The sequence below is a fragment of the Janthinobacterium lyxosi genome (assembly GCF_051380665.1).
GTDB lineage: Bacteria > Pseudomonadota > Gammaproteobacteria > Burkholderiales > Burkholderiaceae_D > Janthinobacterium.
Map to the genome: position 1 here is coordinate 1 of NZ_JBNYXM010000037.1, position 47,478 is coordinate 47,478.

Consider the following 47,478-nt stretch of genomic DNA (forward strand, 5'->3'; position numbering starts at 1 on the left):
CACTTCCCCTTGCCAGGTGTGCAGAGGACTTTCACCTCCAAGTCACTCAACTAACCACCACAGTCAGTCGAGCCGCGCTCGCGCGCGTCGCGCCATGCCTGGCGCACCAAAAAAAAACGCCGTCAATGACGGCGTTCCGGGTATTGACAGGCTTCAGCGCTTGCGGCGCAGCCAGCTGGCGGCAACGGCGGCCACGGCCACGAGGACCAGGGCCGGCTTGACCAGTTTCTTGCGTCCGATAAACGATAACGCCGTCAGCACGTAGGGCATGGCGCCTTGCAAACGCATGCCGCCCGGCGCCAGCAGGGACTCGACCCGATGGCCGGCAAAGCCGACAGCCGTCTCGACCACGCCCTGCAGCATCGATTCGGGACGCAGCGCATAGCCCACGTTGGCACGCGCATGCACAATGCCCACGCGGTACATTTCGCCCTGGGCGATCAGCAGGCGCTTGCGGGCGGCTTGCGCCGCCAGATTGTCGTTGTCCGACATGAATTCTCCTAGTAAGGCAGCTTACATCAGCATGTCGCGGTCAGCCTTCAATTCCGCCATGGTGGCGGGCATGGACAACTTTCCTTGACGCAGCATGGCGCGCGCATACATGACCAGGGCGATAGCCAGCAGTACGAACACGACCGTCATGATCGCCAGGATCTTCCAGCCCAGGCTATCCCAGGCCAGAAAGACGATCAGCACGCTGCCATAAGCGATGGCAAACAAGCCCGCCACCGTCGCCAGGGCGAAAATGACCACCAGCTGCAGCATGTGATTGCGCACTTCCGACAGTTCGATGGTGGCCAGTTCCAGCCGCGACAACATCAGTCCGACGGCGTTCTTGGCCAGGCCGGCGACCGAGCCGATCAATCCCGGCCCCTGGTGAGACGAAGCAGACTTGTCCATATCGCTCCTGACGGTGGATTACTTGCGGCCCAGAATGAAGCCGACCAGTACGCCGACGCCAGCGGCGACGGCCACCGTGCGCCATGGGTTTTCCTTTACGTAACCGTCTGCCTGGGCAGCCATCTGCTTGGTAGCAACGATAGCCGACGCTTGCGCTTCGTGCGCCTTGGCCAGGGCGGCATCCAGGGTTTTCATGCCCTTGACGCGCACTTCATCGGCTTTTTCGCCGGTCAGGGCGGCAGCGGCGCTGAACAGGGCTTGCGCATCCTTGACCAGGGTTTTGACATCGTTATTGACGGTGGTGATATTGTTTTCCAACATGGTTTAGCTCCTTAGCTGTGGATGAATGTAGTTACTATACCTACTTTACTCAAAAACACTATTCCATTAGATCGCGCATATCATCGGCGTGCTCTTCCTCGACAGCCATGATTTTGATCAACAAATGGCGTGTCGTCGGGTCTTTGTCGCCAATTTTCACAATCATCTGGCGATATGACTCGATGGCTACCCGTTCCGCGATCAAATTGGCACGCACCATGCTTTGCACGTCTTCGGAGTCATCATACTCGGCATGGCTACGCGCAAGCAATGTTGCAGGATTAAAATCTGGCTTGCCATTCAATTGCACAATGCGTTCGGCCAGCCAGTCGGCGTGCTCCTGCTCCTGCTGCGCGTGTTCAAGGAACTCGGCCTTGATGCTGCCATTGTCGCGCCCGCTCACCGTGTAGTAATGGCGTTTATAGCGCGCAATACACACCAGTTCGGTGGCCAGCGCCCCATTCAACAGGGTGATCAACTCCTGGCGGTTGGCCTGGTAGCCCTCCGTCACGGCGCCGTCGTCCAGGTTTTTAGCGGCGGCACGGATGGCGGCCGTATCGATGCCAGCTGGAATCTCAACAGATGTTAGTGTCATGATGTTTCCTTTCAAGTCTTGCATGGGTATCCACCGGCCAACATGCGGCCGGTGCTGCCTGGGTACTGTCGCGCCTGGCGGCGTTTTCCCAAAACTATCGGCGGGCGGGAATGGCCGTGTTATCTTCCGACAGCACGATTTCCACCCGGCGATTCAACTGGCGGTTCGCCGCGCTGTCATTGCCGGCGGCCGGATAGGCGGCGCCATAGCCTTTCGTGGCGATGCGGTCACGGCTGATGCCTTGTTCCAGCAGCGCATTGCGCACGGATTCGGCGCGGCGCTGCGACAATTCCAGGTTGTGCGCGGAACCGCCCGTGCTATCCGTAAAGCCTTCGATCAGCACGGTGCGCTGCGGGTTGTTTTTCAGCACATCGGCCAGCTTGCGTGCCGTATTCGCGCCATCGGCCGTCAGGTTCGCCTTGTCCGTGCCAAACAGCACGTCGCCCAAGGTGATCACCATGCCGCGTTCGGTTTTCTTGGCGGCCAGGTCGGCCAGTTGCACTTCCAGCGCGGCGGCGCGGGCGGTGGCGTCACGGGCCGATGCTTCGGCCGATTGCGCCTGGGCCTTGGCCGCTTCCGCATCCGCCTGTGCCGCCTGGGCGCGCGCCGTGGCCTGGTCAGCCTGCTGCGTGCGCGCATCGAGGCGCAACTGGTCGCGCTGCTTGCCGGCGTTGGCGATATCGGCTTCCGCCGCCTTCTGCTTGGCTACCTCTTGTGCCGTAGCAATTTTTTGCTTGGCCAGGTAGGCCAGCTTGTCGACCTTTTCGCTGTCATCCTGGCGCGTGGCGGCCGCGTTCGCCGCTTCCAGCGCAGCGCTCGCTTCGCGCAATTCGCGTGGCGCATAGGTCGACACCAGCGGGTTCGATTGCGCCGCCATATAGTCGCCACGCGTCTGGTCGAGCAGGCTGGTGGTGGTTGGCGCGGAGCTGCAGGCGGCGACGAGGGCAGCCATGGCCAGCAGGCCGGGAATCGTGGTGTAGGTAGCTTTTTTCATGATGGGGTCCTATTGTTCGTTACTGTTTCGGGGCTTGCTGGTTGGCACGGTCGAGTTCTTCGCGCATGACGCGGATGCTCTCGTTGATTTCATCGGCGGCGCTGGTGGCCTTGGCCGAGTTGGCCTTGCTTTGCGCCAGCTTGGCATCGGCTTGCGCCTGGTCGGCCAGCTCGCGCGCCGTCCTGTAGTCGCGGTCTTTCAGGGCCTGGTTAGCCATGCGCATTTTTTCGCGGGCCGAACGCATTTCATCGGGTGCCAGGTCGGCGGCGCCGGCGCTGGCGGCGTTATCGACGGCGGCGCGCGACACGGCGACATCGGCCGTGGCTGGCGTTTTCAGGCTGGAACAGCCCGTCATCAGGACGACGGCGGTGGCGCAAGCAGCCAGGGCGGCCAGTGGGGACATCGTGAAATCTCGGTTTGTCATTTTTCTTCTCCTGGAAAATGTTAAGCGGTAAGTTTCATCCGTCGGTGCATCTGGAATCAGGAATCAGGAACGGTGTTTGATGTATGACGTTATAGGCTCCGGCGCCCCGCATATCCGTTCGGTGCCGCACATAGGGTAGGAAATCGACAATACTTGCACGGGCAAGGTGCGCCAGCGCACGCCTGCGCCGGCAAAACCTGAAACGGACCTGCTTTGTAGCGATTCCTGTAGCATCGTGCTTCTGTCTAGAAAGAAACGCTTCTTACCCCACACCTTATGCCACGCCTTATCTCACTCTCGCGCCGCCAGAAAATCGCCCTCGCCAGCGCCGCCGTGCTGGTCGCCCTGCCCATCACGGCCGTCGTCGTCCTGCTCAACATGGACTGGAACCGCGCCAAGCCCTGGCTGAATGCGCGCGCCAGCGAAGCGCTGGGCCGGCCGTTTGCCATTGCAGGCGACCTGTCGCTGACGTGGCAGCAGCCGCCTACGGCGGGGCAACAAACCTGGCGCGCCTACCTGCCGTGGCCGCACCTGCAGGCAAAGGACGTGCGCCTGGGCAACCCAACCAGCATGGCGGACACGGATGGCGAGGCGCAGCTGGCCAGCGTGAGCCAGCTGGCGTTTTCGCTCAACCCGCTGGCCCTGCTGGACAAGAAAATCATCATCCCGCAATTGCGCTTCGACACGCCACAGATACGCTTGCTGCGCAACAAGGATGGCAAGAACAACTGGACCTTCGACAAGCAGGAACAGCCATCGCCGTGGCAGCTGGAACTGCAAAGCGTGGTCTTCAGCAAGGGCACCGTATATCTGGACGATGGCGTCACAAAGACGGCGATGCGCGCCGATGTCGACACCATCACGGACGATGCGCGCTACGGCATCGCGTGGAAACTGTCCGGCAAATACCGAGGCGAAAGCATCCAGGGCGGCGGCAAGGCGGGCGGCGTGCTGTCGCTGCAGCAGCAAGGCACGCCCTTCCCCATCCAGGCCGACATGCGCGCAGGCGGCAGCAGCGTGGCCATCGAAGGCACCCTGACGCGCCCGGCCGACCTGGCCGCGCTCGACGTGCGCCTGAAAATATCCGGGCCCAGCATGGCGCGCCTGTATCCATTGACGGGCGTGCTGCTGCCGGAAACGCCGCATTTCAGTACGGAAGGCCATTTGACGGGCACCCTGGCGCCCCGCGGCGGCGAATGGGTGTACGACCAGTTCAGCGGCAGGGTAGGGTCGAGCGACATCCGTGGCAAGCTGGCCTTTTCGGCTAGCACACCGCGCAAGCGCCTGACGGGCGAGGTCCACTCGCGCCTGCTGCAATTTTCCGACCTGGGCCCGCTGGTGGGCGCCGATTCCAGCGCCAGCAAGAAGGAGCGAGGCGTGCCGTCGACGCAGCCGGCCGGCCGCGTACTGCCGGTGGAAACCTTCAAGACGGAGCGCTGGACCAGCCTGGATGCCGACGTGCGCTACACGGCTGACAAGATCACGCGCGACGCCGAGTTGCCAATCAGCAAGCTCGACACGCATGTGGTGCTGACGGATGGCGTGCTGTCCCTGACGCCGCTCAACTTCAACGTGGCGGGCGGCACCCTGACGTCGCAGATCAAGCTCGACGGCAGCGGCAAAGTTGTCGCCAATGGCATCGCCGCCGAACTCAAGGCCAGCGCGCGCCACCTGCACATCCAGCAGCTGTTTCCCCGCCTGCCGGCCCTGCAGGCGAGCGTGGGCGAAATCAATGGCGACGCTTCGCTGTCGGCCACGGGTAATTCCGTCGCCAGCCTGCTGGGCAGTTCGAACGGCGAAGTGCGCGCGCTGATCAACCGGGGCAGCATCAGCAAGCTGCTGCTGGAAGAAATGGGCTTGAATATCGGCAGTATCGTGCTGACCAAGCTGGTGGGCGACAAGCAGGTCAAGCTGAACTGCATGGCCGCCGATTTCGTCGTCACCAAGGGGCTGATGCGCACGCGCCAGTTCATCGTCGACACGGACGATGCCATCCTGCACGCCGACGGCACGGTCAACCTGGCCAACGAGCAGCTGGACCTGACCCTGCAGCCGGACAGCAAGGGCTTGCGCATCTTTTCGCTGCGCTCGCCTTTGTATGTGCGGGGTACCTTCAGCAAGCCCGACGTGAGCATCGACAAGGGCGTGCTGGCTCTGCGCGCCGGCGGCGCCCTGGCGCTGGCCGTGGTGGCGCCCGTGGCCGCCCTGCTGCCGCTGGTGAACACCGGTCCCGGCGAGGATAGCGAATGCGCCACCCTGCTGGCCAAGGCGCGCGTCAAGCCGGTGGCGCCGAAACCGGGCAAGACACCGCGCAAACACCGCTGAACGGCACGGCAACCGTGCGCGATTACAATTGTTACACCCCTATGTGCGTTGTCGAACAGACCCTGCCTTGTCACAATTCTATTCTGTGATCGTGCCTGAAACACCCAAGACGTGGCGACACGAAGTCCCACCGGCCCATACCATGCCGGCGCCACGAGGTCCGAATTCATAGGAGAATTATCATGCAAATCATTAAAAAAATCGCCGCCACCACTTCCGTTGCCGCTCTGCTGCTGAGCTTGACTGCTTGCGCCAACATGTCGGGTCAGGATAAAAATACGGCCATCGGCGCCGGTGTCGGCGCCGTTGCCGGCTCCGTGCTGACGGGCGGCAGCGCCATCGGCGCAGTCGGTGGCGCCGCCGTCGGCGGCGTGATCGGCAACCAGGTCAAGCCGAAGTAATCGTTGCGCAAGAAAGCGGGGTGGGTGCCCAGGCGCCCGCCCCGCTTTTTTGCGTCCGGCTTCTGTTGACGAAATTGAAAAGTTATTCTGAGGAAATCAGACGAAGACGTTGGCCATGCCGATGGCGCCGCTGTCCTTGACCAGCGCGTAGCAGCGGCAGGAGACGGCTTCCAGGCCGGCGGAATCGAGGATTTCGATATTGCCGCGGCTGTAGGTGATCAGTTTTTGCTGTTGCAGCGCGCTGGCTGCCTTGGTCACGCCAACCCGCCGCACGCCCAGGGTATGGGCGAGGAATTCATGCGTCAGGTGAAATTTTTCCGACTGCAGGCGGTCGCGCGTGATCAACAGCGAACGGGCCAGGCGCGCCTCGAGCACATGGAAGCGGCTGCACACGGCAATCTGGATGGCTTGCGCCAGCAAGGTGTCCGTGTAGCGGTACAGCAGGCGCTGCAGGGAATCGAGCTGGGCGAACTCGGCGCAGAACGCCGCACGTGCGATGCGGCTGGCCGTGCCGGAGCGTTGCACCACGGCACGTACCTGCGCCAGGTCATGACCCAGCGCGACGGAAGCGCCCAGCACGCCTTCTCGGCCGACGGAGCCCACTTCCAGGGTCATCCGTCCTTCCGCCACGGCCAGCAGCGAGATCAGGCAGTCGCCGGGGAAATAGATGTAGCCGATAGGCTGGCCCGGCTCGTACAGCACCTCGCCCACCTCGACCGTGACGGTATCGAACAGCGCCGTCAGGTGCCGCAAGTCGTGCTCGGGCAGGCTGGCAAGCAAGCGGTTGCCGGCGTCAAGCGCGCCCGCAGGCGACCCCAGGCCAGATCGGCCTGCGTCGCGGGACAGGGTCATGCTGGCATTCGTTGGTCGCATTGCTTTTCCTTGGTGTCGTTACAACGTTACAACTCGACATAATTTTTACTTAGCCTACGGTGCAGTACCGAGCCTGTATGTACGGTGACGCACGGAAGCGCGGCACGCGGCACAGCACACTGGCTGCATGCACGGATCACACGCACTACCCATTTCATTATTTAAAAAAACCAAGGAGCTTTCCATGACCACCACCACCAAATCCCTCCATCCGCTGGTGCTTGCCGCCGCCGTCGCCGTCCTGCTGTTCTGCGGCGTGGGCACGGCGGCCCTGATGGGCTGGCTGCCCTCATCCCAGGGCGATGCCCAGCCACTGGCGGCCAGCACCTCGGCCGAACAGCTGGCCAACCTGCAGGCGAACCAGCCGCAAGCGAACTTGCAGCCTGCCGGCGCGCAAGCGCTGGCTGCCTTGCCGCCGCAACAGCAACAGCCACAGCAGCAACCCATGCGCCAGCCGCAGCCGCAGCAGCAAGCACAGCAGCAATACGCCGCAGCCGCCCCGGCGCCGCAGGTGTGCGGCAATTGCGGCGTGATCGAAGCCATCCATGAAGTCAATACGCGCGCCGAAGGCAGCGGCGTGGGGGCGGCCGGCGGCGCCGTCGTCGGCGGCTTGCTGGGCAACCAGGTAGGCGGCGGCCACGGCAAGCAACTGGCCACCGTGCTGGGTGCCGTTGGCGGCGCCGTGGCCGGCAACCAGATCGAAGGCAGCGTGCGCGCCACGCGCAGCTACAACATCGTCGTGCGCCTCGATAACGGCAAAACGCGCACCGTGCACCAGAGCGCCGCGCCGAACTGGCGCCAGGGCGACCGCGTACGCGTCGTCAACGGCGGCTTGCGCGCCATCGGCTAAGCGGCCGGCGGCAAGTAGGCCGCCCGCCAGCGTGACAAATCCAACACACGCCCGGCCTGTCCGGGCGTTTTCTTTTTGATAATGTTCGTTGGCGTACAGATGAGTTTGCCGTCCTGCGAGATGATGCACTCAGGAAAGCTCAACGGATGTCTTCAAGGAGATGCGATGAAAAACGACAAGACAGGCGGCAACCGGATCTGGCTGGGCTTTATCGGCGGCGGCATCTTCGCCACCGCGCTGGGCTTCTGCGCGCTGGACCTCGCGCCATTGCAAGCGAGCGCGCCCGTGTTCGGCGTGATGCTGCTGCTGACGGGCGGCATGGTCAGCTGCCTGGCGGGCGCCGTCGGCATGGCCGGCATGCTGGCCTGGATACCGGGCATGGCCGATGAGCACGCCGACCGGCCCCGATAGTTGATCCTTGTGTACGACAGCGTACAGAACGCAAGGGAAACAAAGTAGACACTAAGTCATGGCATCAGCGTTCAGCGACATAGTCGCCGCGCAATGACAAGAACCGATGACGGCGCCACGCGCCAGCGCCTGCAAGGCCAAGGCAGTCGCCGTCATCCACACATTACTCTCGGAGGACATATCATGCTATATACAATCGCCGTCGTACTCATCATTCTTTGGCTGCTGGGCCTGGTAACTTCCTATACCATTGGCGGCTTCATCCACATCCTGCTGGTGGTCGCCGTGATCATGGTGCTGCTGCGCCTGATCAGCGGGCGCGGTTTATAGACGCCATTTGACTGGCCAGACAGGGCGGCGCGCGTGCAAACGGGCGCCGCCTTTTTGCCGCCTTTTGCATACAGTGTGCACCCACTGGCAAACAGCTTCATTTTGCAGTAACGTGTGCAGGTAACTCTGGGTATGTCCCAATAACAAAACAAGGAGAAAATCCATGAAAGCATTCAAAAACGGCCCTGGCGCCAAATCCCTGATCGGCATGCTGGTCCTCGCGCTGGCCGCCACTGGCTGCGCGGATATGTCCTCGACGCAGCGTGGCACGGCCACGGGCGCCGGCATCGGCGCAGGCCTGGGCGCCTTGATCGGCGGCACCACCGGTGGTGGCAGCAGCGGCCGCACGGCCGGCGGCGCCCTGCTGGGCGCGGCAGCGGGCGCCGTGGTCGGCAATATCTGGTCGAACCGCATGGAAAACCAGAAGCGCGCGATGGAACAAGCGACACAGGGTACTGGTGTGCAAGTGACGCAGACGGCCGATAACCGCCTGAAAATGGAAATCCCCAGCGATATTTCCTTCGACACAAACCGCGCCGACATCAAGGGCAACTTCCGCCCGATTCTCGACCGCTTTGCCGCCACCCTGAACGAAAACCAGAACACCACGGTCAGCATCATCGGCCACACGGACAGCACGGGCAGCGCTTCCATCAATGAACCGCTGTCGGTGGAACGCGCGGCCCACACGCGCGACTACCTGGCCATGCGCGGCGTCTCACCGACGCGCGTCGTCACGGAAGGCCGCGGCGCACGCGAGCCGATCGCCTCGAATGCGGATGCCTCGGGACGCGCACGCAATCGCCGCGTGGAAATCTACGTAGCCGAAATGGCGCCACGCTAAGTTGACAGCATCAATAAAAAACCCGCCGGCAAGGTGACTTGCCGGCGGGTTTTTTCTATGTAAAGCAGCTTACTTCGACGTCGTTGCCTTGGCACCGCTTTCGCCCTCTTTCGCCACCTTGGCGAAGTCGCCCGCCGTCACGATCGAGACGGCCGATGGCTTCAAGTACTCGCGCAGGCTCTGGTTCACTTGCGCCAGGGTCAAGGCGGCCACTTTCGCTTCCAGGTCCTTGTCGTACGCCATGGTGCGGTCTTGCGCCAGGTAGCCGGCCAGTTCGCGTGCCAGGCCCGCATCCTGCGTGCGGCCCACTTCTTCCGATTGCAGCCAGCCTTTCTTCGCCTCGGCCAATTCCTCTTGCGTAAAGCCGTCGGCCAGCACCTTGGCGATTTCCTCGCGCAGGGCCGCTTCCACCTTGACCGTGTTTTGCGGCGCGCTGATGGCATACGCCATCCAGTAACCGGCCGGTTCGCGCGACGGCACCGTCACTTGCGAGCCGACGCCGTACGACAGGCCTTCCTTCTGGCGGATGCGGTCTGCCAGGCGGCTGCGCAAGGCGCCGCCACCGAGCATGTGATTGGCGATCAGCAAGGCCGGATAGGTGGCGGCGTCATCCTTGAGGGGAATCGGCTGGATGGCGAACAGCACACTGTTGGCCTTGTCCGGCGTTTCCAGCGTGACTTTCTCGCCGCTGACGGGCTTGACGGCATCAAGAATGCGCACATACGGCTGCTGCGCCTTCCAGCTGCCGTACAGGCTGGCCACTTGCGCCTTCAGCGCGGCCGGGTCGAAATCACCCACGGCGGCAACGGTGGCGTTCGACGCGCCATAATAGGCGCCATGAAAGGCTTTCACATCAGCCACCTGGATGGCTTTCCATTGCGCCAGCTCAAACGGCAGGGTGGCCACATGGCGCACATGGTCTTCTGGCGTGGCGTCGAGCAGGCGGCGGAAGGCGTTCACGGCCAGCGGTTGCGGTTCAGGCAATTCCTGTTCCGCGCGGCCCACGCGCTCGCGCTGCAATTCCAGGAATTCCGTCTCGCTCAAGGCGGGCTTTTGCAGCACTTGCGCCAGCAGGTCCATGGCGGCAGGCAAGTTCTCGCGCTTGCCCGTCAGCATGGCGGTGACGCCTTCGGCGCCGCCCGTGATGGCCACTTGCGTGCCCAGTTGGTCGAACTTGTCCTTCACTTCCTGGCGCGACAGTTTATCCGTGCCGCGCGACAACAGATTGGCCGTGTAGCTGCCAACAAACGACTTGCCGCGCAAGCTGTCTTCGCTGCCGATCTGCAATTTCAATACGACGCTGACGGTATTGCCCTTGGTTTTCTTCGGCAGCAAGGCGCCCTTCAAGCCGTTCGGCAAGGTGAAGCGCTGCGTGCGCGCTTCGATATTGTCGGGGCTGGGATCGAACGCTTCGCCCTGCGCCACCACGGCGCGGCCCGTGTAGCCGGCCAGTTGCGGCGCCACGTCGGCGTAGGCCGGTACGACGGTGCGGTCCGGCGCATCGGTGGGGATGAAGCGGCCCAGGGTGCGGTTCGAGCTCTTCAGGTATTTCTCGGCCGCCGCCTGTACCTGCGCCGTCGTCAGCTTGTCGAGCTGGTCGCGCTGCAGGAAGAACAGACGCCAGTCACCAGCCGCCAGCGATTCCGTCAGGGCGATCGTCATGCGCGCCGTGTTCGAGGTGATCAGTTCGACCTGCTTGTTCAGCTGCTGCTTCACGCGCGCCACTTCCGCCTCCGTGACCGGCTGCGATTTCAGCTCTTCCAGCACTTTCAGCATGGCCGCTTGCGCCGCATCGAGGTTGCCATCGAGTGGCACCAGCGCGCCGAACAGGTTGTAGCCCGGCTCCAGGTTGCTCACCGAGTTGTATTCGATCTTGCTGGCCAGCTTGGTTTCCACCAGCGCCTTGTGCAGGCGGCCAGCGGGCGCGTCCGTCAGCACGTGGCCCAGCACTTCGATGGCGACGGCATCCGGGTTGCCGGACGGCGCCACGTGATAGCCGGCGCCGACGAACTGCGTGCCGCCGCTGCGGCGCACCGTCACGGCGCGCTCGCCATCCTGCACGGGTTCGGCCGTATAGGTCGGTTCGATCACGCGCGTGGGTTTCGGAATCTTGCCGAACAGATCATTGATCTGCTTCAACACCTTGACTTCGTCGAAACGGCCCGCCACCATCAGCACGGCGTTATCGGGCTGATAATATTCATGGTAAAACGCGCGCAAGCGGGGAATATTCACTTGCTCGATGTCGGAGCGGGCGCCGATGGTCGACTTGCCATAGTTGTGCCAGTCGTAGGCGATGGCCTGGATGCGTTCGCTGGTCACGCCGATCGGGTCGCTCTCGCCCATCTCGAACTCGTTGCGCACGACGGTCATTTCGCCCTTCTGCGTCTTCGGATTCCACAGGTCGTTCTGGTCGATGGCGGCGTTCACCATGCGGTCCGCTTCCATGGCCAGCATCTGACGCAGGTTGTCGTCGTTGGCGGGGAAGGTGGCGTAGTAATTGGTGCGGTCGTACCAGGTGGTGCCGTTGAACTGCGCGCCCGTCGAGTTCAGGATCTCGACCGGGGTCTTGCTGCCCTTCTTGACGCCGAAGTTGGCGCTGGGCTTGAACAGCAAGTGCTCGAGCAAGTGGGCCATGCCCGTTTCGCCATAGTTTTCATGGCGCGAGCCGACCAGGTAGACGATGTTGGTGGTCAGGGTCGGCTTGCTGGCATCGGGAAACAGCAGCACGCGCAAGCCATTGGCCAGGCGGTATTCGGTGATGCCTTCGACGGACGTGACTTTGACGGCGGCGCCGCGGTTGGGTGCAGCCTTGCCGGTTTTCTGGGTCGGCGCGACTTCCACCGGGGTGGCGGCCAGGATGAAGGAAGGCGAGAGGATGCCGGCGGCAAGCAGGAGGGCGGTAATTGGTTTCAAGGCGGAGTCCTGGTAACACTACGTTAGAAAAAAGCGCAAGCGCCATGTGATGCGGCCGCAAACATTGCCACAGGCCCGCGCTGCGTCTTCGCCGCCCAGGGAAATTATTGCTCTCACAATTTACGGCATACTTATCAGTGACGCAAGTCCCTGTCATCGAGCTGTTATGTGCCCGTGTTATACTCCATGGTTCCAGAACTATCTGCCTGTATATGAGACGAGCTCTCGTCCTGCTCTGCCTTTTTGTTTTCATCGCCTTACCACAGGCGTTCGCCAGCATGGCCTACGCCAGCCCTTCCCCATTCCAGCATGCAGTCGTGGCCGGCATTACTGCCACGCCTGCCTTCGTCGCGGATTGCCTTGACCCCGGCGCCCATGCGGGCCAGCCCGGCGACAACTGCGACGCCGACGACTGCGACAACGACCCCATCACGCTGTACCCGACCTCGCGCCAGGGGGCGCCGTTTTGCGCCATTATTTGGCAAGCGGGACCGGGCGCACTTGCCGAAGCGGACGCGCGGCAGGCCATCCGGCCGCCGCGCGTCCGCCACTGACACCGCAGCACGCATCGCATTCAAGCCCGGGGCAATCCGCCGCCGGGCACGCTTTATATTGATTGACTTTACAAGGTTACACACATGGAATGGTTATTTGACCCGACAATCTGGGTCGGCCTGCTGACGCTGGTCGTACTGGAAATCGTACTGGGCATCGACAACCTGATCTTCATCGCCATCCTGGCCGAGAAACTGCCGCCGCACCAGCGCGACAAGGCGCGCGTGCTGGGCCTGACCCTGGCCCTCGTCATGCGCCTGGGCCTGCTCTCCCTGATTTCCTGGCTGGTCACCCTGACCACGCCATTGTTTTCCCTATGGACATTCTCGTTTTCGGGACGCGACCTGATCCTGCTCATCGGTGGCCTGTTTCTGCTGTTCAAGGCCACCACCGAGCTGCACGAGCGCCTCGAAGGCGTCACACATGCCCAGACAGGCCCGAAAGTCTACGCCGGCTTCGGCCTGGTGGTGGCGCAGATCGTCGTGCTCGACGCCGTCTTCTCGCTCGACGCCGTCATCACGGCCGTCGGCATGGTGGACAACCTGTACGTGATGATGGCGGCCGTCGTCATTTCCATCGTCGTCATGATGCTCGCTTCAAAAGTGCTGACGCGCTTCGTCAACGCCCACCCTACCGTCGTGGTGCTGTGCCTGAGCTTTTTGCTGATGATCGGCCTGTCCCTGGTGGCCGAAGGCATGGGCTTCCACATTCCGAAAGGCTATCTGTACGCCGCTATCGGTTTCTCGATCGTCATTGAGTTCTTCAATCAGCTGGCGCGCCGCAACTTCCTCAAGCTGCAGTCGAATGCCCCGCTGCGCGACCGCACGGCGCAAGCCGTGCTGAGCCTGCTGGGGGGGCGCAAGGGTCGCGAAGCCGTCGAAGAGCACGAAGTCAAGGAAGCGCTCGACCCGTCCGCCTTCGGCGTGGAAGAGCGCAACATGGTCAGCGGCGTGCTGACCCTGGCGGAACGCTCGATCCGCTCGGTGATGACGCCGCGCGGCGACGTCTCGTGGGTCAACCTGAACGACAGCAGCGAAAAGATGCTGCAACTGCTACGCGAGACGCCGCACAGCATGATTCCTGTCTGCAATGATGACCTGGACAATGTGATCGGCATCGCGCGCAGCAAGGACCTCATCGAAGATCTCGTGTCGCACGGCAAGATCGACCCGGCCAGCATGCGCGAAGCCATCGTCGTGCCGGAAGCGGCCGGCGTGCTGAAAGCCATGGAAACCTTGAAGCGCTCGCGCGGCCAGCTGGTGCTGGTGGTCGACGAGTTCGGCACCGTGCAAGGCGTGCTGACGCCCATCGACATCCTCGAAGCCATCGCCGGCGAATTCCCCGACGAGGACGAGCAACCCGACGTGGAAGTGCTGGGCCCCGGCCACTGGCGCATCGACGGCGCCACGGACCTGCATTACCTGGAGCAAGTCTTCGAGACGGAGTCGCTGGTCAGCGAAGACGGCGATTACAACTCGCTGGCCGGCTTCCTGCTGGCGCACTTTGAAAACATGCCGGCCGTGGGCGAAGTGCTGGAACTCGATGACTTGCGCTATGAAATCGTCGAGGCCGACGAGCGCCGCATCGCCTGCGTCGACGTGCGCCGCATCGAACCCGATCACAGTTTGTAACACATTGGCAAGCGTGCCCCGCTTGCCATGCCGTATGCTGGGGTCTGCCCTTTTTGGAGACGCCAACATGAACCACTCCCTGCTACGCCTGAGTTTGCTGGCCTGCGCCGCCATCGGCGCGCACGCCGGTGCCCAAGCTGCCTCACCGTCCACCCCCATCAAGCCGGGCCTGTGGCAAGTCGACAGCAAGATGGCGTCGCCCGATGCCGCTACCGACAACGCCATGTCCATGGTGCTGCAGCAACTGGGCAACCTTCCTCCCGATCAACGCAAGCAGCTGGAAAGCATGGCCGCCAGCCGCGGCATGGCCATGCCCGCCGTGGGCGCCGATGGCGCCGTGCGCGTAACGGCTTGCGTGACGCCGGAGATGGCCGCGCGCAAACAGATTCCCACGGGCCAGCCCGGCGATTGCAAGTCGAAGAACACCGACACTGCGGGCGGCATGAATGTATCGTTCACCTGTGCTAACCCGAAATCGAGCGGCGAAGGCCAGGTGCGCTTCAGTGGCGACCAGGCTTTCAGCATGCAACTGGCGGTGACGACCAACGCGCGCGGCACGCCCGAGCAGGTGAACGTGACAAGCAACGGCAAGTGGCTGGGGGCGACCTGCCCTGCACCGTCAACCGCTGGCGCTCAGAAGCCGTGACGGAAGCCCAGGTTGAAGGCGCGCTGTCATCCTGCACCGGCCGCCTGGCGGGCGCGGCTGCTCAGAAGCCGTGACGAAAGCCCATATTAAAAGCGGCGTCGCCGCGTCCCGCGTCGCTGGCATTGCCCACCGTGTAGCGGGCGCCGTTCTTGTTGTGGATCTTCGCGTAAGACGCGTAGAAATCGCTGCGTTTTGACAGCGAGTACGTGAGGCCGAGGGCCACCTGGCTGGCGTCGCGGTTGGCCAGGTCGCGGTCATCCTTGCGCACGTACGAGGCCAGCAGCTTGAAGCCGCCCACGGGCACGGACACGCCCAGCAAGGTATCGCGGCTATCCGACGACGACATCGACAGAGCCAGCGAGCTGTAGGCATTGTTCGGGTCCCACGGCGAACTGCCATAGCCCTTGTTCACGCCCACGGCGGCAAAGGCGGTGGCCACTTTCAGGTCGATATTTGCCGCGATCAGGGTGTTGCGGGCCGACATGTCGATGGCGGGCAGGGTGCCGGAAGCGAGGATGAAGTTGTTCTTGCGCTGGTGCGACACGCTGACATTCACGGCGCCGGCCGAATAGCCGAGCGTGGCGCCATACGCGCGGTTATTGGCGCTGCTGTACGGCGACTCGCCAAAGCTGTAAATGGCGCTGGCGGACACGCCGCGCAAGGCGGGCGTCACGTATTTGACGGTATTGTCATAGCGTTTCACGCTGTAGCCGGCCAGGTTGCTGGCGCTGCCGGCCATGCCGCCCTTGAACGGGTCGGCCACGTCGGTGAGCGTCAGGTATTGCAGGTTGTACTGGCGCCCCAGAGTCAGCGCGCCCAGGCGGCCATCCAGGCCCACGTAAGCCTGGCGGCCGAACAGGCGACCGTCTTCCGACTGCCCCGTATCGTTCTGCACGCCCGCTTCCAGGGTAAACACGGCGGACACGTCATTGCCCAAGGCTTCGCGACCCTGCAGCCCCAGGCGCGAGCCGGACGCAACGCCGCCGGACACCTTGGCGCCGGCGCAATTGGCGACACAGCCCCGTTCGGCAACGATACCCGCGTCGAGCACGCCATACACGGCAACGTTACTGGATGCGGCACTGCCCGCGCCATCGGCAGCCTGGGCCGCTGCGCCCAGCGCAAATGACCCCATCCCTATCGCAGCCAGCGCAAAATACGAGGTCTTCATGATAAATATCTCGGTAACGTGAATTGAAACTTCCCGGTATTGATCAGGACATGCGCTGTGTGTCTGATCTTAGTGTTACCTTATCCTCGCTTTTTGTCCAGCCATCCGTGCGTTGTACAACAGAAACTTCAGCTTAGCCCCGGGAAACACGTCGCGCACTGACAACACGCAAGAGTGACCATGATTGTGGCACTGGCGGCAAAATGGCGTTAAAAGCAGGCCCTGCCGTAAAGCAATGTTCGGTAGCGAACGTTGCGCGATTTGACGCAGGCGGTACACTACTGGTTTTACCGACAGCGGCTCGCCCGTTTTTCTGCATGCTAGCTATCCTCGAACGCATTGACCCCAACTCCAGCAATATCGACTTGCTGGTGGAATTATTCAACTCACTGCGTCCCAAGCGCCCCCACGACAGCGCTACCGCGATCGCCAACGTGCGCACCCTGCGCCAGCTTCTCAAAGGTAACCCCGCGCAAGCGCGCGCCCTGCACGAATACGTGCTGCGCGTGCTGGCCGCGCGCCGCCACGCCAGCCTGTACACGGACATCGGCGTGCTGTCGAATAGCGGTTTTTTCACCGAATTGAAACGCCGCATCGCCTACCGCATGCTGCCGCCCGCCCTGGGCGACGAGTACCTGAACGACGCGCTCGACCAGGTGCTGTACCTGAAGACCGATTATTTGTGGATCAGCAACGTGCCCGCCACGGACTGGCTGGAACTGTTCGACGTGCTCACCAGCGACGATATCGAACTGGCCGTCGGCGACGGCAATATCATGCTGCCGGGCATGCTCGACGCCATCCGCACCCTGTCCTACCGCGTCTGCGCCATGGGCCTGGAACCGGAACTGACGCGTTTCCACAATGAAATTGAAGTATTCCAGTCGCCGTTCATGGTGCAGAACACGGAAGTGAACGCCTACCTGGACGCCTACACGAATCTGCTGCACGGCAATATCGAACACATCGAAGACGCGCGCCATTTACTGGTGATGCTGGACCAGTGCGACGCCGTCATCGCCAAGATCCGCAAGAAAGCCCTGTACCAGGGCACCAGCATTCCCCTCACGTATTTATTGGTGGCGCTGGCGCAAAGCATCGACCGCCTGCGCAAGCTGCTGTTCCTGGTCGACACGAGCGGCGAGCTGCCCAGCTCCGCCAACGTGGATATCGCCGCCATCACAGTGGACGCCACGCAAGACTTGCTGCACCCGCAGCCCGTCAGCCGCCGCCGCGCGGGCGCCGTCGCGCTGGCGCTGGAACTGATAAGCGCGCATAACCACAAGTACAAGGTCAGCGACCTGTTTTCCGACAATATCAACTTGCTGGCGCGCAATGTGACGGAAAACGCCAGCCGCACGGGCGAGCACTACATCGCGGAAAACCGCCGCGAAATGGGCGCCATGTTCCTCTCATCGGCGGGCGCGGGCATCATCATCGGCTTCATGGCCCTGTTCAAGATCCTGATGTCGTATTTGCGCTCGGCACCGCTGGTCGAAGCGTTCATGTTCAGCATGAATTACTCGATCGGCTTCATGTTCATCCACTTGCTGCACTTCACGGTGGCCACCAAGCAGCCGGCCATGACGGCCTCGCGCATCGCCGCCGGCCTGCACAGCAAGGATGGCAGGAATATCGACCTCGACAGCATGGCCGAACTGATCAACAAGGTCTTCCGCACGCAAAACATGGCCGTGCTGGGCAACCTGGCCACGGCCATTCCCACGGCCTGGCTGATCGCGCTGGGCTACAAGGCGATCACGGGCCATAACCTGGTGTCGCCGGAAAAAGCCATGCATCTGCTGCACGATATCGACCCCATCGGCAGCCCCGCCATCTTCTACGCCATGATTGCCGGCGTGTGCCTGTTCGTGGCCGGCCTGATTTCGGGCTACTATGATAACCAGGCGCTGTACACGCGCTGGGCGCAGCGCATCGCGCAATTGCGCGGCCTGGGCCGCGTGATCGGCCAGGAGCGCTTGCAACGGCTGGGCCTGTACCTGGAAAACAACCTGGGCGGTCTGATGGGTAACTTCTATTTCGGTATCCTGCTCGGTTCCATCGGTACCCTGGGCTTTTTGATCGGCTTGCCCATCGATATCCGCCACATCACCTTCTCGGCCGCCAACTTTGCGACAGCGCTGGTGGGACTGGACCACAACATGAGCTGGCAACTGGCCGTCAAGTCGCTGTCGGGCATCTTCGCCATCGGCACGGCCAATTTGCTGGTCAGCTTCGGTTTGGCCCTGTGGGTGGCCCTGCGTTCGCGCCAGGTGCGCTTCAAGCACGGCATGCAATTGTTGAAGATTCTGGGCAAGCGCTTCCTGAGGTCGCCCATCGTCTTCTTCCTCGGCTCGAAAAACCCGCCGCCACTGGCGCTGGCCGATGACTCGGCAAACCTGTCACCCACGACCAAGGCTCAAAAATGACCGCCAGGCGCATGCAACCCTGCCTCACCGCCCTACTGCTGTGCTGGACCCTGGCTGCATGCGCCTCGCTGCCCAATGTCAAGAACCTCAACACCACCCTGGAACCCGTGGCCAGGCCCAAGGTCATCACGGGCAAGGGCGCCATGCTGAACGTCAACAGCCGCGCCGCCCTGCTCAACAAGCGCTGGGCCAAGTCCGGCATGGACTTGAAGACCCAGGCCGCGCTGGAAGAGGCGGCCACGGGCGTGCCTTTAATCAAAGGCAACAAGGTGACCCTGCTGTTTGACGGTCCGCAAACCATGGCCGCCATGTTCCAGGCCATCAGCGAGGCGAAGAACAGCATCAACCTGGAAACGTATATCTTCGACCAGGACCCGCTGGGCCTGAAATTTGCCGACATGCTCATCGAAAAACAGCAATCGGGCGTGACGGTGAACGTCATCTACGACAGCGTGGGCACCATCGGCGTGCCGCAAGCCTTCTTCGAGCGCATGCGCGCCGCAGGCGTGCACCTGGTGGCCTTCAACCCCGTCAATCCCGCCAAGCTGAAGGGTGATGAGTGGAAGATCAATAACCGCGACCACCGCAAGGTGCTGATCGTCGACGGCAAGATGGCGTTTACGGGCGGCATCAATATCAGCGATACCTATGCCAAGAGCTCGCTGTTCCGCTCGAAATCGAAACCTACCGACAAGAAGGACGTGGGCTGGCGCGATACGCACGTGAAAGTGGAAGGCCCGGCCGTGGCCGCCTTCCAGTGGCTGTTCATCCGCACCTGGGCCCAGCAAGACCAGGCCGACTTGGCGGACGCCAATTATTTCCCCGTGCTGTCCGAAGTGGGCGACAAGCTGGTGCGCGTGGTAGCCAGCGAGCCGGACGGCGGCTTTGAAATCTACAAGGCCTACATCCTGGCCATCCAGGAAGCGAAGAAATCCATCCACATCACGTCCGCCTATTTCGTGCCCGACCAGCAGACGGTCGACGCGCTGATCGCGGCCGCCAAGCGGGGCGTGGACGTCACCGTGGTGCTGCCCGGCGTGTCCGACAGCGGCCTGGTGTTCCATGCGGGACACGCGCTGTACGACCAGTTGCTGGCCGGCGGCGTCCGCATCTTCCACTTGAAACTGGCCGTGCTGCACGCCAAGACAGCCGTCATCGACGGCGCCTGGTCGACCGTGGGCTCGACCAACATCGACATGCGCAGCTTCCTGCATAACAGCGAACTGAACGTGATCGTGCTGGGCGACAGTTTCGGCCGTGAAATGGAAAACGCCTTCCAGGAAGACTTGCGCGACTCGGAAGAAATCACCCGGGCGAAATGGGAAACGCGCCCCATATCGGACCGCATGAAGGAGTGGGCGGCGCGTTTCATGAACTACTGGCTGTAAGGAAGTAGGTCGGATTAGCGCAGCTTCGCCGCGCTAATCCGACGAGATACCTACAGCGGCCGCAAGCTGGCCCACACGCCGCCCTGGCGCTCGAACGCTTCCGTGCTGACTTTTTCAAAGTCGGCGCTGTCTTCATTCCAGCTGTAGCGTTCGACGCGGATGCAGCTGTCTTCGATGCGGATGACATTGAACGAGTTCGACTCGCCCCTGCCCCGCGTGGACGTGGCCGTGCCCGCCTGCACCATCAGGGCAGCGTAACCGTCGATCTTGTAGCGCGCCGAGGTGTCGCCCGCATGGCTGGCGTGCAAATGGCCGGCCAGTAACAGGTCCACACCGCATTCGGAAAACATTTGCAGCGCCAGCGGCGCGCGGTCGACCAGATCATCCTTGTCGAAATGCTCGGGCAAGTCAAATGGATGGTGCGTGACGATGATGCGCGTCAAACCGGGCGGCAAACGGCCCAGGCGTTCACGCAGGACATCGATCTGCTCGTGGCTGATGCGGCCATCCTTGAAGGTCAGGGAGCGGGCCGTGTTGATGCCCAGCACGGCGATTTCCTCATCCACATATTCGGGCGACAAATCGTCCGTCACATGGCGCCGATACTTCACCAGCGGCGTCAGGAAGCGACTGAACAGGTTGTAGAGGGGCACGTCATGGTTGCCCGGCACCACGATCTGTGGCCCCGGCAAGCTGTCGAGAAAGTGCCGTGCTGCCTGGAACTGGGCGCTGCGGGCGCGCTGGGTCAGGTCGCCCGAGACCACCACCACGTCCGGTTCCAGGCGCTCGACCAGCGCGCGCAAGGGCGCCAGCAGGTCCGCGTCGACCCTGCCAAAATGCAAGTCGGACAAATGCACGATGGTACGCATGGCCTTACTCCCCGGAAGGTGCCGGCGCAGGCACCAGCACCGCCAGCGCGGCGGGACGGATACGGTATTGCAGCGGCGTATTCATGACGGTCACTTCGCCATCGGTGGCCACGCGCAGGCGGCGGTGGCGCGTGGCGATTTCCAGGTCGGTGGCCGTCAGCACGTCGAAATCCTTGGCTTGCGACAACTTGCCGAACAGTGCATGCAGGGCCAGTTTCAGCAAGCCCAGGCGGCCCGGACGCTGCGCCACGTACAGGCTCAGCTGGCCGCCATCGAGCCGCTCGCGCTCACCGATAGTCAAGCCTTCCATCAGGTATTCATTATTACCGATGAACACAAACGGCGTGCGCCGCGCATGCACGGCGTCCCTGAGTTTCAATTGCACGCTGAGAAAGGGATAGCGGTGCAAGGCCGCCAGCAGGGCCCAGCTGAAGGCCAGCCACTTGCCCCGCCCCAGCCGGCGCTGCTGCTTTTCGCGGTCGCGCACGATATCGGGATACAGGCCCAGGCTGGAATTGTTGAGGAAGATGCGGCCATTCACTTCGCCCACGTCGACTTGGTGCAGCACGCCCTGCGCCACATTGGCGATGGCCGCATCGAGCGCCAAGGGAATATTCAAATCCTTGGCGAAATGGTTCAGGGTGCCCAGCGGCAAGACACCAAACGGCGTGCCGCTGCCGACGACGACGGAGGCGACGGCATTGATGGTGCCGTCGCCGCCACCGGCCACGACGATGGGCGCGCCATCGCGCAGGGCCTGCTCGGCCGTGGCGATCATCTCGGCCCCGCTTTGCGCCAGGGTGATGGCGGCGTCGAGACCCACGGCCAGAAACTGTGCTTCGAGCTGCTGCGCCCAGTCGGGCGCATAGCCACAGCCGGCGCCCCCGTTGATGATGACTGCAATTTTGCTCAGGATCATTCCCCTTATCTGGTTTGCCGGATATGCCGGCGCCGGCGCAGGGTCGACACGCCAGCGATGCAGATGGCCAGCCAGCCATAGCTTTCCGCCATGGCCGCCAGCACATCGCTCAGGTAATGCGCGCCCAGGTAGATGCGGCTGAACCCCACGAGTGAGGCCATCAGGAAAGCACCCAGCGCGATGGCGATGCGCTTGCCCCAGGCGCCCGGCGCCGTCTGGCAAATCAGGTAGGCGGCCAGCAAGCCGTACAGGGCCGTCGAGGTGGCCGTATGACCACTGGGAAAGCTGTAGGTGCTCAAGGCCGTCTGCAAGATGGGCTCGTCAAAACTGGGCCGCGCACGGACAAAAATGTACTTTAGCAGCAGGTTCAAAAACATGACGCCCGGCATGGTAATGACCAGGGTAAACAGCCAGTAATTGGCGCCCTTGCGGTGCAGATACCAGCCCAGCAGGGTCGCCAGGGTGATGGCGCCGATCACGCCATGCATATGCGTGACAACCAGCAGGCAACTGGTAATCCACGGCACGGCATGCTGATTGAACCAGTGCGCCACCTGCAAGTCGATCACCGTGATTTGCTGCATGCCCATCACCGCTTCGGCGATCTCGTGGAAGACCACGATGGCCGCCAGCATCAGGGCCACGCCCACCGTCATGTGCAGGCCCAGCTCGCCCTCGGGCGACAGGCGCGCCTCGACGAAGCGGCGCAGTTTCGTGGTCCAGCCGGTGGTCATGCCCATGTCATTCTTCTCTTGCAAACTCATCTCTCTTTCATGTTCCTGGCGATGATCAAAAAAACCACACCAGTAAAAAAATACTGTTTATTCATACAGTAGCTGTGTTTTCATACAGTAGTTATGCTATTCTGGTGACTCGTTCAACACATCTCCCTCAAAGGAATTGTCATGGCAACATTGAATAGCGGTTTTGGCTCACGGTTCGGCCTGGAATACGCCCCAAGCTCTTTCCTCGTCCGCATGGGCAAACGCGAAATCCTCGTCTGCCGCGACTTCCGCAAGCGCTACTACACCGTCAATCCCTTGATCGAGTGCGGTACGGGCATCGAGCCGGGCTATGTTGAAGTGCTGCTGATGCGCCGTTGGTTGTTGATCTTATCTAAAGCGCATTAAATACGCCTTAAAAATCTACTGCGCGGCGCGATTTGCGGCCGGCGATGCTCGCTGTACTAAAGTACAGCTGCGCTTCTTAGCCACAACTCGTTGCCGCTCGCTACGATTTTTCTCGGCGTATTCTGGGGCTTTCGACGACATTGCTTGAAAGCCTCGTCCGGCCACGCAGGGAGCGCCCAGTACCGGCCAGCGGCAACGCTGGCCGACCCCTCATTACTGTGTGCGTTCCGGTGCGGCCGGGCTGGCAGGTGTTTTCACTGGAGGCACCTTGTCAAACACATTCGCTTCGTACCAAAGCGTCACGAACAGCACCATCACGACGGGGCCGATGAACAGGCCCACGAGGCCCAGGGTTTCCACGCCACCCAGAATGCCGAACAGCACGGCCAGGAAGGGCAAGCGGGTGGCGTTGCCGATCATGCCGGGGCGCACGAAGTGGTCGGCCACGAATAGCACTACGGTGCCCCACGCGGCCACGCCGATGGCGGCGCCCACATTGCCCTGGAAGACCAGCAAGGCGGCCGCGCACAGGTAAGCCAACGGTGCGCCAAACGGGATGATGGCCAGGATGCCGGTGGCAAACGCCCACAGGGCCGGTGACGGCAAGCCGGCGATGGCGTAGGCGATACCGATCAGCACGCCTTCGGCCAGGCCTACCAGCACCAGGCCGTTGACGGTGGCGCGGATGGCCGTGGGAATCTTTTGCGCATAGCGGCCCCAGCGTTCAGGACGCAGGAAATGGCTGCCGACGGCCGTGATCTGGCGCGTCAGCGCTTCGCCATCCTTGTAGAAGAAAAACAGGCACAAGAAGGCCAGGCCGAAGTCGACCAGGCGGTGGAACACGTCCGCGCCAAGGACCTTGAGCATGTCGCGCGCGGAATGAAAGCCGCCCACGGCGCTGCCCGCAAAGAAGTGACCGAGACCGTGGGGCTGGCTCAGGGTGGCTAGCCACCAGTCGCCGATGGCGCTGCCCGCCAGGGGAATGTGCGCCACCCAGTCCGGCACGGGCAAGCCCTCCGTATTCGCATGGACGACGAAATTGGCCAGCACGGGCACTTCGTGCGCCGCCTGCGCCACGCCGAACAGCACGGGAATGATGAAGATGCAGGCAAACGCCAGGGTCAGCACAGCCGCCGCGATAATGGTGCGCTGGCCCAGCGCCGCACGCACGCGCAGGTACAAAGGCCAGGTGGCCACGCACAGGATGCCGGCCCACACGAGCGGCAAAAAGAAACGCTGCATGACGAAGGCCGTCACGGCAATCAGGGCCAGGGAAAAGCCTGCGCTGACGATGTCGCGCTGGGTATCGCTCATACCACTCCATTCGTGCCCGCCGGGGTGAATAGTGGCGGGCTTGGCTACGCGCCAGTTGCGCAGGCGTAGCGTAACACGCCACCTGCCAAGCTTATACCAGTCCCAGCTCCACCGGTTTGACGCCGGCAAACACGTGATCGAGTTGCGCCGGCGTCAAGCCGAACGTGCGACGCAGCAAGCCGCCCAGCACGGCGCGGTATTCATTCAGCACGGGCATGTCGCGGTTCTGGAACAGGTTCGCCTGCGAAATCGCCACCTGCTCGCCCGCCACCTGCTTGCCCTTGATGCCACCGCCCAGCACCCAGAACACGCTGCCGTGGCCGTGATCCGTGCCGCGGTTACCGTTTTCGCGGAAGGTGCGGCCAAATTCGCTGACCACCACCACCACGGTATTGCGCCATGCGCTGCCCATTTCCTGCGAAAACGCGGCCAGGCCCCGCCCCAGCTCATCGAAGCGCCCCGCCAGGTAGCCGTTGGCGCCGCCCTGCCCCACGTGCGTATCCCAGCCGCCCACGTCGACGAAACCGAGCTTGTATTTATCCTTCATCAAGCGGGCAATGCGCTGCGCTTCCAGTTCAAAGCCGCGGGTACTGATGGCGTTGCGGTTGGCCGCCTGCATTTCTCCCGTCAACTCTTTCGCCACGTCGTCGCGCACGGCAAAGCCCGCGCTGACCGGTTGCTGCAAGGGCGTGCCCCGGTACATGGCAGCGATGACCTGGCTTTGACGCGCATCAATGCCCGACTTGCCCACGGAGCGCAGCCCCATGTTCGGCACCTGCACGCCGCCCTGGAAGATCAGCGGCAACTGGTCCGTGAAGGAAATGGCGTGATTGCTGCTATTCAGGCTTTGCGCCAGCCGGTTCAAAAAGCCCGAGCGGAAATCGCGCCGGCCGCCGATGTCCTGTCCCAGTTCGATGCTGTCCTGCGTCTCGAAATGGCTGCGCGTCAAATCCGTCGTGCCCGCAAACGGAATAAAGGCCGCCTCGCCGCCATTGAACATGGGATAAATGGTCTCGCGCAAGGCCGGATGCAGGGCCCAGTCGGCGGTCAATGCCAGCGCGCCGTTGTCCGCACCGGGTTTCGCAATGGCGATATTCGGCCGCGATGCATAATAGAAATCGCTGCCGACCGGCACCAGCAGGTTGTTCGCGTCATAGCCGCCGCGCAAGAAGACGAACAGCAGCTTCGCGTCCGTGGCGGGCGCGGCCAGCAGCCTGCCCGCAAGGGTGAGCAAGGGTGCGGCGGCCAAGGCTTTCAACAGGTCACGACGGTTCATGGCGATTCCTTCAGTGTAACTTAACGGTGCATCATTTCTGGCGAGGACAGCAAAAACGTGTTCCACTCCTGCGGCGAAGCGGCCTGTTCCAGGGCCTGGCGCGTGGCGGGACCCAAGGTTGGCTGCAGTGACTGGTAATACAGGGCGCTGGCCAGCTGCGGGAAGGCGACCTTTTCCTGCGGCTGCGGGCCATCCGTCTTGAACAGGCCGGCGCTGCCTGAACCGATGGTGCGGGCGATATCGAAGCGCGTCGTCATCTGGCCGGGGCTGGCCCAGGAGGCGTCCGTCAGTGGATAGCCGTCCGGCGTCTGGCGCCCGTACAGGGGCTGGCCCATGCGCGAGAGCCAGTTCAGCATGGGACCCGCGTTCAGGATGGGCTTGTCGTCATAGCTGAGGCGCACGGCCGACACCACATAATGCATGGGGTCCTTGAATTTCTTGCCCAGCGACTGCCGGAACTCCGGGCTGCTGAACATGGTCTGCAGCACGTCGGCGATCATGCCGTCGCTGTGCTGGAAGGTGGCCGCCATGCGTGCCACCAGGGGCTCGGGCGGATTGTCGCTGACGAAATACTGGGCCAGCTTGCCGCTGATGAAATGCGCGGTGGCGGGACTGCGGCTGAGGCGATCCAGCGCTTCATCGAGCTCGGCCAGTCCCCGGCCCTTCACCGTTTGTCCGAGGAATTGTTTATCGCCGTAATCGTGGCGGTTCGGATTGAATTCGAACAAGCCCCGGCGCACGTATTGCGACTGCAGCGCCGGTTTGACTTTCGGTGCGTCCGGTCCCAGGTTTGCGCCCAAGTTCACCCCCACCCCGGTCAGGATGCGCGCCAGTTCCTGCACGTCAGCCTGGCTGTAGCCGCCGTTGACGCCCAGGGTGTGCAGCTCCATCAGCTCGCGCGCATAGTTTTCATTGATGCGCTTGACGGCATTGGCTTCATTGTCCAGGTAGCGCAACATGGCCGGATGGTGGACGGTCGCGCCCAGCAAGTCGCGAAATTTCCCCAAGGCATGCGGCGCGATGGCATTCGCCTCGTAATCGCCCACCATGGCGCGCAAGTTGTGCTTGCCCTGGTGCACGCTGAAATGGTTGAGCCAGAACCAGCTCAGCTGCTGCTGCAGCTGGTTCGGCGAATACACGTCCAGCAACAGCGAACGCGTAGCCGCCTCGCGCGCCAGGCGATTGAGTTCCTGCTGGTAATCCTTTTGCGCCTGCTGCTTCGCCATGTCATCCATGACGCCAGCCGACTCCTTGCGCTTTTGCTCAATAGAAATCACCAATTGATCCAGCGGCACCTGGCTGATGGTCATGGCGTCGATCTGCGTCTGGACGGCAGGCGGCAAGGTCGTTTTTCCTGGGTGCAACTGCGCCTGCAGGTAAGCGTTCCAGCCTTGCGCCTGCAACTGGCGCACGCTGCCCCCGTTCACGCCCCAGCTGACGCGCTCGAGCATGGCAATGCCTTGCGCGGCATTGTCGGGCGCGGCGACGGCATGCTGCGCGGCCGGCGGCGCCGTCGCGGCACAGCCGGCCAGCAACAGCAAGGAAATCAAGGTCGTCGGCAGCAGTCGGTGGGGGGGCATGGCAATCCTTCAAGCGGTTTCATGCAGAATGCCTGAGCGTACGCCCAGGTTGACCCGTGCATGATTGCCATTTGCAACGAGTTGTAATTAATAGTGCTTTTATATTAACCCCGCACACTTGTCGCGCAGGAAATCGCGCAACTGCAGCACCAGCGGCGTCACCTGCGCCCGGTGCGTGCACACCAGGTGCAGTGGCGTAGCTTCGCCCGCCACCTCGGGCAACAGCGCTTGCAGGCGGCCGGCGGCCAGGTCGCCAGCGACGTCGAGCCGCGATTTGTAGGCGATGCCCAGGCCCGCCACGGCCCAGCGCCGCACCAGCTCGGCATCGTCGGCGCTGCGGTTACCGCTCACTGGCACGGTGACTTGCTCGCGCTGGGGCAGGCGGTAAAAAGTCCAGCGGTCGTGCAAGCCGTCTTCCAGCGCGAAGCGCAAGCAATTGCGCTGCGACAAGTCTTCCAGCGCCAGCAGGGGGCCATGCGCGCGCAGGTAGTCGGGCGAGGCCACCAGCACGCGGTCGTTGGCGGGCGCAATCGGCATGGCGATCATGGACGAATCGTCCTGCTGGCCGTAACGCAAGGCAATGTCCACTTGCTGGCGCACCATGTCGGCCACCCGGTCGCTGACGCTGAGCTGGTACCGCAGCTTGGGATGGCGCGACTGGAATTCGTCCAGCCAGCCCAGCATCAGATTGCGGCCCAAGTCGGAAGGCATGGCAATTTTCAAGGTTCCGCCGAAACTGTCCTTGCCTGCCAGCAGCGCATCGTGGCCTGCGCGCAGCAAGCGCAAGGCTTCGCGCGCATGTTCGAGGTATTGCGTGCCTTCCGGCGTCAGACTCAGCGAACGGGTCGTGCGGGCCAGCAGGCGCAAGCCCAGCTCCCGTTCCAGGCGCTTGACGGCGGCGCTGGCCAGCGCGGGCGAAATGCCAATCTCGCGCGCGGCCGCCGACAAACTGCCCCGGTCGGCCGTGCGCACAAATACCTGCAAGTCATCGAGTCGCAGCAATTTTCAGCATTCCTTTGAAAGTGTTTCGCTACGCGCCCTCTTTTTCCTGGACGCGAAAGCAACCATCATACGTCATCACCTCCCCACTCTTCACCAAGGATCAGCATGAAAGCCATCGCCTATCACCACAGCCTGCCCATCACGGATGCCGACGCCCTGCTCGACATCGAGCTGCCCACGCCCGTCGCCACGGGGCGCGACCTGCTCGTCGCCGTCAAGGCCATCTCCGTCAATCCCGTCGACACCAAGGTGCGCAAGAACCGCGCGCCGAAAGACGGCCAGCCGGAAGTGCTGGGCTGGGATGCGGCCGGCGTCGTCACCGCCATCGGCCCCGACGTCACCCTGTTCAAGGTGGGCGATAAAGTCTGGTACGCAGGCGCCATCAACCACCCCGGCAGCAACAGCGAATTCCAGCTGGTCGACGAGCGCATCGTCGGCCACATGCCGGCCAGCCTGGACTTCGCCCCGGCCGCCGCCCTGCCTTTGACGGCGATTACGGCCTGGGAATTGCTGTTCGACCGCCTGCAGATCAGCCGCGACAAGAGTCTCACCGGCAAGTCCCTGCTGGTGATCGGCGCGGCGGGCGGTGTGGGTTCCGTGCTGGTGCAGCTGGCGCGGCAATTGACGGGCGTGACCATCATCGGCACGGCCTCGCGCGCGGAAACGGCCGGCTGGGTCAGTGAACTGGGCGCCCACCACGTGATCGACCACAGCTTGCCGCTGGCGGGGGAAATCACGCGCCTGGGCTTGCCGCCCGTCGATTATGTGATCAGCCTGAACCAGACGGACAAGCATTTCGACCAGATCGTGGAATTGATCGCGCCGCAAGGCAAGTTCGCCCTGATCGACGACCCCGAGCACATCGACGTGCGCAAGTTCAAGGGCAAGAGCGTGTCCCTGCACTGGGAACTGATGTTTACCCGTTCGCTGTTCCAGACGGAAGACATGGCCCAGCAGCACGCCTTGCTGGAAGAATTGGCGCAACTGGTGGACGCGGGCGTCATCAAGACCACCCTGGCCGAGCGCTTCGGCACGATCAACGCGGCAAATTTGAAGCGCGCGCATGCCCTGCTGGAAAGCAATACGGCGAAAGGAAAGATCGTGCTCGCGGGCTTCTAAACTCAGCTAATCAAAATGGCCCGGAAATCGTTGACATTCGTCAAGGTCGGACCAGTGATCACACTATCTCCCAGCGCCTGGAAGAAGCCGTGACCATCGTTGTTGTCGAGGCTGTCGCGGGGCTTGATGCCATGCGCCCAGGCGCGCTGCAGGGTGTCCGGCGCCAGGACCGCGCCGGCGATGTCGTCCTGGCCGTCGACGCCATCCGTGTCGCCGGCCAACGCGTGGATGCCCGCCTGCCCTTCCAGCGCGATGCCCAGCGCCAGCAAGAATTCCACGTTGCGCCCGCCGCGGCCGTTGCCGCGCACGGTGACCGTCGTTTCGCCGCCCGACAGCAGCACGCACGGGGCGGGGAACGGCTGGCCCCGCAAAGCCGCTTGCAGCGCGATGCCAGCCATCACTTTCCCCACGTCGCGCGCCTCGCCTTCCAGGCTGTCGCCTAATATATATGGCGTGACGCCGGCCGCGCGCGCCACGGCTGCCGCCGCTTCCAGCGCCAGCTGCGGCGTGGCGACCAGGGTCGTGCGCGTACGCGCCAGGCGCGGATCATCGGGTTTGATCGATTCGCCGCGCCCGCTTTCCAGCACTGCGCGCAGGCTGTCCGGCAAGTCCATGCCGTAGCGGCGCACGATGGCCAGCGCGTCGTCGCAGGTGGTGGCGTCGCCCACCGTGGGGCCGGAGGCGATATCGCCCAGCTTGTCGCCGGGCACGTCGGAAATGGCCAAGGTGATGACTTGCGCCGGATGGCAGGCGGCCGCCAGGCGCCCGCCCTTGATGGCGGACAAATGGCGGCGCACGCAATTCATTTCGCCGATGGTGGCGCCGGACGCCAGCAGCGCGCGGTTCAAGGCTTGCTTGTCTTCCAGGGTGATGCCGTCCAGGGGCAAGGCCAGCAGGGACGAGCCGCCGCCCGAAATCAGGCACAGCACGGTATCGTCAGCCTGCAAGTTGCCCACCAGATCGAGCATGCGCCGGGCCGCCTGCATGCCGGCCGCGTCCGGCACGGGGTGCGACGCTTCCACTATTTCAATGCGTTCGCACGGCACGGCATAGCCATAGCGTGTGACGACCAGCCCGGAGAGCGGCCCCGGCCAGTGCTGTTCCACGGCGTGCGCCATGGCGGCCGACGCCTTGCCGGCGCCGATGACGATCAAACGCCCCTTGGGCGCGGGCGGCAGATGCGGCGGTATGCAGCGCGATGGCTGGGCCGCTTCGATGGCGGCGTGGAACATGGCTTGCAGCAATGCGCGCGGCGCTGGGATGGTCGTCATTTTGTTTCCTCCGGTATCCGAATCCGATCATAGCAGTGCCGGCAGCCTGGCAGCTAAGTAACCCCCAATAAACTATTGTGATTTCTGACTTCCATAACCGGCGCTCTGCGGCGTTGCCCACTGCTAGCAGTGCTCGCACTGCGTCGCAGCGGGCGCCTTGCATAGCATCCGGTTTTGTTCGTCATAAATTTACAATATTTTCTCGAGGATTACTTAGAATGGCGTCTTGAGCACATCACAGGAACACCATGAGCGACGCCATCGAATGGACCAGTCTTGCCCGCACTTTCGGGCTGTTTACCGTCACGGCCGTGGCCGAACTGCTGGGCTGCTACCTGCCCATGCTGTGGCTGAGCAACAAGGGCAGCGCCTGGCTGCTGTTGCCGGCTGCCATCAGCCTGTTGATCTTCGTGTGGCTGCTGACCCTGCATCCAGCCGCCAGCGGCAGGGTGTACGCCACGTATGGCGCCATCTATATCGCCACGGCGCTGGGATGGCTGTGGCTGGTGGATGGCATCACGCCCGCCTGGACGGACATCGCCGGCGTGTGCCTGGCCCTGGCCGGCGCCGCCGTCATTGCCATGGGGCACAAGGCGGCTTGATTTGCCTCAGGCGGCATGCGCGCGGAAGTTCGTTTCCGCCGACCACGCCGCGCTGGCACGGGCCAGCAAGACCGCTTCGCCATCGGCCAGCCAGTCGTCGGCATCGGCGATCTTCCACATGGCTTGCAGCAGCTTGCGGCGCAAGTCCGGGTCATCGATTTCATCGAGCAGGCTGTCGATCACGCCATTGGCCAGCTGCACGGCGCCATGCACGGTGGAGGTCAGCATGTCGTCGCACAAGTCTTGCAGCAGTTGCTGGAAGGCGGCCGGCGCCAGGTCGATATGCTCGAGAATCTTGCTGCGGTGCATGGCTTGCAGCTCGGTGCTGGCCAGGTTGCCGTCAACCACCATCATCAGGGCCAGGATACGTCCCGCTGCCTGGGGACTGTTCATTTCATAGGTACGCATAGTTTCTCTTCCATTGTTAGTTTAAAAAGCGCGCCACCGCCCTGCGGGGCGCGCCGTACTGCTGTTTATTTCTTGTCGCTGCGGGTGATGAACACGCTCGCCACGCAACTAGCCACGATCAGGACTGCCACCACCAGCAACGACGCTTCCACCGGCACGTGGTACCACGGCATGATCAGCATCTTGGCGCCGATGAACACCAGCACCATCGCCAAGCCATACTTGAGCATGTGGAAGCGGTCAGCCACGTCCACCAGCAGGAAGTACAGGGCCCGCAATCCCATGATGGCGAACAGGTTCGACGTGAAGACGATGAACGGGTCCGTCGTGATGGCGAAAATCGCCGGGATCGAATCGACCGCGAAGACCAGGTCCGTCACCTCGATCAGGATCAGCACCAGGAACAGCGGCGTGACATAGCGCAAACCGCCCTTTGCCACGAAGAAACGCTCACCGTGCTCGCCGTCGGCCACCCGCAAGTGGCGGCGGGCAAAGCGCAGCACGGGGTTGTTCGCCACGTCCGGCTCCGCATCGGCCGCCACCAGCATGCGCATGCCGGTAATTAACAGGAAGGCGCCAAACAGGTACAGCACCCAGCTGAACTCGCTCACCACCCAGGCACCGGCCAGTATCATCACGGCGCGCATGACGATCGCACCCAGGACGCCATAAATCAGGACCCGGCGCTGGTACTGGATCGGCACCTGGAAGGCACTGAAGATCAGCAGGAAGACGAACACGTTATCGACCGACAGCGCTTTCTCGATCAGGTAGCCGGAGAAAAATTCCAGCGCCTTCTGGTTGGCGATCTCGGGTCCGGCCGTGCCGTTCAGATACCACCACAGGCCGCCGTTGAACAACAGGGCCAGGCTGACCCACACCAGCGACCACGTTGCCGCTTCCTTGACGCCCACCTTGTGCGCCTTGTTGCCGCCGAAGACGAACAGGTCCAGCGCCAGCATGAACAGGACGAATACGATGAAGCCGGCCCACATGGGTGCCGTAGCAATGCTTTCCAGACCGTTCATCGGCGGCCTCCGTAACTGTCTGTCTGTATCCTGATGCCCATGACACTCTCCTTGCATGAATTGAGCAGCCATCATAGTCTCAATCCAAACATCGAACAAATCGAATATAATTTACGAATACATCGAAAAATTCGATGCATTGATTTCCGGGAAAAGCATGTCGACACTCAACTTCAAGCACTTGCGCTATTTCTGGATGGTGGCCAAGACGGGCAGCATCGCCCGCGCGGCCGAACAGATGCACCTGACGCCGCAATCGATTTCCGGCCAGCTCAGCGACTTTGCCGAGACCCTGGGCGTGGAATTGTTCCGCCGCAGCGGACGCCAGCTGGAATTGACGGACACGGGCAGGCGCATCCTCAGCCATGCCGAAAGCATTTTCAGCACGGGTGATGCATTGCTGGAAATCGTGCGCGACCAGTCGCGCACGGCGACAACGACCTTTCGCGTGGGCTGCGCCGATTCCGTCTCGAAACTGATTGCCTGCCGCCTGGTCGCGCCCGCGCTGGGCCTGGCCGAACCGCTACGCATCATTTGCCGCGAAGGACGGCTGGCCAGCCTGCTGGCGGACCTGGCCGTGCACCGGCTGGACCTGATCATGGCGGACCGCCCCATGCCTGCCCACCTGAGCGTGCGCGGTTTTAACCATTTACTGGGTGAAAGCGGCATGACCCTGTTCGGCACGCCTACCCTGGCCGCCACACTGACAGGGAGCTTCCCGCAATGCCTCGATGGCGCGCCGCTGCTGCTGCCGGGTGAAGACTTCGCCATTTACGGGCGCTTGCTGCAGTGGCTCGGCGACAACCATCTGCACCCGCGCATCGTCGGCGAGTTCGACGACAGCGCCATGATGAAGGCCTTCGGCCAGTCCGGCGCGGGCCTGTTCTTTGCGCCCACCGTCATCGCGCCCCAGGTCTGCGAGCAATATGCCGTGGTGGCGCTGGGCCGGGTCGACAGCCTGGTCGAGCAAGTGTATGCGATCACCACGGAACGCCGTTTGAGCCACCCGGCCACCATCGCCATCAGCCAGAGCGCGCGGCACGAGCTGTTCGTGTAACTACCAGCCGCTGACGACGATTTTCCCCGGCTGCCCGCCCCGCTCCAGCAACGCATGTGCGCGCAATACGGTGGCTGCATTGAAGGGCGACAAACGCTGCCGCACAGTGTGGCGCAGCACGCCCTCGTCCAGCAGCGCCGCCACGCGGGCCAGGATGCGCTGCTGTTCCTGCATATCGTCGGTGGCGTACAGGGGCCGCGTAAACACCATTTCCCAGTGCAGCGAGACGCTCTTGCCTTTCAGCGGCGCCGCATCGAAAGCATCGTGGTCGTCGATGACGGCCAGCTTGCCGTGCGGCGCGATGATCTGCGTCAATGCCGCGACGTGGCGTGCCGTATGCGACAGGGCGGCGATGTGCGTGACAGGCGCCACTTTCAATGCTGCCACCTGTTCCGGCATGGGCAGCGTATGGTCGATCAGGTGATGCGCGCCCATGGCGCGGCACCACTCCATGCTGTCGCCGCGCGAGGCCGTGGCGATCACCGTCAGCCCCGTCAACTGGCGCGCCAGCTGGATCAGCATGGAGCCGACGCCGCCCGCGCCGCCCAGCACCAGCAGGCTGCCCCGCGGCTGCGTGTCGCCGGGCGTGATGGCAAAACGCTCGAACAGCAGCTGCCACGCCGTCAGCGCCGCCAGCGGCACGCCGGCCGCCTGCGCAAAATCCAGCGTCGCCGGCATGCGCGCGGCGATGCGCTCATCGACCAGGTGGTATTCGGCATTCGCGCCCGTGCGGTCGAACGAGCCCGCGTAATACACGGCTTGCCCTGGCGCCAGCAGGGTCACTGCGCTGCCCACCGAATGCACGATGCCGGCCGCGTCCCAGCCCAGGGTGACGACACGCTCCGGCACTTTTACCAGCCCGGCGCGCACCTTGGTGTCGAGCGGGTTGACGCCCACGGCGCGCACCTGCACCAGCACCTCGCGCGGACCGGGCACCGGCATCGCCCCCGCCGTGTCGAACAAGCCATCTTGCTCGTCCACGCCGCAGCCCTTTTTAAAACCGATCATCTTCATTGCATCCTCCCGCAGGTAAAAACCCATGGTAAGCAGCCACGCGATAAAGAAAAATATGCTTCAATGCGTTTCACTACTGACCAAACTGTCATGAATCATGCAAAACCAAGATGTCGATAACCTTTCCGGCGTGGCCCTGTTCGTGCAACTGGCGCAGGCAGGCAGCTTTGTCGCCGCCGCGCGCCAGGCCGGCATTTCTCCGTCGGCCGTCAGCAAGAGCCTGGCGCGTCTGGAGCTGCGGCTGGGCGCGCGCCTGTTCCAGCGCAGCACACGCCAGCTGAGCTTGACGGCGGAGGGCAAGCTCTTCCTCGCGCGCAGCGAGACCATCCTGGCGGAAATGCAGGCGGCGCAGGAGGAACTGGCGGGCCATCTGGCGCCGCACGGGCGTCTGCGCCTGGGCTTGCCGGAACTGGGCGGACTGTTCCTGCCCGCGCTGGCCGATTTCACCCAACTGCACCCCGCCATCGCGCTCGATCTGGACTTTTCCGACGCGCTGGCCGATGTCGTCGGCGATGGCTTCGACGCCGTCATCCGCATCGGCGCGCCCCGCGATTCGCGCCTGGCGGCCCGCAAGCTGGGCCAGTTCCGCTCCTGCCTGGTGGCCTCGCCCCCCTATCTGGCGCGCCACGGCACACCCAGCCATCCCTTGGACCTGCCACAGCATGCTTGTTTGCACTACCGTTTCCGCCACAGCGGCAAGATCGAACAGTGGCAGTTGCGCCAGGACGATGGCGAGATTGCGCCGGACTTGCCGCAGTCCATGATCTGCAACAACGTCGAAGCGCGCCTGCACTTCGCCCGGCAAGGCCTGGGCATCGCCTGGCTGCCCGACTTTCATGTCCGTTCGGCACTCGATGACGGCAGCCTGGTCGAGGTGTTGAGGGACTACGCGATCACCGACCATCCGGCCCACAGTTGCTGGCTGCTGTGGCCGTCCGGGCCGCACCTGGCGCCGAAAGTACGCGCCCTCGTCGATTTCCTGGCCGAGGCGGCCATTTTATCGCCTCTTGCCCACAAATAAGTCAGGTGAAAGATGCGACGAAATACATTTGGACAAATATGTCTTTATAATGGCAAGCCTCCCCGACGCCTTGCGCGCCCTACCCTGGACTTGCCGCAATGAAGCACTTGCACGATATTCCCTCTGCCTTCAAGCATGAATTTGCCAACCCGCGCCTGTGGTGGTCGCGCGCCGTCGTCGTCGGCATGGCCGCCATCGCGGGCCTTGTCGTCGTGGGCTTTACGTGGCTGGCCGAGGAAGCGCTGGACCTGTTTCTCTTTTTTAATGGCCAGGCCTGGTGGTTCGCTCTGCTGTGGACGCCCGCCTGCGCCGCCCTGCTTGTCTGGCTGACGCGCCGCTACGCGATGGGCGCGGCCGGCTCCGGCATCCCGCAAGTGATGGCCACGCTGGACCCGGCCGTGGCCCCCGAACAGCGTTCGCTGTTTGTTTCCCTGAAACTGAGTGCCGCGAAGATAGGCTTGACGGCGGGCGGCTTGCTGGGCGGATTGTCGCTGGGACGCGAAGGCCCGTCCGTGCAGATCGCCGCCGGCGTGATGCTGGCTGCGCGCCGCTGGCTGCCGCGCCACTCGCAGGTGAGCGCCCATTCCCTGCTGGTGGCGGGCGGCGCGGCCGGTATCGCGGCCGCCTTCAACACGCCGCTGGCGGGCGTCATGTTTGCCATCGAAGAACTGTCGCGCTCGCCCGAGCAGCGCAACAGCGGCCTGATCGTGGCCGGCATCGTGCTGGCCGGCATGATGGCCGTCTCGATCCACGGCAACGCCACCCACTTCGGCATCATCCATCCTGGCCCCATCGGCCTGGCCTTGGCCCTGCCCGGCTTGCTGGTAACCCTGGTGGCGGGCGTGGCCGGCGGCCTGTTCGCCAGGCTGCTGCTGGCCTCCGCCCGCGGCAATCCACTGGGGAAGCTGTCCGCCTGGCGAAAAGGCCGGCCCGTGCTGTTCGCCGCCGTCTGCGGTCTGCTGGTGGCGGCCATCGGCATCGCCAGCCACGGCGCCACGTTCGGCAGCGGCACCGTGGCCACGCGCGCCATGCTGGAAGGTTCGTCAGAGGCGACCCCCGCCTTTGTTGCCTTCAAATATGTGGCGACCTGGCTGACCGTCTGGTCAGGCGTGCCAGCCGGCATCTTTGCGCCCTCCCTGGCCATCGGTGCCGGCATCGGGCATGACATTGCGCAATTGCTGCACTATCCGCACGCGCCCGCCCTGATCGCGCTGGGCATGGTGGGTTTCCTGGCCGCCGCCACGCAGGCGCCGCTGACGGCTTTTATTATTGTCATGGAAATGGTCGACGGCCACGGCATGGTGCTGAGCCTGATGGCTTGCGCCGTGGTGGCCAGCACGGTGTCGCGCGTGCTCAGCGAACCGCTGTACGGGGCGCTGGCGCAATTGCAGTTGCAACGGCTGCCGCAGGCGGACCGGGGAACTACATCGTAAACGGAAACGGCTGCATGCCCGCCTGCCTGTCGTCGGGGGCGACCACGGCCAGCAAGGCATTCAAGCCCTGGTTCAGGTGCGCCAGGCTGTCGGCATCGAGCTGGCTCAGCGCGCTGGGCAGCAAGCCGCGCGCCGGCTGCGGCGCGCCGGCGATCACGGCCTGACCTTCCACCGTCAGAGTCAGGGTAACCACGCGCTGGTCGGGCTGATCGCGTGCCTTGCGCACATAGGTTTTTTTCACCAGCGCATCGACCAGGTTGCTGGCCGTCGTCTGGTGGATGGACATCTTGCTGGCCAGCTCGCCCATGCGCAAGCCTGGCCGCTCCAGCAATTCCTGCATCACCCACAATTGCGCGCCCGACACGCCACATTGTTTCTCGATCTGTGCCGAGTGCCGCTGCGCTGCGCGCATGACGACGCGCATGTTTTGCAAGGCCATGCCTTGCGCCCTGGCCATCGCCGAAACTTCCGCTTCCACCACCATTGCCTCCAGTTATCCTGCCGGCTTCGCGCCTGCTGGCGGGCCGGAATCCGTACATGATACCTGCAAAGGCGGGCGCGCCCCTGCTGCCTATTGACCTGCAGGCACTGGCGCTCCGGCCTGCCAAGCCTTCCCCCACACCTGCTTGCCCCGCTTGTCCCAGCGGCGCTCGATGCCCTGCTTTTGGCCGTGCTCATACGGCACAAGCTGCAGCAGGCTGCCGTCGCTGGCCCAGACTTGCAGCAAGCCATGGCGCTGGCCATCGCGCATGGGGATGACCTTGGCGCGCACGCCATTGCCATACCATTCCGTGACATCGCCCTGCTCGCGCCCTTGCGCATCCTGCTGCCAGGCGATCGACGGCTTGCCGTTGCTGCCCCACTTCTGCATGCTGAGCAGCTTGCCCTTGCGGTACAGGGCCTTTTGCGCCAGCTGGCCATTGTCATGGCTTTCAAACGACCAGCCATCGGCTTCGCCATCCACCCAGACCTTGCGCGCGAGCACCTTGCCATCCTCGGCCAGGGTGAGGAACTCGCCATCCTGCTTGTCATGGATAAAATGACTACGCTGGAACAGCTTGCCATCGGCGTAAAACACTTCCTGCAAGCCATGCATCTTGCCGCCTTTCAGGAAGGCGTGGCTGCTCATCTTGCCATTCGGCCCGTATGACACGTACTCGCCATCGGCCATCAGCTTGTCGTGGTAGCTGATGCGGTTCATCAACTGGCCATTTTCATGGTAATTCTCGGAGATGCTGTCGCGCCCGTTCGGCAGCAGGGTCACCTTTTGCTTGAGCTGGCCATTTTCATGGAACGACGTAGCAGCCGGCGCAGCTGGAGCCTGCGCCTGCGCCGCCAGCGGCAGGGCAAGCACCGCCACCAGCAACGCCAGGTGCATTCTCTGTCCATACCGCATGCTGATCCCCCTATTTGGCCGCTACCGGCTGTCCATCCTGCCATGTCTGTTCCAGCACCAGCTTGCCGGCCTTGTCCCAGTGACGCTCGATACCGTGCTTCTTGCCCTGTTCGTACGGCACGAGCTGCTGCAGGCTGCCGTCGCTGTGCCAGATTTGCAACAAGCCGTGGCGCCGGCCGTGGACAAACGGGGTCACGCTGGCGCGCACGCCGTTTGCATGCCAATCAGTCGTATCGCCGTGGTCGCGCCCCTTCGCGTCTTTCTGCCACGCAAAATTGGGCCGGCCATTCGGAGCCCACGTTTGCAAGCTGAGCTCAGCACCTTTCCGGTACAGCGTTTTGTTCGACACGACGCCATTGTCATGGCTTTCGAACGACCAGCCGTCGGGCTGGTCGTGCACCCACACGGTCTTGGCCAGCACGCTGCCGTCCTGGGCATACCTGACAAACTCGCCCTCGCGCTTGCCATCGACGAACCGTCCCCATCGATGCAGCTTGCCATCCGCATAAAATGATTCCTGCACGCCATCCATCTTGCCATTGCGTCGATACGAGCGGCTGCTGACGGCACCATTCGCGCCATACGACACATGCTCGCCATCGGCCATCTCGTCGTCGTGATACAGCGTCTTGTACGCCAGCTGGCCATTCTCGTGATACGTTTCCGAGATACTGTCGCGCCCGTTTGGCAACGCGGTCACCCGCTGCTTGACCTGGCCATTTTCGAAGTACACGCAGCCGCCGAGCAGCTCCTCGCCCTGGGCATTGAAGTAGGTGTCGCGCAGCAGCTGGCCATTCTCGTAGTAATACTTGCGAAAACGCACGAACTTGATCTGGCTCAGGTCAAGGTCCGTGGCATAGGTTTCAAAGGCCAGTACGCCTGGCGTGTCGGGAAATTCGAGCCGTACATGCCAGGCGCCCAGCGCCTCGTCGCGCACGGGCGGCGTGCGCAGCGCATACGCGGCGCGGCGTTGGTTGCTCGGCATGAAATTTTCATCCAAATACATGGTGTGGTCTTCCTCCTGTAGCGTTGGCGTTGACCCCGCTGGCTGTTCCTGTGCCGCCAGCGGCAAGGCCAGGGCCATGCCCAGCAGGGATGCCAGTGCAACCTGTGCCGCGCGCGTCGTCTGTGGTGTATGCATAGTGTTCCGTTGCAATGTTATGGTGCGGCTGCCATCATAATGGAAAGCAACGTTTTCCTTGTCACGACAGAAATGCATGAGCAAGGAGAGGCAGGAGCAGACTGGGGAGGTGGGATGACCGGATGCGCCAACAAGCACATCCGGCACTGAGGAAGGAAGCGCGGAAGGTCAGGACTTTTGCGGCTGGTAACGGCTCAGTAGCTCCTGGAAGCGTTTGTCCTTGCGCAAGGTATCGAGATCGCGGTCCTGAGCCATCTGGTCGAAATACTGGAAACCATCCTTGAAGCTGGCTTCGAATTCGCTCAGTGCATCGTCCGTGCGGTTCTGCTTCAGGCGCAGGATAGCCACGTTGTACGACACGAGTACATTGTGCGGATCACGCAAGCGCGCTTCAGCAAGTTCCGTCTCGGCCTCGTCGAGCTTGCCTTGCGCCATCCTGGAAATGGCCGTCTTCAGCATTTCATTGGCGGCAGCCTTGCTGCTGGCCGTTTCCGCCCCGGCCGCATCGCCATTGGCCAATTTCTGGTCGCCTTCGATGCGCAGCGCCTTGGTCTCTTCATCGCTGGGCGCCAGCGCCGCATTCTTGCCAAGGTCGATGGCAACTTTCACCGTCTCGACCAACACCGGGGCCGCCTCGACCAAGTCCACCGCTGCCCTCACGGGCCGCTGCATGTACCAGTAGCCGCCAGCACCAAGCGCCAGCACCAGTACGCCGGCCACAGCCGCCACCGCAGTCTTCTTGTTCGGGCCACCGGGGCCAACCTGGCCGCCAGCCTGCAACTCCATCGGCGTATCGCACTTTGGACACTTCACATCGTCGCCCGGCGAGCGCTCGAACACTTCGCCCGAGTTTGCGTTATCGCAATCGCCGAGGGTGGGACATTTATATTTCGCCATCGTAGTACCTTTTATCGTGAGAACGGGCGCGGCAGTCTTGCGCCACCGCGCCCGGATGAAACATGGTTAGTTCGCCTGAGGCATGCGGATCAGCGCACGCACGGGGTCGCGCAGGGAACGCAGCGCAAGGAATTCAGGATCCTGGTCATCTTCACCTGCAGCTATGAAACGCTGCGTCGCCAGATCTGTGTATTGCTTGAACAGCGAGTTCTTTTGATCGATATGCTGGAATTCCACCTCGATCTTGCGCGCCACTTCCTTCTCGATGGCTTTCTGCAGATCGATCGAATGCTCGGTTTCCATCACATCATGCAAGCTGGCGCCGGCCAGTACCTTGGAAGACGGCAAGCCATCTTCCAAGGCGATAAAGACCCATTCCAGCAGGCCGGACTGCCGGTTCGGGCGCTGCTTGATCATCTGCAACAAATTGGCCACCAACAACGTTGGCTTGCGCATGCCGCGTGCCATGGTCTCGTTTGCCGTGCGGGCAAACAGGGGCGGCAGTTTCTTGCCATTGCCTTCGCCGTGCAACAGATACGATTCGTTATGATCCGTCAACAAGCCGTCATAGTGGCGTTTGAGGTAGGTCAACGATTCCGTGTAACGCAGCGGCATCAGTGCCGTCACCTTCATGATGACGATCTGATTCGGCATCTGGCCGACGCTGATGGTGGTGCTCGAAGCCGAATCGCGCTGCGACTTGAATTCGTTTTCCAGATCCGCACGGAAAGCCTTCTGATGCTCGCAGGCGGGCAGGAATACGCCCACGGTTTCATACACGCCCGGTGAGGCATTGCCCACCTTGCGGTCGACCTCGGTCTTGTTGAAGACCAGGGTGCTACCCGCCTCGTCGTACAGGCTTTGCACGAACTGCTTCAGGCCGCTCTTATTGGCGTCGTACTGCTTCTGCAGCCGCTCGACAATATTGACATGCAACACAGGCGGCAAGTTCTTGGCGATCTCGCCATGCGCCAGTTCCACGATGCGCGCCGATTCCTGCGACAGCATGCCGATGATGCTGCCCAGCGAAATGCTGCGGTTGAGCTTTTCAAACGACTCGACTTCGACGCCTGCCAGGTTGATCAGCGACTGGCGTACGCGCTGCGTGCGCGCCGCCTGGCTGACCTCATCGCTGACCATGGCCTTGAAGATGGCCGTGATGGCGCCCATGTCGAAGATGCGCTTCTGGTAGGCAGCATCGGCTTCGCCCAGGCGGGCCGCCTTTTCGCGGTTGAACTGATCGGTGGCGACGGCCAGGTTCTGATGCAGCTCATCAATCTTGCTGCGCAAGGTCAACAGTTGTTCCTTGACGAAAGGCAGCAACGTACTGGCAAAGCGCAAGCCTTCCAGCGTGGTGCGCGCGACGTACAAGTCCTGGTGCTGGGTAGCGATATCGGCAAACAGGCCGCCGCGCTTGTCCGTCAGGTGCTTGCCGAGGAAGCCCACCTTGTTGAATTGCGCCGACAATTCCGTATTGCGCTGCTGGATGCCCTGCAAGGCCGCCGGCATCTTGGCGATGCGTTCGAGGACGATATCCTGCTTTTCATCGAGCGCCAGCACCAGCGCATCCGTGTAATGGCGCAACTGCAGCAACGAAGCCGTCCCCGACTTCCAGCGTCCGAACAGTTCTTTCTCGATGTGGCGGCCGATATGGCGCGCCATGTCCAGGCGTGCATTGCCCTTGACTTCGTAGAATTTGCGTACGCCGCCCATGGTGCGGTAGGTATCGTCGAATACCTTGGCCAGGCGCGTGTTGAGCACGTCGATCCAGCTGGTCTCCTCGATCAGCTTGTCCGCCTTGATTTCCGGCGCCAGGCGGTTGACGATCTGTTTCCAGTACTCCTGCGGCGGCTTCCAGTTGCTGTTCTTGACGTCGTCGTCGAGGATGCCCGTCTCGAGCATCAGGTGGGCATCCGTCAGCAGCAGGCTTTGCAGCACCTCAGGCTTGCGCACTTCCGAGCCCCAGTCTTTTTCCAGTGCTTCGTCGGCATAGCCTTCGCCCTGGCGGAAATTGTTGAACATCAACTGACGGCTGGCCTGCTCGGCGAAGCCATACGCGAGAAATTCCTTGATTTCCTGTTCCGGCACGACCACGCGCTTGATACCGAACGAGAGGAACAGCTTGGCGCGCGCCTTGCCCACGTCGTCTTCCGTCTCGAAATTGATGATGTCGTTTTCGCCCTTCTCAGCCCGGTGCAAGCCTTCCCAGGCCTTGTTCAGGGTCTTCTGGTAGATGAATTCGGCCACGATGGTGGGCAATTCCGATTCGACTTCGAACTGGATGCCATGCTCGTTGATGTTGTTGATCAGGTAGCAGCCGTTGAAATACACGTCATGCGCCATCGGCGTGCCATCGAGCAAGTTGATCGGATGGTATTTGCCGACGGCCATCGCATTGAGTTCGGCCAGGGCCGCATAGCCATTCGCGTAGTAGTTGGAGAAGCCGGCCACATCCTTGACGCGCTTGGAGTTTTTCTCTGGCAGGAAGGCGTAGATCAGGATGCGGTATTTGTCATGCTCGGGCAACAGGTGGCGAATTTGCGCCACCGCATCGACCACCGAACCGCTGCCCGTGCCGCCGGCCAAGCCGCAGACGACGTGGATGGTGACACCCGTCTTGCCCTGCGATTGCAAGTCGTGCACACGCTCTTCGATCGCCTTGACGAACTTCGACGCGTTCTGCGCAAACACCATGCGGCCCAGCTTGCGCCGTTGCGCCGCACCGGCGATGCCCGGCTTGACAAAGTCGAAGATGGCGCGCGGCTCGATCCAGCCCTGCATGCCGGGGAAGGAACCGGGATCGTCGAGCACGGGACGAATATTGCTGGCCGTGTTGATGGCCACTTGACCACGGTCAAGCTCGATATCCTTACCCAGCACCTTCCACTCATCGCGCTTGTCCAGCTCGTCGGTGGAAGTATCGATGTAGAGGAAATCGAAGTGCGCGTCGGACACGCTGGCGCCGTCGGCATCCTTGTTACGTTCGATGGTTTTCTTGATCTGGCGAATGATCTTGCCGCCCGTTCCGCCGAGGCCGACGATCAGATGATTATTTGACATAGCGTTCTATCGTTAAGGTAAGCAGGAATCGGATTTATTGATGCGACAGCTGCAATTTCAGGTACAGGCCGTCGTCCTTGGACGTGAGGGTCTTGACGATGTAGGCCGCCACGTGGCCACCCGTGTCAGGCTGTACGTCTTCGCTGAACACGATGGCTTTCGAGGCATAGCCCTGGCCTGCGGCAGGCGCGGCGGTGCATTCGCTATCGGGCGTGAAAACCACGCTCTTGGCGCTGTAGCCGGCATCGGCCAGCTGCGGCTGCGCAGGATCGACGGTTTGCCACTCGGTGGCGCCGGTCACGACCGGAGTGCCGGCCGAGGCCACGGCCTGTGCCGGTGGCGGGCAGGCGGGGCCGCTTGGATTGCTGAAACCGCTGTTGCTGGCCACAAGGTCCGGCTGCAGGCTGTTGATCTTTGCCGTGGCAGGCACGTCCAGCGGCTTGGGTGACATGTACACCAGCAACTGCTCGGTGCCTGGAGGACCTTCGAACTCGAAGGCGCCGCGCCCCGGCAGGAATACCGTGCCCATGGCATCGATGAAATTATCCTTGCCCGGCTGCGGATAGATCTGCGTGACCTTGCCATCCGGGGCCTGGTTCAGCACATACACGTACGATGGGCGATTAACCTTGACGCCCAACTGGAACTTCTCGCCGGTGTTAAATTTGCGGCTGGCCAGGACATCGCGCGTAGAACCGTCGCCATTCTTGATACGGATGAAGTAGCTCGTGCCGATCTGTGCATCGGCCTTGCTCTTCTTGGCCGTTGCCACCACGGTTTTCTTGGGGGCGGCCTTCTTGGCCGCTGCCTTGACGGGTTCGGCAAGCGCCGGCGTGCCCGTGTTGGCCGTCGATACGCCGCCATCTTCGGCAAAAAACAGCGATTTGGCGCTGTAGCCCTCTTGCGCAGCAGCGCCGTTCATCAACAGGGCGAGGGAGAGTGCAATGATTGTTTTTTGCATGATTCGCTTTCCAAAAGTCACGCGGGCAGCCACCAGGCGCCTGCCCGCTGGTGGTTTTACAGGTACAGGTTGTCTTGCTTGGCAGGGAAAGTGGTGTACTTGCGGGGCATTTGCTGTTCCGCGCCCTTGCTGACGCGATTCGCAGTCTCTGCCGTAAAGATCCGGGCACTCTCAAAGGCTGGCTCGATATCACCCTGAGTGCGCTCGAGGTAGGCAAAGAACGTTTGTGTAAAGAAAGATCCCTTGAGGGTTTTCGACGGCACCAACGGATTCGGGAATACACCGATATGCTGCTCGGGACCAAGCGCCTTCTGTCCGGCGCTGGTCGCCGTAATCACCGTGTAGCCACTGCGGCTGCGGTCGATCTTCTGCGGCACGCCCTGGCGCCGCGCCTTGTCGTTGGCCGCCGCCTCGTCGGGGCTGAAGACGATGGCCTTGGCCGTATATTTCTCGCCCGTCCAGGCTGCCAGCGAGATGCCTTCGCGTTCGGGCTGGCCGTTGTTGGCCTTCAGGATGAACGCCATCGACTCATCCTGGACGTCGTTCAGCATTTCGCCGCTGTAGCAGGTATCGATGAAGACGCGCGTCTCGCGGCTGGGCTTTTGCGCCAGTTGCTGCACCAGGCTATCCGAGACGGCCGTTTCCTGCAGGTGCAGCAAATAATCGGTCTTGCCACGTTTGAGGCCATCGGTACTACCGGAATCGACCGCAATGATGGACATACGGCGCTGATCGATGCCATCGGCCGAGGGCACCGGTGGCGTGCCATGGCTGGACATGTAGATGAACAGGCTGTCATTGCCGCGCAGGCTGTTGCCCACTTCGGCGATCTTCGCCTCGATATTCGTCTTTGTTGCTTGCCCGCCGAACAGCGACGTCACCTGGTAGCCAGCGCGCTGTAGGTGGCCGGCCACGACGCGCGCATCATCCTCTCCCTGGATAGGTTTGAGTACTGCGTTATCGCGAAATGTATTAATTCCCACCACCAGCGCGCGCTTTTGCGGCGCGCCCAGGATGGCCAGTTTTTGCGCGTTGCGCTGCTTGAAGAAATCGGCGCTGGCTTGCTGCGCATCCCGTTCCCAGTGCCGTTCCTTGATATTCTCCGGATAAAGCGGCGAGGTCGTCTTCAATCCCACGATGGATTGGGCAATCACGAAAGCCCGCTCCACCTGCAGCTCATTCTGATAGCTGCCAGCCAAGCGCACGCGCCCCACCTGATCGCGCACCACCGTGGCGTCATGTAATCCGTGCTGCCTGAATTTCACCGCAATTTTCTGCAGTAATTCCGGCGGCACGTCGTAGGAATAATAAACCGGTTGATAGCCTGGTAATTGATTAGCGGCACAACCACCAAGCAACAGCATGGCAAGGACGGCACAACTACGCCATAGCGATTTCATCATGGGATGCACTTATGAAGGGAAGGAAAAAAATGCAGGCAAGCCGCCCGATAACAGGGCAGCCTGTGCGTTACCAGAAATTTCGAATAAAGCTTAAATAATGGTAACTGTCTTCGATTCCGTCACCACCGGCGTGCTGGCGGTTTTCATCTGGACTTCATAACGCAGCTGCATGCCAGGCTTGAAATCCGAGGACAATGGGAAGTTAATGGTATCGGTGTGCTGTGCCGGTTCGAACGTCTTGACTTCCGAGCTCCGACCAGCCGTAAACGGCATCGGCTCTTCTTTACCGTTTTCGATAATGTAGATTTTCCGCGATATTTCCACCGGTGTTTCGGCATCATCCGGCGTGAGCACCGTGAATTTGGTACTCATGGGAATGCTGGCAGTTCCGCTTGGCACGGAAGTCGGCATGTCGATGCCCATGATGGCGGTCTTGATACCCTCGCTCGGCTTGTACTTGGCCGCTTTCTTGGCTTGTGCCAGCGTTGCCGAGCGGGTGATGTTCGATGCTGGCACCCAGCTTGGATTCTTGGTGTAGCAGGTGTTGGTGGCCTCGTAATAGGCCTTCACGAAACCGATGCCACCGCCAGCCAATGCGCCCAACGCCGTTGCCTTGATAGCATCTTTTTTCTTCATGCCACCGAATAACGATGCCCCCAGACCCGTCAAGGCGCCCACGGCGGCGCCCTTGGCCGTCGCCGTCACCTGCTCCGACTGCACGCAAGAATTCAGATCGGAATAGGCGGATTCCTGCGCCGCCACGTTCGACGCAACAAACGTCAGCGCACACAACACTGCCGTGCTCATTTTTGACGGAGAAAAAATCGGATTCATCATTGTAGTATTCGTTTCAAATAAAAAAACAGGTTGAAGGCAGCATAAGACATGCAAGACTCCCAATACCATCCAGCATGAATACCCGCTTGACAGGTAATTCAATGGCAATAGTGATAGAAATCATCCCGGCAATGCAAAAAAAATAGCCACACCCCCGACCAGCCAAACCTGGCGAAACATGTCACATTTCCTGCACGCGTCAGCCCCATATGCAAAATTATTTCCGCACGGAATTTATTGTAACTGAATTTAAAAACAATGAAAAACAAAATTAAGAGACCACCAATAACAATTGCAAATATTACACACCATGTGCCACATTATATTGGCGCGAAAAATTAAATCAAAAACAAATTGTTACTTTTTGATAGATTTCAACAATCTATTTCGTGTATGTGCAATCCAGCACGGCCGACCACCATTTTGAAATTAATATTTAATTTTTTTAGGTATTCAATTCGTGCCTCCCCTGATAATATGCGGCTCCTGACACCATTTTGTGTGCCTGAATCGGGATAGATAGGGGGCTGCCACAATGACTGCACCCCTCCCACACCAACCGGCATGCGGGTCCGCACCGGGCGTTTGAAACGGTTGGGGTCGGCATACTGAGGTGTACTTGTCAAGACCCGCTTGGTTATAAACGCGTTTAACAAATAAATCCGGCTTCTTTGCCTGCCACTCTTTGAGCGCCTGGATGGGTGTCTGGTGGTGTAAGGCGCGCTGCGGGATATTG

The 47,478-nt window shown here is 62.2% G+C and carries 45 protein-coding genes and 1 pseudogene; 17 read left to right on the forward strand and 29 right to left on the reverse strand.

Annotation, left to right across the window (positions count from 1 at the left end; translation table 11 throughout):
* Nucleotides 1–153 precede the first annotated feature (153 nt).
* The 6 genes from ACQ4WP_RS25310 to ACQ4WP_RS25335 form a co-directional block, all read right to left on the reverse strand.
* Nucleotides 154–492, reverse strand: coding sequence for a hypothetical protein (locus ACQ4WP_RS25310; RefSeq protein WP_436525468.1), 339 nt, complete (start codon nt 490–492; stop codon nt 154–156).
* Between the two features lie 21 nt (nt 493–513).
* Complete coding sequence (locus ACQ4WP_RS25315) at nt 514–900, reverse strand: phage holin family protein (protein WP_070224915.1); 387 nt, start codon at nt 898–900, stop codon at nt 514–516.
* Nucleotides 901–918: 18 nt separating this feature from the next.
* Nucleotides 919–1,221, reverse strand: coding sequence for an ElaB/YgaM/YqjD family protein (locus ACQ4WP_RS25320; protein ID WP_035826246.1), 303 nt, complete (start codon nt 1,219–1,221; stop codon nt 919–921).
* Nucleotides 1,222–1,279: 58 nt separating this feature from the next.
* Nucleotides 1,280–1,816 carry a ferritin-like domain-containing protein gene (locus ACQ4WP_RS25325; protein ID WP_436525470.1) on the reverse strand — a complete coding sequence of 179 codons (537 nt, stop codon included), beginning with the start codon at nt 1,814–1,816 and terminating at the stop codon, nt 1,280–1,282.
* A 94-nt stretch (nt 1,817–1,910) separates the two neighbouring features.
* On the reverse strand, nt 1,911–2,810 hold the full coding sequence (locus ACQ4WP_RS25330) for an OmpA family protein (RefSeq protein WP_436525472.1): 900 nt from the start codon (nt 2,808–2,810) through the stop codon (nt 1,911–1,913).
* A gap of 19 nt (nt 2,811–2,829) precedes the next feature.
* Nucleotides 2,830–3,234, reverse strand: a complete 405-nt coding sequence (locus ACQ4WP_RS25335; protein ID WP_436525474.1) for a DUF4398 domain-containing protein — start codon at nt 3,232–3,234, stop codon at nt 2,830–2,832.
* 276 nt (nt 3,235–3,510) lie between these two features.
* On the opposite strand from ACQ4WP_RS25335, the gene ACQ4WP_RS25340 reads away from it, so the two are divergent.
* Nucleotides 3,511–5,559, forward strand: coding sequence for an AsmA family protein (locus tag ACQ4WP_RS25340; protein WP_436525476.1), 2,049 nt, complete (start codon nt 3,511–3,513; stop codon nt 5,557–5,559).
* 182 nt (nt 5,560–5,741) lie between these two features.
* Complete coding sequence (locus tag ACQ4WP_RS25345; protein ID WP_077401543.1) at nt 5,742–5,960, forward strand: YMGG-like glycine zipper-containing protein; 219 nt, start codon at nt 5,742–5,744, stop codon at nt 5,958–5,960.
* Nucleotides 5,961–6,056: 96 nt separating this feature from the next.
* Here ACQ4WP_RS25345 and ACQ4WP_RS25350 read toward each other — a convergent pair whose 3' ends face one another.
* Nucleotides 6,057–6,833, reverse strand: coding sequence for a Crp/Fnr family transcriptional regulator (locus ACQ4WP_RS25350; protein ID WP_436525478.1), 777 nt, complete (start codon nt 6,831–6,833; stop codon nt 6,057–6,059).
* Nucleotides 6,834–7,017: 184 nt separating this feature from the next.
* Between ACQ4WP_RS25350 and ACQ4WP_RS25355 the strand changes: the two genes are divergently transcribed.
* From ACQ4WP_RS25355 to ACQ4WP_RS25370, 4 genes are all read left to right on the forward strand, one after another.
* On the forward strand, nt 7,018–7,683 hold the full coding sequence (locus ACQ4WP_RS25355) for an outer membrane lipoprotein (protein WP_436525480.1): 666 nt from the start codon (nt 7,018–7,020) through the stop codon (nt 7,681–7,683).
* 165 nt (nt 7,684–7,848) lie between these two features.
* Nucleotides 7,849–8,094 (forward strand): hypothetical protein, encoded by a 246-nt coding sequence (locus tag ACQ4WP_RS25360; RefSeq protein ID WP_436525482.1) that lies wholly within the window; start codon nt 7,849–7,851, stop codon nt 8,092–8,094.
* A 183-nt stretch (nt 8,095–8,277) separates the two neighbouring features.
* A complete protein-coding gene (locus tag ACQ4WP_RS25365) occupies nt 8,278–8,424 on the forward strand; it encodes a lmo0937 family membrane protein (protein WP_010396376.1) in 147 nt (48 codons plus the stop codon).
* A gap of 163 nt (nt 8,425–8,587) precedes the next feature.
* Complete coding sequence (locus ACQ4WP_RS25370; protein ID WP_436525484.1) at nt 8,588–9,268, forward strand: YiaD family glycine zipper/OmpA-like lipoprotein; 681 nt, start codon at nt 8,588–8,590, stop codon at nt 9,266–9,268.
* A gap of 69 nt (nt 9,269–9,337) precedes the next feature.
* Here ACQ4WP_RS25370 and ACQ4WP_RS25375 read toward each other — a convergent pair whose 3' ends face one another.
* Entirely contained in the window at nt 9,338–12,184 is a 2,847-nt protein-coding gene (locus tag ACQ4WP_RS25375) for a M16 family metallopeptidase (protein WP_436525486.1), read from the reverse strand.
* 278 nt (nt 12,185–12,462) lie between these two features.
* Here ACQ4WP_RS25375 and ACQ4WP_RS25380 point away from each other — a divergent pair, with 278 nt between their 5' ends.
* From ACQ4WP_RS25380 to ACQ4WP_RS25390, 3 genes are all read left to right on the forward strand, one after another.
* Nucleotides 12,463–12,738 (forward strand): hypothetical protein, encoded by a 276-nt coding sequence (locus tag ACQ4WP_RS25380; RefSeq protein ID WP_436525488.1) that lies wholly within the window; start codon nt 12,463–12,465, stop codon nt 12,736–12,738.
* 84 nt (nt 12,739–12,822) lie between these two features.
* Nucleotides 12,823–14,370 carry a TerC family protein gene (locus tag ACQ4WP_RS25385; RefSeq protein WP_436525490.1) on the forward strand — a complete coding sequence of 516 codons (1,548 nt, stop codon included), beginning with the start codon at nt 12,823–12,825 and terminating at the stop codon, nt 14,368–14,370.
* Between the two features lie 67 nt (nt 14,371–14,437).
* Nucleotides 14,438–15,016 carry a DUF3617 domain-containing protein gene (locus tag ACQ4WP_RS25390; protein WP_436525492.1) on the forward strand — a complete coding sequence of 193 codons (579 nt, stop codon included), beginning with the start codon at nt 14,438–14,440 and terminating at the stop codon, nt 15,014–15,016.
* Nucleotides 15,017–15,077: 61 nt separating this feature from the next.
* Here the strand turns inward: ACQ4WP_RS25390 and ACQ4WP_RS25395 are convergent, their stop codons facing one another.
* Nucleotides 15,078–16,187 (reverse strand): porin, encoded by a 1,110-nt coding sequence (locus ACQ4WP_RS25395; RefSeq protein ID WP_436525494.1) that lies wholly within the window; start codon nt 16,185–16,187, stop codon nt 15,078–15,080.
* A 317-nt stretch (nt 16,188–16,504) separates the two neighbouring features.
* Here ACQ4WP_RS25395 and ACQ4WP_RS25400 point away from each other — a divergent pair, with 317 nt between their 5' ends.
* Nucleotides 16,505–18,616, forward strand: coding sequence for a site-specific recombinase (locus ACQ4WP_RS25400; protein ID WP_436525496.1), 2,112 nt, complete (start codon nt 16,505–16,507; stop codon nt 18,614–18,616).
* 11 nt (nt 18,617–18,627) lie between these two features.
* Nucleotides 18,628–20,004, forward strand: coding sequence for a cardiolipin synthase (gene cls, locus ACQ4WP_RS25405; protein ID WP_436525498.1), 1,377 nt, complete (start codon nt 18,628–18,630; stop codon nt 20,002–20,004).
* Nucleotides 20,005–20,054: 50 nt separating this feature from the next.
* Here the strand turns inward: cls and ACQ4WP_RS25410 are convergent, their stop codons facing one another.
* Genes ACQ4WP_RS25410 through ACQ4WP_RS25420 form a run of 3 tightly spaced genes read right to left on the reverse strand, consistent with a single transcriptional unit; the run spans nt 20,055 to nt 22,556 of the window.
* Nucleotides 20,055–20,873 carry a metallophosphoesterase family protein gene (locus tag ACQ4WP_RS25410; RefSeq protein WP_436525500.1) on the reverse strand — a complete coding sequence of 273 codons (819 nt, stop codon included), beginning with the start codon at nt 20,871–20,873 and terminating at the stop codon, nt 20,055–20,057.
* Nucleotides 20,874–20,877: 4 nt separating this feature from the next.
* Nucleotides 20,878–21,792 carry a diacylglycerol/lipid kinase family protein gene (locus tag ACQ4WP_RS25415; protein ID WP_436525502.1) on the reverse strand — a complete coding sequence of 305 codons (915 nt, stop codon included), beginning with the start codon at nt 21,790–21,792 and terminating at the stop codon, nt 20,878–20,880.
* 5 nt (nt 21,793–21,797) lie between these two features.
* Nucleotides 21,798–22,556: a phosphatase PAP2 family protein gene (locus tag ACQ4WP_RS25420; protein ID WP_436525504.1), complete on the reverse strand. Its 759-nt coding sequence runs from the start codon at nt 22,554–22,556 to the stop codon at nt 21,798–21,800.
* Between the two features lie 141 nt (nt 22,557–22,697).
* Here ACQ4WP_RS25420 and ACQ4WP_RS25425 point away from each other — a divergent pair, with 141 nt between their 5' ends.
* A complete protein-coding gene (locus ACQ4WP_RS25425) occupies nt 22,698–22,922 on the forward strand; it encodes a hypothetical protein (RefSeq protein ID WP_010396348.1) in 225 nt (74 codons plus the stop codon).
* 213 nt (nt 22,923–23,135) lie between these two features.
* On the opposite strand, the gene ACQ4WP_RS25430 is transcribed toward ACQ4WP_RS25425, so the two are convergent.
* The 4 genes from ACQ4WP_RS25430 to ACQ4WP_RS25445 form a co-directional block, all read right to left on the reverse strand.
* On the reverse strand, nt 23,136–24,236 hold the full coding sequence (locus ACQ4WP_RS25430; RefSeq protein WP_436525506.1) for an AI-2E family transporter: 1,101 nt from the start codon (nt 24,234–24,236) through the stop codon (nt 23,136–23,138).
* A gap of 91 nt (nt 24,237–24,327) precedes the next feature.
* Nucleotides 24,328–25,512, reverse strand: a complete 1,185-nt coding sequence (locus tag ACQ4WP_RS25435) for a DUF1501 domain-containing protein (protein ID WP_436525508.1) — start codon at nt 25,510–25,512, stop codon at nt 24,328–24,330.
* A 20-nt stretch (nt 25,513–25,532) separates the two neighbouring features.
* Nucleotides 25,533–27,092 (reverse strand): DUF1800 domain-containing protein, encoded by a 1,560-nt coding sequence (locus tag ACQ4WP_RS25440; protein WP_436525510.1) that lies wholly within the window; start codon nt 27,090–27,092, stop codon nt 25,533–25,535.
* Between the two features lie 99 nt (nt 27,093–27,191).
* The gene (locus ACQ4WP_RS25445; RefSeq protein ID WP_436525512.1) at nt 27,192–28,094 is read right to left on the reverse strand and encodes a LysR family transcriptional regulator; all 903 of its coding nucleotides are present in this window, start codon (nt 28,092–28,094) and stop codon (nt 27,192–27,194) included.
* A 105-nt stretch (nt 28,095–28,199) separates the two neighbouring features.
* On the opposite strand from ACQ4WP_RS25445, the gene ACQ4WP_RS25450 reads away from it, so the two are divergent.
* Nucleotides 28,200–29,213 (forward strand): zinc-binding alcohol dehydrogenase family protein, encoded by a 1,014-nt coding sequence (locus tag ACQ4WP_RS25450; RefSeq protein ID WP_436525514.1) that lies wholly within the window; start codon nt 28,200–28,202, stop codon nt 29,211–29,213.
* Between the two features lie 2 nt (nt 29,214–29,215).
* Here the strand turns inward: ACQ4WP_RS25450 and ACQ4WP_RS25455 are convergent, their stop codons facing one another.
* The gene (locus tag ACQ4WP_RS25455; protein WP_436525516.1) at nt 29,216–30,484 is read right to left on the reverse strand and encodes a glycerate kinase type-2 family protein; all 1,269 of its coding nucleotides are present in this window, start codon (nt 30,482–30,484) and stop codon (nt 29,216–29,218) included.
* Nucleotides 30,485–30,732: 248 nt separating this feature from the next.
* On the opposite strand from ACQ4WP_RS25455, the gene ACQ4WP_RS25460 reads away from it, so the two are divergent.
* Nucleotides 30,733–31,086, forward strand: coding sequence for a YnfA family protein (locus tag ACQ4WP_RS25460; protein ID WP_436525517.1), 354 nt, complete (start codon nt 30,733–30,735; stop codon nt 31,084–31,086).
* Nucleotides 31,087–31,092: 6 nt separating this feature from the next.
* Here the strand turns inward: ACQ4WP_RS25460 and ACQ4WP_RS25465 are convergent, their stop codons facing one another.
* Together ACQ4WP_RS25465 and ACQ4WP_RS25470 are read right to left on the reverse strand one after the other, a co-directional pair.
* A complete protein-coding gene (locus ACQ4WP_RS25465) occupies nt 31,093–31,494 on the reverse strand; it encodes a tellurite resistance TerB family protein (RefSeq protein WP_426072492.1) in 402 nt (133 codons plus the stop codon).
* A gap of 65 nt (nt 31,495–31,559) precedes the next feature.
* On the reverse strand, nt 31,560–32,522 hold the full coding sequence (locus ACQ4WP_RS25470; RefSeq protein WP_436525519.1) for a TerC family protein: 963 nt from the start codon (nt 32,520–32,522) through the stop codon (nt 31,560–31,562).
* 157 nt (nt 32,523–32,679) lie between these two features.
* Here ACQ4WP_RS25470 and nhaR point away from each other — a divergent pair, with 157 nt between their 5' ends.
* Nucleotides 32,680–33,579, forward strand: coding sequence for a transcriptional activator NhaR (gene nhaR, locus ACQ4WP_RS25475; protein WP_436525521.1), 900 nt, complete (start codon nt 32,680–32,682; stop codon nt 33,577–33,579).
* On the opposite strand, the gene ACQ4WP_RS25480 is transcribed toward nhaR, so the two are convergent.
* Nucleotides 33,580–34,587 carry a zinc-binding alcohol dehydrogenase family protein gene (locus tag ACQ4WP_RS25480; RefSeq protein ID WP_436525523.1) on the reverse strand — a complete coding sequence of 336 codons (1,008 nt, stop codon included), beginning with the start codon at nt 34,585–34,587 and terminating at the stop codon, nt 33,580–33,582.
* Between the two features lie 103 nt (nt 34,588–34,690).
* Between ACQ4WP_RS25480 and ACQ4WP_RS25485 the strand changes: the two genes are divergently transcribed.
* Nucleotides 34,691–35,614, forward strand: coding sequence for a LysR family transcriptional regulator (locus tag ACQ4WP_RS25485; protein ID WP_436525525.1), 924 nt, complete (start codon nt 34,691–34,693; stop codon nt 35,612–35,614).
* A 98-nt stretch (nt 35,615–35,712) separates the two neighbouring features.
* Nucleotides 35,713–37,047, forward strand: coding sequence for a chloride channel protein (locus ACQ4WP_RS25490; RefSeq protein WP_436525527.1), 1,335 nt, complete (start codon nt 35,713–35,715; stop codon nt 37,045–37,047).
* On the opposite strand, the gene ACQ4WP_RS25495 is transcribed toward ACQ4WP_RS25490, so the two are convergent.
* The 9 genes and pseudogenes from ACQ4WP_RS25495 to ACQ4WP_RS25535 all read right to left on the reverse strand — a co-directional run.
* Nucleotides 37,037–37,531 (reverse strand): MarR family winged helix-turn-helix transcriptional regulator, encoded by a 495-nt coding sequence (locus ACQ4WP_RS25495; RefSeq protein WP_436525529.1) that lies wholly within the window; start codon nt 37,529–37,531, stop codon nt 37,037–37,039. The genes ACQ4WP_RS25490 and ACQ4WP_RS25495 overlap by 11 nt on opposite strands.
* Nucleotides 37,532–37,618: 87 nt before the next feature.
* A complete protein-coding gene (locus ACQ4WP_RS25500) occupies nt 37,619–38,425 on the reverse strand; it encodes a toxin-antitoxin system YwqK family antitoxin (protein ID WP_436525531.1) in 807 nt (268 codons plus the stop codon).
* A gap of 28 nt (nt 38,426–38,453) precedes the next feature.
* A complete protein-coding gene (locus tag ACQ4WP_RS25505) occupies nt 38,454–39,584 on the reverse strand; it encodes a toxin-antitoxin system YwqK family antitoxin (protein WP_436525533.1) in 1,131 nt (376 codons plus the stop codon).
* A gap of 168 nt (nt 39,585–39,752) precedes the next feature.
* A complete protein-coding gene (locus ACQ4WP_RS25510) occupies nt 39,753–40,481 on the reverse strand; it encodes a TPR end-of-group domain-containing protein (RefSeq protein WP_436525535.1) in 729 nt (242 codons plus the stop codon).
* Nucleotides 40,482–40,547: 66 nt separating this feature from the next.
* A complete protein-coding gene (locus ACQ4WP_RS25515; RefSeq protein WP_436525536.1) occupies nt 40,548–43,541 on the reverse strand; it encodes a tubulin-like doman-containing protein in 2,994 nt (997 codons plus the stop codon).
* A gap of 34 nt (nt 43,542–43,575) precedes the next feature.
* Nucleotides 43,576–44,502 (reverse strand): DUF4384 domain-containing protein, encoded by a 927-nt coding sequence (locus tag ACQ4WP_RS25520; protein ID WP_436525538.1) that lies wholly within the window; start codon nt 44,500–44,502, stop codon nt 43,576–43,578.
* Between the two features lie 56 nt (nt 44,503–44,558).
* A complete protein-coding gene (locus tag ACQ4WP_RS25525; protein WP_436525540.1) occupies nt 44,559–45,767 on the reverse strand; it encodes a caspase family protein in 1,209 nt (402 codons plus the stop codon).
* A gap of 228 nt (nt 45,768–45,995) precedes the next feature.
* A complete protein-coding gene (locus tag ACQ4WP_RS25530; RefSeq protein WP_436525542.1) occupies nt 45,996–46,742 on the reverse strand; it encodes a hypothetical protein in 747 nt (248 codons plus the stop codon).
* A 621-nt stretch (nt 46,743–47,363) separates the two neighbouring features.
* Nucleotides 47,364–47,478, reverse strand: a pseudogene (locus tag ACQ4WP_RS25535) (IS481 family transposase); the annotation flags it as partial.

What these genes read in the sequence shown, in the direction of transcription:
- ACQ4WP_RS25310 (WP_436525468.1), bottom strand. Translation starts at nt 492, where the DNA reads ATGTCGGACAACGACAATCTGGCGGCGCAAGCCGCCCGCAAGCGCCTG.
- ACQ4WP_RS25315 (WP_070224915.1), bottom strand. Translation starts at nt 900, where the DNA reads ATGGACAAGTCTGCTTCGTCTCACCAGGGGCCGGGATTGATCGGCTCG.
- ACQ4WP_RS25320 (WP_035826246.1), bottom strand. Translation starts at nt 1,221, where the DNA reads ATGTTGGAAAACAATATCACCACCGTCAATAACGATGTCAAAACCCTG.
- ACQ4WP_RS25325 (WP_436525470.1), bottom strand. Translation starts at nt 1,816, where the DNA reads ATGACACTAACATCTGTTGAGATTCCAGCTGGCATCGATACGGCCGCC.
- ACQ4WP_RS25330 (WP_436525472.1), bottom strand. Translation starts at nt 2,810, where the DNA reads ATGAAAAAAGCTACCTACACCACGATTCCCGGCCTGCTGGCCATGGCT.
- ACQ4WP_RS25335 (WP_436525474.1), bottom strand. Translation starts at nt 3,234, where the DNA reads ATGACAAACCGAGATTTCACGATGTCCCCACTGGCCGCCCTGGCTGCT.
- ACQ4WP_RS25340 (WP_436525476.1), top strand. Translation starts at nt 3,511, where the DNA reads ATGCCACGCCTTATCTCACTCTCGCGCCGCCAGAAAATCGCCCTCGCC.
- ACQ4WP_RS25345 (WP_077401543.1), top strand. Translation starts at nt 5,742, where the DNA reads ATGCAAATCATTAAAAAAATCGCCGCCACCACTTCCGTTGCCGCTCTG.
- ACQ4WP_RS25350 (WP_436525478.1), bottom strand. Translation starts at nt 6,833, where the DNA reads ATGCGACCAACGAATGCCAGCATGACCCTGTCCCGCGACGCAGGCCGA.
- ACQ4WP_RS25355 (WP_436525480.1), top strand. Translation starts at nt 7,018, where the DNA reads ATGACCACCACCACCAAATCCCTCCATCCGCTGGTGCTTGCCGCCGCC.
- ACQ4WP_RS25360 (WP_436525482.1), top strand. Translation starts at nt 7,849, where the DNA reads ATGAAAAACGACAAGACAGGCGGCAACCGGATCTGGCTGGGCTTTATC.
- ACQ4WP_RS25365 (WP_010396376.1), top strand. Translation starts at nt 8,278, where the DNA reads ATGCTATATACAATCGCCGTCGTACTCATCATTCTTTGGCTGCTGGGC.
- ACQ4WP_RS25370 (WP_436525484.1), top strand. Translation starts at nt 8,588, where the DNA reads ATGAAAGCATTCAAAAACGGCCCTGGCGCCAAATCCCTGATCGGCATG.
- ACQ4WP_RS25380 (WP_436525488.1), top strand. Translation starts at nt 12,463, where the DNA reads ATGGCCTACGCCAGCCCTTCCCCATTCCAGCATGCAGTCGTGGCCGGC.
- ACQ4WP_RS25385 (WP_436525490.1), top strand. Translation starts at nt 12,823, where the DNA reads ATGGAATGGTTATTTGACCCGACAATCTGGGTCGGCCTGCTGACGCTG.
- ACQ4WP_RS25390 (WP_436525492.1), top strand. Translation starts at nt 14,438, where the DNA reads ATGAACCACTCCCTGCTACGCCTGAGTTTGCTGGCCTGCGCCGCCATC.
- ACQ4WP_RS25395 (WP_436525494.1), bottom strand. Translation starts at nt 16,187, where the DNA reads ATGAAGACCTCGTATTTTGCGCTGGCTGCGATAGGGATGGGGTCATTT.
- ACQ4WP_RS25400 (WP_436525496.1), top strand. Translation starts at nt 16,505, where the DNA reads ATGCTAGCTATCCTCGAACGCATTGACCCCAACTCCAGCAATATCGAC.
- cls (WP_436525498.1), top strand. Translation starts at nt 18,628, where the DNA reads ATGCAACCCTGCCTCACCGCCCTACTGCTGTGCTGGACCCTGGCTGCA.
- ACQ4WP_RS25410 (WP_436525500.1), bottom strand. Translation starts at nt 20,873, where the DNA reads ATGCGTACCATCGTGCATTTGTCCGACTTGCATTTTGGCAGGGTCGAC.
- ACQ4WP_RS25415 (WP_436525502.1), bottom strand. Translation starts at nt 21,792, where the DNA reads ATGATCCTGAGCAAAATTGCAGTCATCATCAACGGGGGCGCCGGCTGT.
- ACQ4WP_RS25420 (WP_436525504.1), bottom strand. Translation starts at nt 22,556, where the DNA reads ATGAGTTTGCAAGAGAAGAATGACATGGGCATGACCACCGGCTGGACC.
- ACQ4WP_RS25425 (WP_010396348.1), top strand. Translation starts at nt 22,698, where the DNA reads ATGGCAACATTGAATAGCGGTTTTGGCTCACGGTTCGGCCTGGAATAC.
- ACQ4WP_RS25430 (WP_436525506.1), bottom strand. Translation starts at nt 24,236, where the DNA reads ATGAGCGATACCCAGCGCGACATCGTCAGCGCAGGCTTTTCCCTGGCC.
- ACQ4WP_RS25435 (WP_436525508.1), bottom strand. Translation starts at nt 25,512, where the DNA reads ATGAACCGTCGTGACCTGTTGAAAGCCTTGGCCGCCGCACCCTTGCTC.
- ACQ4WP_RS25440 (WP_436525510.1), bottom strand. Translation starts at nt 27,092, where the DNA reads ATGCCCCCCCACCGACTGCTGCCGACGACCTTGATTTCCTTGCTGTTG.
- ACQ4WP_RS25450 (WP_436525514.1), top strand. Translation starts at nt 28,200, where the DNA reads ATGAAAGCCATCGCCTATCACCACAGCCTGCCCATCACGGATGCCGAC.
- ACQ4WP_RS25455 (WP_436525516.1), bottom strand. Translation starts at nt 30,484, where the DNA reads ATGACGACCATCCCAGCGCCGCGCGCATTGCTGCAAGCCATGTTCCAC.
- ACQ4WP_RS25460 (WP_436525517.1), top strand. Translation starts at nt 30,733, where the DNA reads ATGAGCGACGCCATCGAATGGACCAGTCTTGCCCGCACTTTCGGGCTG.
- ACQ4WP_RS25465 (WP_426072492.1), bottom strand. Translation starts at nt 31,494, where the DNA reads ATGCGTACCTATGAAATGAACAGTCCCCAGGCAGCGGGACGTATCCTG.
- ACQ4WP_RS25470 (WP_436525519.1), bottom strand. Translation starts at nt 32,522, where the DNA reads ATGAACGGTCTGGAAAGCATTGCTACGGCACCCATGTGGGCCGGCTTC.
- nhaR (WP_436525521.1), top strand. Translation starts at nt 32,680, where the DNA reads ATGTCGACACTCAACTTCAAGCACTTGCGCTATTTCTGGATGGTGGCC.
- ACQ4WP_RS25480 (WP_436525523.1), bottom strand. Translation starts at nt 34,587, where the DNA reads ATGATCGGTTTTAAAAAGGGCTGCGGCGTGGACGAGCAAGATGGCTTG.
- ACQ4WP_RS25485 (WP_436525525.1), top strand. Translation starts at nt 34,691, where the DNA reads ATGCAAAACCAAGATGTCGATAACCTTTCCGGCGTGGCCCTGTTCGTG.
- ACQ4WP_RS25490 (WP_436525527.1), top strand. Translation starts at nt 35,713, where the DNA reads ATGAAGCACTTGCACGATATTCCCTCTGCCTTCAAGCATGAATTTGCC.
- ACQ4WP_RS25495 (WP_436525529.1), bottom strand. Translation starts at nt 37,531, where the DNA reads ATGGTGGTGGAAGCGGAAGTTTCGGCGATGGCCAGGGCGCAAGGCATG.
- ACQ4WP_RS25500 (WP_436525531.1), bottom strand. Translation starts at nt 38,425, where the DNA reads ATGCACCTGGCGTTGCTGGTGGCGGTGCTTGCCCTGCCGCTGGCGGCG.
- ACQ4WP_RS25505 (WP_436525533.1), bottom strand. Translation starts at nt 39,584, where the DNA reads ATGCATACACCACAGACGACGCGCGCGGCACAGGTTGCACTGGCATCC.
- ACQ4WP_RS25510 (WP_436525535.1), bottom strand. Translation starts at nt 40,481, where the DNA reads ATGGCGAAATATAAATGTCCCACCCTCGGCGATTGCGATAACGCAAAC.
- ACQ4WP_RS25515 (WP_436525536.1), bottom strand. Translation starts at nt 43,541, where the DNA reads ATGTCAAATAATCATCTGATCGTCGGCCTCGGCGGAACGGGCGGCAAG.
- ACQ4WP_RS25520 (WP_436525538.1), bottom strand. Translation starts at nt 44,502, where the DNA reads ATGCAAAAAACAATCATTGCACTCTCCCTCGCCCTGTTGATGAACGGC.
- ACQ4WP_RS25530 (WP_436525542.1), bottom strand. Translation starts at nt 46,742, where the DNA reads ATGATGAATCCGATTTTTTCTCCGTCAAAAATGAGCACGGCAGTGTTG.